At 64.0% G+C, this 49,251-nt stretch carries 35 protein-coding genes; 16 read left to right on the plus strand and 19 right to left on the minus strand.

Annotated features, from left to right (window positions below; all coding sequences use genetic code 11):
• Positions 1–115 precede the first annotated feature (115 nt).
• The 10 genes from N7333_RS13885 to N7333_RS13930 all read right to left on the minus strand — a co-directional run bounded on the left by N7333_RS13885 (position 116) and on the right by N7333_RS13930 (position 13,037).
• The gene (locus tag N7333_RS13885; protein WP_004372933.1) at positions 116–730 is read right to left on the minus strand and encodes a TetR/AcrR family transcriptional regulator; all 615 of its coding nucleotides are present in this window, start codon (positions 728–730) and stop codon (positions 116–118) included.
• 71 nt (positions 731–801) lie between these two features.
• The gene (gene phaC / locus N7333_RS13890; protein WP_129481897.1) at positions 802–2,484 is read right to left on the minus strand and encodes a class II poly(R)-hydroxyalkanoic acid synthase; all 1,683 of its coding nucleotides are present in this window, start codon (positions 2,482–2,484) and stop codon (positions 802–804) included.
• A gap of 208 nt (positions 2,485–2,692) precedes the next feature.
• Positions 2,693–3,550 carry a poly(3-hydroxyalkanoate) depolymerase gene (gene phaZ / locus N7333_RS13895; protein ID WP_004372928.1) on the minus strand — a complete coding sequence of 286 codons (858 nt, stop codon included), beginning with the start codon at positions 3,548–3,550 and terminating at the stop codon, positions 2,693–2,695.
• A gap of 153 nt (positions 3,551–3,703) precedes the next feature.
• A complete protein-coding gene (gene phaC / locus N7333_RS13900; protein WP_004372926.1) occupies positions 3,704–5,383 on the minus strand; it encodes a class II poly(R)-hydroxyalkanoic acid synthase in 1,680 nt (559 codons plus the stop codon).
• Positions 5,384–5,771: 388 nt separating this feature from the next.
• Entirely contained in the window at positions 5,772–6,143 is a 372-nt protein-coding gene (locus N7333_RS13905; RefSeq protein ID WP_011920751.1) for a DUF971 domain-containing protein, read from the minus strand.
• 81 nt (positions 6,144–6,224) lie between these two features.
• Entirely contained in the window at positions 6,225–7,565 is a 1,341-nt protein-coding gene (hslU, locus tag N7333_RS13910) for an HslU--HslV peptidase ATPase subunit (RefSeq protein ID WP_011920752.1), read from the minus strand.
• Positions 7,566–7,604: 39 nt separating this feature from the next.
• Entirely contained in the window at positions 7,605–8,135 is a 531-nt protein-coding gene (gene hslV / locus N7333_RS13915) for an ATP-dependent protease subunit HslV (protein ID WP_129481896.1), read from the minus strand.
• 96 nt (positions 8,136–8,231) lie between these two features.
• A complete protein-coding gene (locus N7333_RS13920) occupies positions 8,232–8,906 on the minus strand; it encodes an SPOR domain-containing protein (RefSeq protein ID WP_011920753.1) in 675 nt (224 codons plus the stop codon).
• Entirely contained in the window at positions 8,907–10,646 is a 1,740-nt protein-coding gene (gene argS / locus N7333_RS13925) for an arginine--tRNA ligase (protein WP_129481895.1), read from the minus strand. It abuts the gene before it with no gap.
• A gap of 171 nt (positions 10,647–10,817) precedes the next feature.
• Positions 10,818–13,037: a primosomal protein N' gene (locus tag N7333_RS13930; protein ID WP_129481894.1), complete on the minus strand. Its 2,220-nt coding sequence runs from the start codon at positions 13,035–13,037 to the stop codon at positions 10,818–10,820.
• A gap of 156 nt (positions 13,038–13,193) precedes the next feature.
• Here N7333_RS13930 and rpmE point away from each other — a divergent pair, with 156 nt between their 5' ends.
• The 4 genes from rpmE (at position 13,194) to N7333_RS13950 (ending at position 17,039) form a co-directional block, all read left to right on the plus strand.
• Positions 13,194–13,406 (plus strand): 50S ribosomal protein L31, encoded by a 213-nt coding sequence (rpmE, locus tag N7333_RS13935; RefSeq protein ID WP_004372913.1) that lies wholly within the window; start codon positions 13,194–13,196, stop codon positions 13,404–13,406.
• A gap of 26 nt (positions 13,407–13,432) precedes the next feature.
• Positions 13,433–14,233, plus strand: coding sequence for a thermonuclease family protein (locus N7333_RS13940; protein WP_129481893.1), 801 nt, complete (start codon positions 13,433–13,435; stop codon positions 14,231–14,233).
• Positions 14,230–15,666 (plus strand): M48 family metalloprotease, encoded by a 1,437-nt coding sequence (locus N7333_RS13945; protein ID WP_129481892.1) that lies wholly within the window; start codon positions 14,230–14,232, stop codon positions 15,664–15,666. Before N7333_RS13940 ends, N7333_RS13945 begins: the two co-directional genes overlap by 4 nt.
• 104 nt (positions 15,667–15,770) lie before the next feature.
• On the plus strand, positions 15,771–17,039 hold the full coding sequence (locus N7333_RS13950; protein ID WP_011920758.1) for a malic enzyme-like NAD(P)-binding protein: 1,269 nt from the start codon (positions 15,771–15,773) through the stop codon (positions 17,037–17,039).
• A 65-nt stretch (positions 17,040–17,104) separates the two neighbouring features.
• Here the strand turns inward: N7333_RS13950 and N7333_RS13955 are convergent, their stop codons facing one another.
• Positions 17,105–19,516 (minus strand): penicillin-binding protein 1A, encoded by a 2,412-nt coding sequence (locus tag N7333_RS13955; RefSeq protein ID WP_129481891.1) that lies wholly within the window; start codon positions 19,514–19,516, stop codon positions 17,105–17,107.
• 181 nt (positions 19,517–19,697) lie between these two features.
• Between N7333_RS13955 and N7333_RS13960 the strand changes: the two genes are divergently transcribed.
• The 12 genes from N7333_RS13960 to N7333_RS14015 all read left to right on the plus strand — a co-directional run bounded on the left by N7333_RS13960 (position 19,698) and on the right by N7333_RS14015 (position 36,233).
• Positions 19,698–20,762 carry a pilus assembly protein PilM gene (locus tag N7333_RS13960; protein ID WP_003246678.1) on the plus strand — a complete coding sequence of 355 codons (1,065 nt, stop codon included), beginning with the start codon at positions 19,698–19,700 and terminating at the stop codon, positions 20,760–20,762.
• Positions 20,762–21,334: a type 4a pilus biogenesis protein PilN gene (gene pilN / locus N7333_RS13965; protein ID WP_129481890.1), complete on the plus strand. Its 573-nt coding sequence runs from the start codon at positions 20,762–20,764 to the stop codon at positions 21,332–21,334. The genes N7333_RS13960 and pilN overlap by 1 nt, the downstream gene beginning before the upstream one ends.
• A complete protein-coding gene (pilO, locus tag N7333_RS13970) occupies positions 21,331–21,951 on the plus strand; it encodes a type 4a pilus biogenesis protein PilO (protein WP_129481889.1) in 621 nt (206 codons plus the stop codon). Before pilN ends, pilO begins: the two co-directional genes overlap by 4 nt.
• The gene (gene pilP / locus N7333_RS13975; protein WP_129481888.1) at positions 21,951–22,475 is read left to right on the plus strand and encodes a type 4a pilus biogenesis lipoprotein PilP; all 525 of its coding nucleotides are present in this window, start codon (positions 21,951–21,953) and stop codon (positions 22,473–22,475) included. The genes pilO and pilP overlap by 1 nt, the downstream gene beginning before the upstream one ends.
• 54 nt (positions 22,476–22,529) lie before the next feature.
• Positions 22,530–24,599 carry a type IV pilus secretin PilQ gene (pilQ, locus tag N7333_RS13980; RefSeq protein ID WP_279858992.1) on the plus strand — a complete coding sequence of 690 codons (2,070 nt, stop codon included), beginning with the start codon at positions 22,530–22,532 and terminating at the stop codon, positions 24,597–24,599.
• A 5-nt stretch (positions 24,600–24,604) separates the two neighbouring features.
• Complete coding sequence (aroK, locus tag N7333_RS13985; RefSeq protein ID WP_003246673.1) at positions 24,605–25,123, plus strand: shikimate kinase AroK; 519 nt, start codon at positions 24,605–24,607, stop codon at positions 25,121–25,123.
• A 175-nt stretch (positions 25,124–25,298) separates the two neighbouring features.
• Complete coding sequence (gene aroB / locus N7333_RS13990) at positions 25,299–26,402, plus strand: 3-dehydroquinate synthase (protein WP_011920765.1); 1,104 nt, start codon at positions 25,299–25,301, stop codon at positions 26,400–26,402.
• Between the two features lie 10 nt (positions 26,403–26,412).
• Positions 26,413–28,008 carry an AAA family ATPase gene (locus N7333_RS13995; protein WP_279858993.1) on the plus strand — a complete coding sequence of 532 codons (1,596 nt, stop codon included), beginning with the start codon at positions 26,413–26,415 and terminating at the stop codon, positions 28,006–28,008.
• A gap of 237 nt (positions 28,009–28,245) precedes the next feature.
• Positions 28,246–32,694, plus strand: a complete 4,449-nt coding sequence (gene gltB / locus N7333_RS14000; protein ID WP_011920767.1) for a glutamate synthase large subunit — start codon at positions 28,246–28,248, stop codon at positions 32,692–32,694.
• A gap of 34 nt (positions 32,695–32,728) precedes the next feature.
• Positions 32,729–34,147: an FAD-dependent oxidoreductase gene (locus tag N7333_RS14005; protein WP_017678548.1), complete on the plus strand. Its 1,419-nt coding sequence runs from the start codon at positions 32,729–32,731 to the stop codon at positions 34,145–34,147.
• Between the two features lie 118 nt (positions 34,148–34,265).
• The gene (gene hemE, locus N7333_RS14010; protein ID WP_129481885.1) at positions 34,266–35,333 is read left to right on the plus strand and encodes a uroporphyrinogen decarboxylase; all 1,068 of its coding nucleotides are present in this window, start codon (positions 34,266–34,268) and stop codon (positions 35,331–35,333) included.
• A 129-nt stretch (positions 35,334–35,462) separates the two neighbouring features.
• Positions 35,463–36,233 (plus strand): ParA family protein, encoded by a 771-nt coding sequence (locus N7333_RS14015; RefSeq protein ID WP_129481884.1) that lies wholly within the window; start codon positions 35,463–35,465, stop codon positions 36,231–36,233.
• A 45-nt stretch (positions 36,234–36,278) separates the two neighbouring features.
• On the opposite strand, the gene N7333_RS14020 is transcribed toward N7333_RS14015, so the two are convergent.
• The 8 genes from N7333_RS14020 to N7333_RS14055 form a co-directional block, all read right to left on the minus strand.
• The gene (locus N7333_RS14020) at positions 36,279–37,076 is read right to left on the minus strand and encodes a universal stress protein (protein WP_129481883.1); all 798 of its coding nucleotides are present in this window, start codon (positions 37,074–37,076) and stop codon (positions 36,279–36,281) included.
• A 123-nt stretch (positions 37,077–37,199) separates the two neighbouring features.
• The gene (locus N7333_RS14025) at positions 37,200–37,643 is read right to left on the minus strand and encodes a YiiD C-terminal domain-containing protein (RefSeq protein ID WP_129481882.1); all 444 of its coding nucleotides are present in this window, start codon (positions 37,641–37,643) and stop codon (positions 37,200–37,202) included.
• Between the two features lie 207 nt (positions 37,644–37,850).
• Positions 37,851–38,285: a thioredoxin TrxC gene (gene trxC, locus N7333_RS14030; RefSeq protein ID WP_129481881.1), complete on the minus strand. Its 435-nt coding sequence runs from the start codon at positions 38,283–38,285 to the stop codon at positions 37,851–37,853.
• Positions 38,286–38,343: 58 nt separating this feature from the next.
• Complete coding sequence (locus tag N7333_RS14035; protein WP_011920773.1) at positions 38,344–40,134, minus strand: SLC13 family permease; 1,791 nt, start codon at positions 40,132–40,134, stop codon at positions 38,344–38,346.
• A 292-nt stretch (positions 40,135–40,426) separates the two neighbouring features.
• On the minus strand, positions 40,427–41,896 hold the full coding sequence (gene selO / locus N7333_RS14040; RefSeq protein WP_279858994.1) for a protein adenylyltransferase SelO: 1,470 nt from the start codon (positions 41,894–41,896) through the stop codon (positions 40,427–40,429).
• An 11-nt stretch (positions 41,897–41,907) separates the two neighbouring features.
• Complete coding sequence (gene mscK, locus N7333_RS14045) at positions 41,908–45,243, minus strand: mechanosensitive channel MscK (protein WP_129481879.1); 3,336 nt, start codon at positions 45,241–45,243, stop codon at positions 41,908–41,910.
• A gap of 101 nt (positions 45,244–45,344) precedes the next feature.
• Positions 45,345–47,090: a potassium/proton antiporter gene (locus tag N7333_RS14050; protein WP_096827525.1), complete on the minus strand. Its 1,746-nt coding sequence runs from the start codon at positions 47,088–47,090 to the stop codon at positions 45,345–45,347.
• A 157-nt stretch (positions 47,091–47,247) separates the two neighbouring features.
• On the minus strand, positions 47,248–49,053 hold the full coding sequence (locus N7333_RS14055) for an acyl-CoA dehydrogenase (RefSeq protein WP_129481878.1): 1,806 nt from the start codon (positions 49,051–49,053) through the stop codon (positions 47,248–47,250).
• Positions 49,054–49,251 lie beyond the last annotated feature (198 nt).

Genomic DNA, 49,251 nt, shown 5'->3' on the forward strand with positions numbered 1-49,251 from the left:
CCACCCCGGCAACTCCAGCCACCCCGTCCTGAGTTTCTCGGGACTGAAAACGCCCGGCCTAGTGCCGGGCGTTTTCGTTTCTCGCCCCAGGGGAGCGCCCAGCCAGCAATGCGCCTCAGGCTTCCAGATAGCGCTGCGCCAGATGCTCGACAGTGCCTCGTGACGGCTGCGCCAGATGGGGCGCAACGAGCATCATGATCTGGTACACCACCAGGCGTACTTCGCCTTCCTGATCGAGGATGCGCTGGTAGTCGAGGGAGAACAGCAGGGTCAGGGTGATCTGCTCCACCAGCTGACCGAGCGCCTGGGTGCCGCTGACCAGCTGCCCGTCGGCCATCAGCCGGGCGAGCAGGGCCGCCAGCGTGCGTTTGAGTGCATTCAGCCAGTGACGGATGCCGCGCGCCAGTTTCGGCAGGCGCCCCGCCAGGTTGGACAGGTCCTGGAACAGAAAGCGGTACTGCGCCAGGCGTTCGACGATCAGGTGCAGGAACAGCCAGTAATCCTCGACGTCCAGCTCGGCATCGGCTGGTGGATCGAGCAGCGGCGCCATCTCGGCCTGGAAGCGTTCGAACAGCTCCAGCACCAGCGGCTCCTTGCCGTGAAAGTGGTAGTAGAGATTGCCCGGGCTGATGTCCAGCTCGTTGGCGATCTCCAGGGTCGAGACGTTGGGTTCGCCCTGTTCGTTGAACAACTGCAGGGCGGCTTGCAGGATGCGCTCGCGGGTCTTCATCCGTGGCTTCTTGTTGGTCGTGGCGCGGAAAGGGTGACGATAACCGGCCGGCAGATTGCCGGCCATGGCTTTCAACGGATATGCACGTAGGTGCCGGGGGCCGCCTCCATCGGCGGATGGTTCTGGTTGCCCAGCACCATCACGGTTTCGCGCTGCTCACCGGAGCGCGCCTGGATCCACTCCAGCCACTGCGGCCACCAGCTGCCCTGCTGATGCTGGGCGTCGTGGAACCAGGCGCGCGGGTCCGAGGTGAGCTTGGCATTCTCGTAGTAGTTGGCCTTGGGGTTGCCCGGCGGGTTGAGGATGCTCTGGATATGGCCGCTGTTGGACAGGACGAAACGGCGGTTGCCGCCCAGCAGCAGGGTCGAGCGATAGACCGCGTCCCAGGGGGTGATGTGGTCGTTGATGCCGGCCACGCTGAAGCTGTCGACGTTGACCTTGGTCAGATCCACCGGCGTACCGCACACCTCCAGACCGCCGGCACGGCGCAGCGGGTTGTGCTTGAAGAAGTCGAGCAGATCGCCATGCAGGGCGGCCGGCAGGCGTGTGTTGTCGTTGTTCCAGTAGAGGATGTCGAAGGCCGGCGGCTGCTTGCCGAGCAGGTAGTTGTTGACCCAGTAATTCCAGATCAGGTCATTGGGGCGCATCCAGGCGAACACCCTGGCCATGTCGCGACCGTCCAGCACGCCCTGCTGATAGGAGCGGCGCTTGGCCGATTCCAGCGTCTGTTCATCGGCGAACAGCATGGCCGGGCTGTCGATCTGGCTGTCCAGCAGGCTGACCATGTAGGTGGCGCTGGATACCTTGCGCAGCTGTCGGCGCGCCTGCAGATGGCCCTGCAGCGCGGCGATGGTGAGGCCGCCGGCGCAGGCGCCGAGCAGGTTGACCTCCTTGCTGCCGCTGATGGCGCGGCAGGCCTCGATGGCTTCCTCGACGGCCTGCACGTAGCTCGACAGACCCCATTCGCGATGGCGCGGGTCGGGGTTGCGCCAACTGATCATGAAGGTCTGCAGCCCGTTCTTCAGGGCGTACTGGACGAAGCTTTTGTCGTTGGACAGGTCGAATATGTAGTACTTGTTGATCTGCGGCGGCACGATCAGCAGCGGGCGCAGGTACTGCCTTTCGCTCATCGGCTTGTACTGGATCAGCTCCAGCAGCTCGTTGCGAAACACCACCGCGCCGGGCGTGCAGGCCAGGTTGCGACCGACCTCGAAGGCGTGCTTGCTGACCTGGCTGGGCAGGCCGTTGTTGTGCAGCAGATCGTCGAACAGATGGCGCACGCCCTTGAGCAGGCTGCTGCCGCCGGTGTTGAACAGTTCCTTGACCGCCTGCGGATTGAGCGGGCTGTTGGATGGCGACAGGGCATCGCTCATCAGGGAGGCGAGAAAGCGCGCGCGGGCGCGATCGTCCGGGGACAGGTCGCTGTCGTCGATCCAGGCGCTCAGTTGCTTCTGCCAGGCCAGATAGGCCTGCAGGCTGCGCCGATAGAAGGGGTTGAGGTGCCAGGTGGGGTCGGCGAAACGCGCGTCCTGCGGATTGACCTTGTGCAGGGTGTCGCCGAGCAGCACCCGGCCGAGCTGGCTGCCGAAGGCCAGCAGATGACGGCTGCTGCGCACCGGGCTCTTCAGCCCCTGCACGGCGAGCAGGCGCATGGTGGATAGCAGATCGCGTCCGCGGACGCCGACCACGGCGCTCTGGGCGTTCATGAAGGTGGCAGGTGCCGGCAGGGGCGCCGGATTCGACTTGTCTCGCATGGGGCAACACTCCGTCGTCAAACCGTCTAGAGACTTCAAGGCACGGGTTCAGGGCTTAACGTGTGCCTTCGCCTACGTCCAGCTTTTTCAGCAAGCCCTGTACCAGACGCGCAGGAAGTGCATTCCAGACCGCCGCGTCGGAAATGTCAGAGGCCACTGGCGGCCCCTTGGTCGAGCAACGCGACCATTGCGCACTCTGCTGGTGCGGTCAATGCTGGCGCAATGGTGCAGGCTGCGGGTGCATCACCGCACGCTGACGTTCCTCCTCGAGAAACTTCATGATGATGGGCGCCACGGCTTCGGCGCGGGTCACCAGGAACAGGTGGCCGTCGTCGATCACGTGCAGCTCGGCGTTGGGGATGCGCCAGGCCAGCAGGCGCATGTTGATCAGCGGGATCAGCGGATCGTCGTCGCCGGCCATCACCAGGGTGGGCTGACGAATCTTGTGCAGCCAATGGATGCTGGTCCAGCCGAGGCCGGCGAACAGCTGCCAGTAGTAGCCCATCTTGCCGCCGGAGCGCACCTTGCTGGCATGCGCCATGGCCAGCTTGGGATCGCGGCGGAAGGCACCGCCGTAGATATCCGGGGCGATGCGCACGCCATAGGACGGCTGGATGTAGCGCCGCGGACTGGCCATGCGCCAGAGCACCTTGGGCTTGCCCGGCACCATCACCGCGCCGGCCGAGGTGGCGGCGAGGATCAGCTTCTTGCAGCGTTCCGGGTAGTCATGGGCGAACTGCTGAGCCAGGGCTCCACCCCAGGAAACGCCGATGGCATTGACCTGGCCGTAGTCGAGGTAATCGAGCATGCGCGCGGCCAGCTTGGCCAGCCCGGGAAAGCGATAGGGCGTGGTGGGCGTGGACGAGCCACCGACGCCGGGCACGTCGAAGGCGATCACTTCCAGGTCCGGGTCGAGTGCGGCGACGAAGGGCATCACCAGCTCCAGGTTGGCGCCGATGCCGTTGAAGATCAGCAGCGGCACCAGCGGCCCCTTGCCGGGGCGCACCGCGGTGCGGATGGTTTGCCCATCGAGGTCGATGGTGCGAAATACGAAAGATGACGGCATGCGCGCAGGCCCTATCGGTTGAAACGCTGACAACGACCGTCCCGGCCGTTGCCAGAATGACCAGGGCGAACCTGGTTCACCGCGCTCGGCCAGGCCGTCGCGGCGAGCGGCACTTCCGAGTGCCGCGGGCAGTGGTGCGCAAGGTGCGCCGAATCAGCGTTCGTGCACATAGGTGCCCGGCGCGGCTTCGCCGGCCGGGTATTTCTTGTTGCCCAGTTTGCTCGGCGCAGCCTTGGTCGCGCCGGAGCGCTCGGCCAGCCAGCCTTGCCAGTGCAGCCACCAGGAGTCGGCGTGCTTGGTCGAACTTTCCTGCCAGGCCTTGGGATCCAGCGGCATCTCGCTGTTGGTCATGTAGCGCGCCTTGGGATTGCCCGGCGGGTTGAGGATGCTCTGGATATGGCCGCTGTTGGACAGCACGAACTCGCACTTGCCACCGAACAGGTGGGCCGACTTGTAGCAGGAATCCCAGGGGGTGATGTGGTCGGTGGTGCCGGCCACGACGAAGAAGTCGCAGGTGACCTGCTTCAGGTCGATCGGCGTGCCGCAGACTTCCAGCGCACCCGGGCGGGTCAGCGGGTTGGTCTGGAACATCTCGATGAATTCGCCATGCAGGGCGGCCGGCAGGCGCGTGGTGTCGTTGTTCCAGTAGAGGATGTCGAACACCGGCGGCTCGTTGCCCAGCAGGTAGTTGTTGACCCAGTAGTTCCAGATCAGGTCGTTGGGGCGCATCCAGGCGAACACCTTGGCCATGTCGCTGCCTTCCAGCACACCGGCCTGGTAGGAGCGGCGCTTGGCCGCCTCCAGGGTCTTCTCGTCGGCGAACAGGGCGACCTGGGTGTCGAGCTGGGTGTCGAGCACGCTGACCAGCAGGGTCAGGGCATGCACCTTCTGCTCGCCGAGGGCGGCATAGTGGCCGAGCAGGGAGGCGGTGGTCAGGCCGCCGGAGCAGGCGCCGAGCATGTTGACGTCCTTGCTGCCGGTGATGGCGCAGATGACGTCGATGGCTTCCTTGAGCGCCTCGATGTAGGTGGACAGGCCCCACTCGCGCTGCGCCTTGGTCGGGTTGCGCCAGCTGACCACGAAGGTCTGTACCTGGCTGCGCAGGAGGAAGCGCGCCAGGCTCTTGTCCGGCGACAGGTCGAAGACGTAGAACTTGTTGATCTGCGGCGGCACCACCAGCAGCGGACGCTCATGCACGCTCTCGGTGATCGGCTTGTACTGGATCAGCTCCAGCACGTCGTTGCGAAACACCACGGCGCCCTCGGTGGTGGCCAGGTTCTTGCCGACCTCGAAGGCGGCCATGTTCACCTGGCTGGGCATGCCACCGTTGTGAATCATGTCCTTGGCCAGGTGCGAGAGGCCGTCGAGCAGGCTCTTGCCGCCGGTCTCGAAGAAGCGTTTGACCGCAGCCGGGTTGGCCATGCTGTTGGAGGGCGCCATGGCCTCGGTCATCAGGTTGATGACGAAGTGGCCGCGGCTGGCGTCCTGCTCGGACAGTGAGCTGTGCTCGATCCAGTCGTGCAGCTCCTTGCGCCAGGCCAGGTAGGTCTGCAGGTAGCGGCGGTACAGCGGGTTCTGGCTCCAGGCCGGGTCGGCGAAGCGGCGGTCGCCGTCTTCGGGCTTGAGCTCGGACTGGCCGAGCATGACGTTCTTCAGTTCGAGGCCGAAGTGAGCGACATGCTTGACGCTATGGAAGGGTTGCTTGAGCGCCTGGGCGAGCACCATGCGGGCAGATGTCAGGAGATCCTTGCCGCGGATACCGATCACCGGGTTGAGTCCCAGGGTGTTTTCCGAGGCCTGGCGTTTCAGGTCTTCGTTGTTCTTATCACTCATCTACGACGCTCCATTGTCCTGAGACGAATACCGGCGTGTTGGCGCGCACGGCGACACAGGGCCTGGTACTGCTCGGGTTACCGGGGGCGGATCGAGTCCGCATCTTTCGTTGCACCTGGCGCAGCCAAATGCAGGGAACCTGCCAGTTCCTTGGTTACCCGAGTTTTTGAAGTTAAGCAAGCTGGTCGATGGCGCCGGAGTATGCCGCGATAGATTAGAAAACGCGCCCTAACTGCAGGGATCGGGTGGGGCGGGTAGAGGCAGCCGCTCTATGGCGAGGCTTTGTCGTGAAGCTGGCGTAGGGGGCTGTGCGCACCGCCGGCAACCAGGAACGAGCCGAGCGAGATGCGGGCGATGCTGCGCGCGCCTGCGACCGGGGGGGGGCCGCTCAGAGCATCAGGCGCACGACCGACTCGTTGGGGTCGCGCGATTGGCCGGCGGCGCTGAGCTGCGCCAGGTAGTCGGCCCACAGCTGCTCCTGCTGGGTCGCCAGCTGGTACAGGTAGTCCCAGGTGTACAAACCGCTGTCATGGCCGTCGTCGAAGCACAGTTTCAGTGCATAGTTGCCCGCCGGCTCGAGGCTGCTGAGGCCGACATTGAGCTTGCCGGTCTGCAGGATCGGCTTGCCGTGGCCCTGTACCTCGGCCGAGGGCGAGTGCACCCGGAGGAACTCGGCGCTGAGCCGATAGCTCTGCTCGCCGTAGCGCAGCTCCAGGGTCCTGGAGGCCTTGTGCAGTTTGATCGCGCTGGGGATGGGCATGAGAGAGCTCCTGAAACGATGCAGCCCGGATGCAATCCGGGACGCTTGCGAGCGCCCGCGGACTGAGTCCGGGCTACGGGCTTACAGAATATAGCGCGACAGGTCTTCGTCCTGCGCCAGTTCACCGAGGTGGCCGTTGACGTAGGCGGCGTCGATGCGGATCGGCTCGCCGCTCTGCTGGCCGGCGAGATCGCCGGCGCTGAAGGACACCTCTTCCAGCAGACGTTCGAGCAGGGTGTGCAGGCGACGTGCACCGATGTTCTCGGTCTTCTCGTTGACCTGCCAGGCGATCTCGGCCAGGCGCTTGATGCCCTCCTCGGCGAACTCGATGTTCAGCCCCTCGGTCTTGAGCAGCGCGGCGTACTGTTCGGTGAGCGAGGCATGCGGTTCGGTGAGGATGCGCTCGAAGTCCTGAGGGCTCAGGGCCTTGAGCTCGACACGGATCGGCAGGCGGCCCTGCAGCTCGGGCACCAGGTCGCTGGGCTTGGCCAGGTGGAAGGCGCCGGAGGCGATGAACAGGATATGGTCGGTCTTGACCATGCCCAGCTTGGTGTTGACCGTGCAGCCCTCGATCAGCGGCAGCAGGTCGCGCTGCACGCCCTCGCGGGAGACGTCGGCGCCGCCGGTATTGCCGCGCTTGGCCACCTTGTCGATCTCGTCGATGAAGACGATGCCGTGCTGCTCCACCGCTTCCAGGGCGCGGGCCTTGAGCTCTTCCTCGTTGACCAGGCGCGCGGCTTCCTCGTCGCGCACCAGCTTCAGCGCATCGGCCACCTTGAGCTTGCGGCTCTTCTTCTTGCCCTTGCCGAGGCCGGCGAACAGGTTCTGCAGCTGGCTGGTCATCTCCTCCATGCCCGGCGGGGTCATGATCTCCACGCCCATGGGTGACTCGGCCACCTCGATGTCGATTTCCTTGTCGTCGAGCTGGCCTTCGCGCAGGCGTTTGCGGAACAGCTGGCGGGTGTTGGAATCCTCGCTGCGCACCGGCTCGTCGCCGAAGGCCTGACGTGCGGGCGGCAGCAGGGCATCGAGAATGCGCTCCTCGGCGGCGTCCTCGGCGCGGTGACGGACCTTGGTCATTTCCTGCTCGCGCAGCATCTTCACGGCCGCATCGGCCAGGTCGCGGATGATCGACTCGACGTCGCGGCCGACGTAACCGACCTCGGTGAACTTGGTGGCCTCCACTTTGAGGAAGGGCGCATTGGCCAGCTTGGCCAGGCGCCGGGCGATCTCGGTCTTGCCGACACCGGTGGGGCCGATCATCAGGATGTTCTTCGGCGTGACTTCCTGGCGCAGATCGGCCGGCAGCTGCATGCGCCGCCAGCGGTTGCGCAGGGCGATGGCCACGGCGCGCTTGGCGTCGTCCTGGCCGATGATGTGGCGGTTGAGTTCGTGGACGATCTCGCGGGGCGTCATGGACATGGATCTGGCTCGCTATCGAAAACTGTGAGGCAGTGGACGCTACTCGGCGGCGTCCAGTTCCTCGATGGTCTGGTGGTGGTTGGTGAACACGCAGATGTCGCCGGCGATGCCCAGGGCGGTCTGGGCCACTTCGAGGGCGGACAGATCGGTCTTTATCAGCAGGGCGCGTGCGGCCGCCTGGGCGAAGTTGCCGCCGGAGCCCATGGCGATCAGGCCTTCCTCGGGTTCGACGACGTCGCCATTGCCGGTGATGATCAGCGAGGCGTCCTTGTTGGCTACCGCCAGCATGGCTTCCAGGCGGCTCAGGCTGCGGTCGGTGCGCCAGTCCTTGGCCAACTCGACGGCGGCGCGCACCAGGTGGCCCTGGTGTTTCTCCAGCTGGCCCTCGAAGCGTTCGAACAGGGTGAAGGCGTCGGCGGTGGCACCGGCGAAGCCGGCCAGCACCTGGCCGTGGTACAGGCGCCGGACCTTCTTGGCGTTGCCTTTCATCACGGTGTTGCCGAGGGATACCTGGCCGTCGCCAGCCATCACGACCTTGCCGTGGCGGCGTACTGAAACGATGGTGGTCAAGGGAAGAGTCTCCGCGCTGCGGGGCGAATTGCCCGAATGGAAACTCAGATGGGGTGCCCGCCGCGGCTTTTCAACCGGCGGCGGGAGAAAGGTCGATCAGCGGACCTGGCGCTGCTGTAACAGCAGGTTGCTGAAACCGTTGCCGGCCAGGGTCTTCTGCGCGGCTGCCAGTTGTTCGCGGCTGGCGAAGGGGCCGACCAGCACGCGGTGCCAGGTTTCCTCGCGCACCTTGCCGGTTTCCACCCGCACGTTCTGGCCGAGCAGGATGATCTGCGCGCGCAGGCTGTCGGCGTCGTCGCGTTTGCGGAACGAGCCGGCCTGGAGGAAGAACTGGGTGGTGACCGGGGCGCTGGCGATCACCGGCGGTGGCGGCGGGGGCACTTCGCCATTGAGCGCGGCCTGGGCGCGGGCGGCGTCGATCTTCGCCGCCTCCTCGGGCGTCACCGGTTTCTGCGCCGGCGGCGCAGGCGGGGTCTCTTCCAGGGCCTGCGGCAGAATCACTTCGGATTCCGGCAGCAGGGTATAGAAGTCGTACTTGGGCCGCGCCGGCTCGGCCGGTGCCGGTTTCGGCTCGGGCTTGGTCGTGCGCGCCTGTTCGCCGCGGTCGCGCTTGATCTCGTCGCGGCCCGGCTCGAGGCTGAACAGGAACATGAAGAAACCGCCGACCACCAGGCCGCAGGCCAGCCAGATCCAGCCGGGTACCGGCTTCTTGGCTGGCGCCTGGTAGCGGCTGGCGCCGCGCTTGGGTGCCGGTTTCTTGCGCGCTGCCATTTACATGCGCTCCAGGGTTTCCAGGCCGAGCAGCTCCAGGCCCTGCTTGAGCGTGCGGCCGGTCAGGGCGGTCAGGCGCAGGCGGCTGTCACGGGTGGCCTCGTCTTCGGCGGCGAGAATCGGGCAGTTCTCGTAGAAGCTGGAGAACAGCCCGGCCAGGTCGTACAGGTAGCTGCACAGCATGTGCGGCGTGCCCTTGTCGGCGACGCTGGCGAGCAGCTCGCCAAACTGCGCCAGCTTGGCGGCCAGGGCCTGTTCCTGCTCGGCGACCAGGGCGATCCGGCCGCCGATCTCGTCGATGCCCTTGCCCAGCTTGCGGAACACGCCGGCCACGCGGGTGTAGGCGTACAGCAGGTAGGGCGCGGTGTTGCCCTCGAAGCTCAGCATCAGGTCGAAGTTGAAGCTGTAGTCGCTGGTGCGGTGCTTGGACAGGTCGGCGTACTTCACCGAGGCGATGCCGACCACGCGGGCGATGCGGCGCAGCTCGTCCTCGGCCAATTCCGGGTTCTTGCTCTTGACCAGCTCATAGGCGCGCTGCTCGGCCTCGTCGAGCAGTTGCACCAGCTTAACGGTGCCGCCGTCGCGGGTCTTGAACGGGCGGCCGTCCGGGCCGTTCATGGTGCCGAAGCCCATGTGCTCCAGCTCCATGCTGGCGGGGACGAAACCGGCCAGGCGGGCACAGGCGAAGACCATCTGAAAATGCAGGGCCTGGCGCTGGTCGACGAAGTACAGCACACGGTCGGCCTTGAGCACGCCCGCGCGGTAGCGGGTCGCAGCCAAGTCGGTGGTGGCGTACAGGTAGCCGCCGCCGGCCTTCTGCACGATCAGCGGCAGCGGGTTGCCTTCGGCGTTCTTGAACTCGTCCATGAACACGCACTGGGCACCGTTGTCCTCGGTCAGCAGGCCCTTGGCGGCGAGGTCGGCGACCACCCGCGGCAGGTCGTCGTTATAGGCGCTTTCGCCCTTGACGTCGGCCATGGAGAGCTTGACGCCGAGGCGGTCGTACAGTGCCTGGCAGTGCGACAGGGAGATGTCGTTGAAACGGTGCCACAGGCGCAGGCACTCGGCGTCGCCGGCCTGCAGCTGGACCACCAGTTCGCGGGCGCGGTCGGCGAACTCGGGCGATTCGTCGAAGCGCTTCTTCGCTGCGCGGTAGAAGCCCTCCAGGTCGGCCAGCTCGCTTTCGGCGGCGGCCGGGTTTTCCTGCATGTAGGCCAGCAGCATGCCGAACTGGGTGCCCCAGTCGCCGACATGGTTCTGGCGGATCACCGTGTCGCCGAGAAACTCCAGCACCCGCGCCACGCCGTCGCCGATGATGGTCGAGCGCAGGTGGCCGACGTGCATTTCCTTGGCCAGGTTGGGCGCCGAGAGGTCGACCACCACGCGCTGCGCCGGGCCGTTCTTATGTACGCCGAGCTTGGCGTCGGCCAGTGCCGCCTCCAGGCGCTGGGCCAGGGCGTCGCTGTTCTGGAAGAAATTGAGGAAGCCTGGGCCGGCGATTTCCACCTTGGCGATACCGTCGTCGGCCGGCAGGGCCGCGATCAGCTTTTCGGCCAGGTCGCGCGGCTTCATGCCGGCCGGTTTGGCCAGCATCATGGCGATATTGCTGGCGAAGTCGCCGTGGCTCTTGTCCTTGGTGTTCTCCACCTGGATGGCCGGGGTCAGGCCAACCGGCAGCACGCCATCGGCGGTCAGGCGGTCGAGGGCTTGCTGGATCAGGTGGCGAATGCTGTCTTTCATGTTCGGCTCGGGTTGCCTGGGGCTTTGGTCGAAAACTGCGCATTATAGAAGCAGCGACCAGCGGCAGGCCATAACTTGTGGGCTGCGCGCTGCGCATCAAGGGTTGCCTGGTTGCGAATCTACGAGCTGGTGCGCACGGTGCACCCTAGGTTTGGGGAAGCACTGGTGCGTTCAGAACAGGTCGATCGGATCGACGTCCAGCGACCAGCGCACCGCACGGCCGCCGGGCATCTGCTCCAGCGCCTGCAGCCAGGGCGTCAGCAGGCGATGCAGCGGCGCACGGGCATTGCCCTGCAGCAGCAACTGCGCGCGGAAGCGTCCGGCGCGGCGTTCCATCGGCGCCGGCACCGGGCCGAGCAGTTCGATGCCGGACAGGCCCAGCTCGCCCAGCAGGTGCTCGGCTTCGTTGCAGGCCTCGTCGAGAAAGCTCTCGGCCTGGCCGGGCTTGTGCGCCTCGGCACGCAGCAGGGCCAGGTGGCAGAAGGGCGGCAGGCCGGCGCTGCGGCGTTCACTGAGCGCCTGTTCGGCGAAGGCGAAGTAGCCCTGCTCGGTCAGCTGTACCAGCAGCGGATGGTCGGCCAGGTGGCTCTGGATGATCACCTTGCCCGGTTCCTCGGCACGTCCGGCGCGCCCGGCAACCTGCACGATCAGCTGCGCCATGCGTTCGCTGGCGCGAAAGTCCGCGGAGAACAGGCCGCCATCGGCATCGAGAATCGACACCAGCGTCACCCGTGGGAAGTGATGCCCCTTGGCGAGCATCTGGGTACCGACCAGGATGCACGGCTCGCCCTTGTTGATGGTGGCGAACAGCCGGTCCATGGCGCCCTTGCGCGAGGTGCTGTCGCGGTCGATGCGCAGCACCGGATGGTCGGGGAACAGCACCGCCAGACGCTCCTCGGCGCGTTCGGTGCCGGCGCCGACCGGGCGCAGGTCGACGTGCTGGCACTTGGGGCAATTGCTCGGCTGCCGCTCGACATGCCCGCAGTGATGGCAGCGCAGTTCCCGATGGCGCTGGTGCACGGTCATGCGCGCATCGCAGCGTGGGCATTCCGATAGCCAGCCGCAGTCGTGGCACAGCAGGGTCGGGGCGAAGCCGCGGCGGTTGAGGAACACCAGCACCTGCTGGCCGGCGGCCAGGGTCTGGGCGATGGCCTGCTGCATCGGCCCGGAAATGCCCGAGTCGAGTGGCCGGCTCTTCACATCCAGGCGCAGGAAGCGCGGCTGGCTGGCGCCGCCGGCGCGCTGGGTCAGCTTGAGCAGGGCGTAGCGGCCGCTGTGGGCGTTGTGCAGGCTTTCCAGCGAGGGCGTGGCCGAGCCCAGCACGATGGGCAGGTTCTCCTGGCGCGCGCGAACCAGCGCCAGGTCACGGGCGTGATAGCGCAGACCTTCCTGCTGTTTATAGGAGGCGTCGTGTTCTTCGTCGACGATGATCAACCCAGGGTTCTTCATCGGCGTGAACAGTGCCGAGCGGGTGCCGATGATGATGTCGGCCTCGCCATCGCGCGCGGCCAGCCAGGCATCCAGGCGCTCGCGGTCGTTCACCGCCGAGTGCAGCAGGGCGATGCGCGCATTGAAGCGGCGAGCGAAGCGATCGAAGGTCTGCGGGCCGAGGTTGATCTCGGGGATCAGCACCAGCGCCTGCTTGCCGGCTGCCAGGCACTGGTGGATCAGTTGCAGGTAGACCTCGGTCTTGCCGCTGCCGGTAATGCCGGCCAGCAGGAAGGCATTGAACTGACCCCAGCCCGACGCCACGGCATTCACCGCCGCGCGCTGCTCGGCGTTGAGCGGCAGCTCCGGTTGCGCCAGCCAGTGCGCCGGCTTGGCATGGGGCTGGGTGCGACGCACTTCCACGCGCACCAGCCCTTTCTCGTGGAGCAGCTGCAGGCTGTCGCGGTTGAGCTGCAGCTGGCTGAGCAGGCCGTGGGCGACGCCATGCGGGTGTTGTGCCAGGGCCTTGAGCGCCTCGCGCTGGCGCGGCGCACGAGCCAGGCGCGGATCGTCGACGCTGGCACCGCTGTTGACCAGCCAGAAGCGCTCCTGGCGCGTCTCCGCCGGCTCGCCCTGGCGCAACAGCACCGGCAATGCCCAGCTCAGGGTGTCGCCGAGGCTGTGCTGGTAGTACTGCGCCGTCCACAGGCACAGCTTGAACAGCGGGGCTGGCAGTGGTGGGCGGGCATCGAGCAGTTGCAGGGCCGGCTTGAGCTTGTCCGCCGGCACCTCGCTCTGGCTGTCCACCTCCACCAGAACGCCGATGATCTCGCGTCGGCCGAACGGCACACGCAGGCGCACGCCGGGCTGCAGCGCGCTGCGCGGCACGCCGGCAGGGGCGCGGTAGTCGAACAGGCGGCGCAGCGGCGAGGGCAGGGCGAGGCGCAGGATCAGATCGGGCACACGAGCCTCCATGGACAGGCCGGCGATATTAGCACGCGACGGCCGGCGCCCCGCGCGGCTTGCATCGGACGACGCGTCTGGTAAGATGCGCGGCCTATTTCTGTGCGGTGCCTGACATTGGTCGGGTGGCGGCACGACTACCCCGAGGAAAGCACCATGAAAGCCGATATCCATCCGAACTACGTCGAGATCGACGCCACCTGCTCCTGCGGCAACGTGATCAAGACCCGCTCCACCATTGGCAAGAACATCAGCCTGGACGTCTGCTCCGAGTGCCACCCGTTCTATACCGGCAAGCAGAAGGTGCTGGACACCGGCGGCCGTATCGATCGCTTCAAGCAGCGCTTCGGCGTGTTCGGCGCCAAGTAAGCGACCGAGCGACAGCGGAATCTGGCATGCGCCACTCCGTGATACTGAAAAAGGCGTCCCTGGTGGGCGCCTTTTTCATTTCTCTTCTCTGTATCGACCTGGCCCAGGCCTTCTGCCCGCTGCGCGGCGATCTTGCCCAGGTCGCCGTGCGCCAGGTGGTCGATGGCGACACGGTGCGCCTGGTGGATGGGCGCAGCGTCCGTCTGATCGGCCTCAATGCCCCCGAGCTGGGGCGCAAGGGGCGCCCTGACGAACCGTTCGCGGTACAGGCCAAGCGCCGTCTGCAGGCGCTGGTCGATGCCAGCGACGGGCACGTCGGCCTGCGTTACGGCAAGCAGCGCAAGGATCGTTACGGGCGCACCCTGGCCCATCTCTACGACCACCAGGGGCGCAATCTGGAGGCTCAGCTGCTGGGCGAGGGGCTGGGTTTCATGGTGGCGGTCGCGCCGAATGCCGAACTGGCGAGTTGCCACGCCGCGGCCGAGCGCCAGGCGCGCAATGCACGTCTGGGGCTGTGGCGGCAGGACCAGGTGAAGCTGGCCGGGCAGCTGCGTGGCGGCGGGTTCGCCCTGCTGGGCGGTCGGGTGCGCGAGGTGCAGCGCAATCGAGGCGGTCTCTGGCTCGAGCTCGATGGCGGCAGGGTGCTGCGTGTGGCGCCGGAGTTGCTCGATCAGTTCGACGCACGCGCCCTGCAGCGCCTCGAAGGGCGGCGCGTGGAGGCGCGCGGCTGGGTCATCGATCGCCAGTCGCGTGGCGGCTTGAAAAACGGGCAGGCACGCTGGATGCTGCCGCTTACCCATTCGGCGATGCTGGAGGTGTTGCCATGATGCGTGCGTTGACGCTCTGTCTGATCTGCAGCTGGCTGGCCGGATGCGCCGTCAACCCGGCTACCGGTCGCACCGATTTCGTGATGATGAGCGAGCGCCAGGAGCTCGACCTCGGCGCCCGTTACAACCAGGAGATCCTCAAGCAGTACCCACGCTACGAGGATGCCGGGCTGCAGGCCTATATCCAGCGCGTCGGCGAGCGGGTGGCGCGCAGCAGCCATCGCAATCAGCTCAATTACGTGTTCACCCTGGTCGACAGTCCGGACATCAACGCCTTCGCCTTGCCTGGCGGCTATATCTACATCCACCGCGGGTTGCTCGCCTATCTCAATTCCGAGGCCGAACTGGCTGCCGTGCTGGGGCATGAGGTCGGCCATGTCACGGCCCGCCACAGCGTGCGCCAGCAGAGTCAGTCGACCGCCTGGAGCCTGCTCGGCCACGCGGCCGCCATCGGCACCGGCGTGGGGGCGGTCGGCGACCTGACCAATGTCATGGGCAATGCCTTCGTGCGTGGTTACGGTCGCGACATGGAACTGGAGGCCGACGGCCTCGGCGCGCAGTATCTGGCGCGCAGCGGCTATGACCCGCAGGCCATGATCGAGGTGGTCAAGGTGCTGAAGAACCAGGAGGACTTCGCGCGCGCGCAGGCTGCCAAGCGTGGCGAGGCGCCGGCAGCGGGTGGTTATCATGGTCTGTTCGACACCCATCCCGACAATGACCGCCGCCTGCAGGAGGTGATAGGTCCGGCGCGCGCGCTGGCGGTCGGCAATCAGGAAGTGGGGCGCGACGCCTTCCTGCAGATGCTCGATGGCCTGGTCTTCGGTGATTCGGCCGCCAGCGGCATCCGTCGCGGGCGGCATTTCTATCACGGCGAGCTGGACTTCACCCTGAGCTACCCGCAGGGCTGGCAGCTGGTCAATCGCCCCGACGTGCTGATCGGCCACAGTGCCGATGAGCAGGCCTTCATCGCCATGACGCTGGAGCCGGCGGACAAGCGCCTGACACCGGCCGAGTTCCTGCGCAAGCGTGCCGGCAGTCAACGCCTGGTGGCCGGGGAAGAGCTGCGCCTGGGCGCGCTGCAAGGCTACACGGCGGTCTTGCAGGGGCAGTCGGCGCGCCGCGTGGCGGTGATCTACCGCGACGATAACGCCTACCTGTTCATCGCCGCGGTGCGAGGGCGGGCGTCGCTGGAAACCGAGGATCAGCGCTTTCTCGAGGTGATCCGCAGCTATCGGCCGCTCAAGGCCGACGAGCGCAAGCTGGCCGAGCCGGTGCGCCTGCATCTGGTGCGGGCCAAGGCCGGGCAGAGCCTGGCGGCCCTGGCCAAGGAAGTGCCCCAGCAGGGCAATGGTGAAGCGCAGCTGCGCCTGCTCAATGGCCTCTATCCCGACGGTGTGCCGCGTGCTGGCGACTGGCTGAAAACCCTGCGCTAGCTGGCTGATTCAATAGCGACCGAACAGTCTTGTGCAGCTGTATACAACTTGCGTATCCTCGGCCGCCTGCCCGTTCAACAGCCAACAAAAGCGGAAATGCCACTATGTCAGATCTAAAAACTGCCGCTCTCGAATATCACGCTCAGCCCCGCCCGGGTAAGCTGAGCGTCGAGTTGACCAAAGCCACCGCTACCGCCCGCGACCTGTCGCTGGCCTACAGCCCGGGTGTCGCCGAGCCGGTCCGCGAAATCGCCCGCGATGCCGAGCTGGCCTACCGTTACACCGGTAAAGGCAACCTGGTCGCCGTGATTTCCGATGGCACCGCTATCCTCGGCCTGGGCAACCTCGGCCCGCTGGCGTCCAAGCCGGTCATGGAAGGCAAGGGTGTGCTGTTCAAGCGTTTCGCCGGCATCGACGTGTTCGACATCGAGGTCGATTCCGAGAGCCCGCAGGCTTTCATCGATACCGTAAAGCGCATCTCCATCACCTTCGGCGGCATTAACTTGGAAGATATCAAGGCCCCCGAGTGCTTCGAGATCGAGCGCGCACTGATCGAACAATGCGACATCCCGGTGTTCCACGATGACCAGCACGGCACCGCGATCGTCACCGCGGCCGGCATGCTCAACGCCCTGGAAATCGCCGGCAAGACCTTGGAAGAAGCCAAGATCGTCTGCCTCGGCGCCGGCGCAGCGGCCATCTCCTGCATGAAGCTGCTGGTGAGCATGGGCGCCAAGGTCGAGAACATCTTCATGATCGACCGCAAGGGCGTGATCCACGCCGGCCGCGATGACCTGAACCAGTACAAGGCGGTATTCGCTCACGAAACCGACCGCCGCACCCTGTCCGATGCCCTCGACGGCGCGGATGTGTTCGTCGGTCTGTCCGGTGCCAACCTGCTGAGCCCGGAAGACCTCAAGCGCATGGCGGCCAACCCGATCGTCTTCGCCTGCTCCAACCCGGATCCGGAAATCAAGCCGGAGCTGGCGCACGAGACCCGCAGCGACGTGATCATGGCCACCGGTCGTTCCGACTACCCGAACCAGGTCAACAACGTGCTGGGCTTCCCCTTCATCTTCCGCGGTGCCCTGGACGTGCGCGCCACCCGCATCAACGAAGAAATGAAGATCGCCGCTGCCCTGGCGCTGCGTGACCTGGCCAAGCTGCCGGTACCGCAGGATGTATGCGATGCCTACGGCGGCATCAAGCTGGAGTTCGGCCGCGAGTACATCATTCCGAAGCCGATGGATCAGCGTCTGATCACCGTGGTCTGCGATGCCGTGGCCAAGGCCGCGATCGAGTCCGGCGTGGCGACTCTGCCCTATCCGAAGCACTATCCGCTGCAGTCGGTGGATGAAGTGTTCAACGGCTAAGCCGTTCGGATGCCAACAAAAAACCCGCTTCGGCGGGTTTTTTGTTGTTCGGTGACGGGCACTGATCAGAACAGATCGATTGGCGCCATCTCGTCGGCCGGCAGCGGGCTGCCAGGAATGCCCATGCCCGGTTCGAATTCGCTCATCGGCGGCGGCGAGTCCTCGCTCTTGAACAGCTCGAAGTAGGCATCGGGGGTGCCAGGTGCTGCGGCGCGCCCGCTGACCGGATCGACGCGCAGGGTCAGCAGGCCCTTGGGTTCCTTCGGCAGATGGCTCGGGCGGTCCTTGAGCACTGTGCCCATATAGTTCATCCAGATCGGCAGGGCCACGGTGCCGCCATACTCGTGGCGACCCAGGCTCTCCGGTTGGTCGAAACCGGCCCAGACGGTGGTCACGTAGTCGGCGTTGTAGCCGGAGAACCAGCTGTCCTTGGACTCGTTGGTGGTGCCGGTCTTACCGGCCAGGTCATCGCGGCCCAGGGCCAGTGCGCGGCGACCGGTGCCGCGCTTGATCACGTCCTGCAGCATGCTGGTCATGATGTAGGCGGTGCGTTCGTCGATGATCTGTTCGGCCGTCCTGGGTTCTTCCGGCGGCAGGTCGTCGGTGGCGTTCACGGCGAGATTGGCGATCTCCTCCGGCGGCTCGCTGCCGGGTACGCGCGCGGGGTTGGCGCGGAACAGCGGCTTGCCGTGGCGATCATCGATGCGCTCGATCAGGTAGGGCTCGATCTTGTAGCCGCCGTTGGCGAAGGTGGCCCAGCCCTCGGCGATCTCCAGCGGTGTCAGGCTGGCGGTGCCCAGGGCCAGGGACAGGTTGCGCGGCAGGTCCTGCGGAGCGAAGCCGAAGCGTTCGATGTAGCGCAGGCTGCGGTCGATGCCCATGTCCTGCAGCAGGCGAATGGACACCAGGTTGCGCGACTTGTACAACGCCTCGCGCATGCGAATCGGGCCGAGGAAGGTGTTGTTGTCGTTCTTCGGGCGCCACTTCTGCGTCAGATAGTCGTCGGAGAGAATGATCGGCGCGTCGTTGACCAGGGTCGAGGCCGTGTAGCCATTGTCCAGCGCGGCACTATAGATGAAGGGCTTGAAGCTGGAGCCGGGCTGACGCTTGGCCTGGACGGCGCGGTTGTAGTTGCTCTGGTCGAAGGAGAAGCCGCCGACCAGTGCCTGAATGGCGCCGCTGTAGGGGTCGAGGGAGACCAGCGCGCTTTGCGCCGCCGGTACCTGCATGAAGCGCAGGCTTTCGTCCGCCTGACGCTGCACGCGAATGATGTCGCCGACCTGGGCCACGTCCGCCGGTTGCTGGGGGCGTGGGCCGAGGCTGTTGGTGTTGAGGAAGGGGCGCGCCCATTTCATGCTGTCCCAGGACACCGCCTGCTCTTCGCCGTTGCGGGTCAGGACGAGGACGCCGCTTTTTTCCACCTGAGTGACCACGGCCGGTTCCAGGCCGCCAATGGAGCGGAACTTGGCCAGCTCTGCCAGCCAGGCGTCGCGGGTCAGACCCGGTAGCCGGCTCTCGGGGCCGCGGTAGCCGTGACGCTGATCGTAGGCGATCAGCCCTTCGCGCAGCGCGGTATTGGCCACTTCCTGAAGATGGCTGGGGACGGTGGTGGTGACGTTGAAGCCTTCCGTGTAGGCCTCGCTGCCATAGCGACCCACCATCTCGGCGCGTGCCATCTCGGCTATGTAAGGTGCGCTCAGCTCCGGCGCCGGGACGTGGTAGCGGGCATCGACTTCTTCCGCCAGGGCGGTTTCGTAGCTGGCCTGGTCAATGCGTCCGAGGCGGTAGAGGCGGCCGAGAATCCAGTCGCGGCGTTCCTTGGCACGGGTCGGATTGACCAGCGGGTTGTAGCGCGACGGCGCCTTCGGCAGTCCGGCGATCATGGCCATCTGCGCCAGGTTCAGATCGCGAATCGACTTGCCGTAATACACCTGCGCGGCAGCCTCGATGCCATAGGCGCGGTGGCCGAGGTAGATCTTGTTGACGTAGAGCTCGAGGATCTCGTCCTTGCTCAGCTCGCGTTCGATCTGCAGGGCCAGGAGGATCTCCGTGGCCTTGCGCGAGAAGCTGCGTTCGCTGGTCAGGAAGAAGTTCTTCGCCACCTGCATGGTGATGGTGCTGCCGCCGCTCTGAATCTGCCCGCTCTTCAATAATTGCGTGGCAGCGCGCATCAGACTGGTCACATCGACGCCATAATGGTTGGCGAAATTATCGTCCTCGGCGGCCAGCAGGGCACTGATGAACTCCTTGGGGATTTCATCGAAGCGGATGGGCGAGCGGCGCATCTCGCCGAATTCGGCGATCAGCTTGGCATCGCTGCTGTACACGCGCAGCGGGATCTGCAACTGCACCTGGCGCAGCGACTCGACGGACGGAAGGGTCGGGCTAAGATAAAGAAACGCACCGCTCAAACTGAGCAACAGCCCACAAAAAACGGCAACGCAAGACCACCAGAAGAACTTCAGCAGGCGTATCAAAATGTTCGGAATTCCAAGTAAAAGAATGAGTTAAGCAGGAGTCGAGGCAAAAAGGGAAAAGCTGTTCACATTATAAGCGTTTTTTTTCCCGGGGAGCCATTTGCGCTTCTGTCAAGACTGATATTTAATGTGGAAAAACATAAATAGTCCGTAAGTCGCGGATGCCAATAGGAAAACGGTCGTGCTAGGGCTCTTCACTAAGAAAGCGAATACGCTGCTGGGGATCGATATCAGCTCGACTTCGGTCAAGCTCCTCGAACTGAGTCGCTCGGGAAGCCGCTACAAGGTAGAGGCTTACGCAGTCGAGCCGCTCCCGCCAAACGCGGTGGTTGAGAAGAACATCGCCGAGCTGGAGGGGGTCGGTCAGGCGCTGTCACGCGTCTTGGCCAAGGCCAAGACCGGCGTCAAGACCGCAGCCGTAGCGGTCGCCGGTTCGGCGGTCATCACCAAGACCATCGAGATGGAGGCCGGCCTTTCCGAGGATGAACTGGAGAACCAGCTGAAGATCGAGGCTGACCAGTACATTCCTTATCCGCTCGAAGAAGTCGCGATCGATTTCGAGGTTCAGGGGCCTGCTGCGCGTAATCCTGAGCGCGTCGAAGTGCTCCTCGCCGCGTGCCGCAAGGAGAACGTCGAAGTTCGCGAGGCTGCGCTGGCGCTTGCCGGCCTGACGGCCAAGGTGGTCGACGTCGAGGCCTATGCGCTGGAGCGTGCTTATAGTCTGCTGGAGGCACAGCTGGGTGGCGGCCACGACGAGCTCACCGTGGCTGTCGTCGATATCGGCGCCACCATGACCACGCTGAGCGTGCTGCACAACGGTCGCACCATATATACCCGCGAGCAGCTCTTCGGTGGCAAGCAGCTGACCGAGGAGGTGCAGCGTCGTTATGGTCTTTCCGTCGAAGAAGCCGGCCTTGCCAAGAAGCAAGGTGGTCTTCCGGATGACTACGACAGCGAGGTTTTGCAACCGTTCAAGGAAGCTGTCGTTCAACAGGTCTCGCGTTCCCTGCAGTTCTTCTTTGCTGCTGGCCAGTTCAACGATGTCGACTACATCCTTCTGGCTGGTGGAACCGCGTCCATTCCCGATCTTGATCGACTGATCCAGCAAAAGATCGGCACGCAGACGCTAGTGGCTAATCCCTTTGCCGATATGGCGCTTAGCAGCAAGGTCAACGCCGGTGCGCTGGCCAGTGATGCGCCGGCACTGATGATTGCCTGTGGTCTGGCGATGAGGAGTTTCGACTGATGGCGCGGATTAACCTACTTCCCTGGCGTGAACAGCTGCGCGAGGAGCGCAAGCAGCGGTTTCTGGTAAGTCTTGTCGGCGTGCTTATCATTGCTGCTGGTCTTGTTTTTCTCGCGGACCAGATGTTGAGTGCCGCAATCGATAATCAGAATGCGCGTAATGAGTTCATCAAGAAGGAAATTGCGGTTCTTGATGCGCGTATTCAGGAAATTAGTGAACTGCGTACGCGTCGGCAGCAGCTTCTGGAACGAATGAAGATCATTCAGGATTTGCAAGGCAACCGTCCAATCATTGGGCGTGTGTTCGATCAGTTGGTGAGAACATTACCTGATGGGGTGTATTTCACCGGTGTGAAAATGGAAGGTAAGAATATAGCCATTGTCGGTGCTGCTGAGTCGAATAATCGTGTCTCCAATCTCATGCGTAACCTGGATGGCTCTGAGTGGCTGACGGCTCCCAATCTCACGGAGGTCAAGGCGGTTACAGCGGGGGCTCTCGATCAAGCGAACGTGTTCCAGCTGACCGTTCAGCAGACCCAGCCTGAACAGGAAAAAGTGGAGGCGGCGCAATGAGTATCAAGGATTCTCTGGAGGGGCTGCGCAGCATAGATCTCAATGATCTCGACTTGAATAATGTCGGATCTTGGCCGGGTGCCGTGAAATTTATCGCGGGCGTCTTGTTGCTTATCTTGGTTCTTGCGCTTGGTTACAACTTCCATCTCAAGGATCTTCAGTCTGTTCTCGAGCAGCGTCAGCAGGAAGAAGTCACGCTTAAGGAACAATTCTCCAGTAAGGCCTTCCAGGCTGCCAATCTGGAGGCATACAAGGAGCAGATGCAGGAAATGGAGGTTTCGTTCGGGGCGCTCCTGCGGCAGCTGCCGAGTGATACCGAAGTGCCGGGGCTGTTAGAAGACATTACCCGGACAGGGCTGGGTAGTGGCTTGGAATTCGAGGAAATCAAGCTGCAACCTGAAGTCACCCAACAGTTTTATATCGAACTTCCGATACAGATCAAAGTGACGGGCGGCTATCACGATTTGGCGACCTTTGTTAGTGGTGTTGCTAGTCTGCCACGAATTGTGACTTTGCATGATTTCGAGCTCACGCCCCTAAAAACTGAGGCGGGAAGTTCTCTTGGTATGAATATCTTGGCCAAAACTTATCGCTATAATGATAAGGGGGTCCAATAATGAGTCGCTATACGCTTGTTATTGTATTCTGTGTTGCTGTGCTGTCCGGTTGTGGTGGCGGTGGTGGGTTTTCGGATTTGCAAGCCTACATGGATGAGGTTCGGGCTAGGCCTAAGGGCGCTATTGAGCCTCTGCCAACATTCCAACCCTATGAAAGCTTTACTTATCGTGCTGCTTCCTTGCGCAGCCCTTTTCAGCCGCCAGTCAAGATCGATATGGTCAGTCGGCAGAAAGGAGGGCAAGAGGTCAAGCCTGACGAGAGTCGTGTTAAACAGTTCCTTGAAGGTTTCAATATAGAAACATTCGAAATGGTCGGTACGTTAGAGAATACTTCTGGCTTCTATGCTCTTGTTAGTGGTGCGGGAGGGGTTCATCGAGTCAAGGTTGGCGACTATCTCGGACGTAATCATGGCCGTATCGCCGCAATCGATAGTTCGAAGGTGGATGTTGTTGAAATTGTTCCCGATGGCGAGGGTGGCTGGCTGGAGCGGCCGCGGAGCCTTTCCCTTAAGGAGCGCTCTTAAGAAGGGCGGTACAAAATGAATATAATTACTCAGTCTGTCAGCCGGAATATGAGAATGAAGAGCTCTTTGTCGCGTATAGGGGTCGTGTTGCTGCTTGCTATGTCTTCGCCTATGGTGTTGGCGGCAAACTTACAAGCTCTCGATGTAGCAAGTCTCCCAGGTGATCGCGTTGAGCTCAGGCTAACGTTTGATGAGCCGGTATCGGCTCCTCGAGGTTACACAATCGAACAGCCGGCGCGGATCGCGCTTGATTTACCAGGTGTGACCAACAAGCTCGGTGCCAAGAATCGTGAGCTTGGCGTGGGGAACGCTCGCAGTGTAACGATTGTGGAGGCCAAGGATCGGACTCGCTTGATAGTCAATCTCACTAATTTAGCGCCTTATAGTACTCGGGTAGAGGGCAATAATCTCTATGTGCTGGTTGGGGCGGGGACTGTCGCTAATACACCGGCGGTTGCGCCAGTGGCTGTTGCGCCGGTGTCTGGTGGTCATGCTGTCAGCGCCGGAAAATCTGTAAGTAATATAGATTTTCAGCGTGGGGAGCAGGGGGAGGGTAATGTTGTCATTACTCTTTCCGATGCAACGGTAACGCCTAACATACAAGAGCAGGGTGGAAAAATCCGCCTCGATTTTGCCAAGACGCAATTGCCCGATTCTTTAAGGGTGCGGCTGGATGTTAAAGATTTTGCGACTCCTGTGCAGTTTGTCAGTGCTACGCACGTTTCGGGGAGTGCAAGTATCATTGTCGAGCCTGTGGGTCTATATGATTATTTGGCGTATCAAACGGAAAATAAGCTAACGCTCAGTGTGAAGCCGTTGAGTCAAGATGACGCTGATCGGCGCAAGGCAGAGAGATTTGCCTATACGGGCGAGAAGCTGTCGCTCAATTTTCAGGATATTGATGTTCGTTCCGTTCTGCAGTTGATCGCTGATTTTACGGATCTGAATCTTGTTGCCAGTGATACTGTTGCAGGAAATATTACCCTGCGTTTGCAAAACGTTCCTTGGGACCAGGCGCTTGATCTGGTCTTGAAGACCAAGGGGCTAGATAAGCGAAAAGTTGGTAACGTCCTACTCGTCGCACCCGCTGATGAGATAGCTGCGCGCGAGCGCCAGGAGCTGGAGTCTCAGAAGCAGATTGCGGAGTTGGCCCCGCTGCGCAGAGAGTTGATTCAGGTTAACTATGCGAAGGCTTCAGATATAGCTACGCTCTTCCAATCGGTAGCTAATATTGAAGAGGGCGGCAGCGAGCGAGGTTCTGTTACTGTCGACGATCGAACCAATAGCATCATCGCCTATCAGACTCAAGAGCGTTTGGATGAGCTCAGAAGAATTGTTGCTCAATTGGATATTCCAGTTCGCCAGGTAATGATTGAGGCCAGAATAGTTGAGGCCAATGTCGATTATGAGAAAGCTCTTGGCGTGCGCTGGGGGGGGACTAAGGTATTTGGCGGGGGTAAGTGGGTTGGCTATGGTAACGACGATAACGGGGATGAAAGCGGGAACTCTGGGGATGAGGCAAGTGGTAACTTTCCCTTCGTTGATCTAGGGGTGACGGGGCGAACGTCGGGAATTGGTATCGGTTTTGTAACGGATAATACCATTCTAGATCTTGAGCTTTCTGCGATGGAAAAAACAGGGAATGGCGAGATTGTCTCTCAGCCGAAAGTCGTGACGGCCGATAAGGAAACGGCGAAGATCCTTAAGGGGACCGAGGTGCCATACCAAGAGTCCAGTTCGAGCGGTGCTACAACCGTTTCTTTCAAGGAGGCGGCTTTGGCTCTGGAGGTGACGCCTCAAATTACCCCTGATAATCGGATTATTATCGAGGTTAAAGTCAATAAGGACGAGCCGGATTACACAAATGCTGTGCTTGGTGTACCGCCTATCAAGAAGAATGAGGTTAACGCAAAAGTCCTCGTGTCAGACGGTGAGACGATTGTTATAGGCGGCGTTTATTCCAATACGCAATCCAAGGCTGTTGACAAAGTTCCGTTCTTGGGAGACCTGCCCTATCTTGGCCGCGTATTCCGTCGCGATGTGGTCACCGACCAAAAGTCGGAGCTGCTTATCTTCTTGACTCCGCGTATTCTGAACACTCAAGCCATTGCCGTGAACCGATGACCTAAGTGCGCAATGTAATCCTCGTTGGCCCGATGGGAGCTGGAAAGAGCACCATCGGGCGTCTGCTTGCCAAAGAGCTGCGTTTGCCTTTCAAGGACTCCGACAAGGAGATCGAGCAGCGGACCGGTGCCGATATTCCCTGGATCTTTGATGTGGAGGGGGAGCAGGGCTTTCGTGAGCGGGAGCAGGCGGTAATCGCCGAGCTGTCGATGCAGGATGGTCTTGTGTTAGCCACTGGCGGTGGGGCGGTGATGCGTCCGGAGAATCGCCAGGCGCTGCATGCTGGAGGTCGCGTGGTGTATCTGCACACCTCGGTGGAGCAGCAGATCGACCGTACTTCACGGGATCGCAATCGCCCGCTGCTGCGTACCGCCAATCCCGCGCAAGTGCTGCGCGATCTGATGGCGGTGCGTGATCCGCTTTATCGGGAGGTCGCGGATATTGTCATCGAGACGGACGAGCGCCCGCCGCGGATGGTGGTGCAGGAAATTCTCGCGCGTCTGGAAGACTTGTCGCCCCGTTAACGGGCGTGCCGCTCTGGCGGTGCGAATGATCAGAGCCTGTACGGTAATCCCACCTCGTCAGGCGCTGTTCGCCGCTTCTTCCCAAGCGAAAGGCGACAGCTATCGCTACGCGACTGGCACGCTAAAGTCGGGCCGAACTGCGTTATCCTAGAGCCCTTTTTATCCTGGGGGCCTCATGCAGACTCTTCACGTTGAACTCGGCGAGCGCAGCTATCCGATCTATATCGGGAGCGGGCTGTTGTCGCGTCCCGAATTACTGTCTCGTCACGTCGCGGGGCGGCAGGTTGCAGTGGTCACCAATGAAACCGTCGCACCTCTTTACCTGCAAACCCTGTTGAAATCGCTGGAAGGTTTCAATGTCGCCACGGTGGTGCTGCCCGATGGCGAGGCCTTCAAGAATTGGGAAACCCTGCAACTGATCTTCGATGGCCTGCTGACGGCGCGTCATGATCGTCGCACCACGGTCGTTGCGCTCGGTGGCGGGGTAATCGGCGATATGGCCGGCTTCGCGGCTGCCTGCTATCAACGCGGCGTGGATTTCATCCAGGTGCCCACCACCCTGTTGTCGCAGGTCGATTCGTCGGTGGGGGGGAAAACCGGGATCAACCATCCGCTTGGCAAGAATATGGTGGGTGCCTTCTATCAGCCCAAGGCGGTCCTGATCGATACCGCCAGCCTCGATACGTTGCCGGCGCGCGAGCTTTCGGCCGGATTGGCCGAGGTGATCAAGTACGGCCTGATTTGCGACGAGCCGTTTCTGGGCTGGCTCGAAGCCAACATGGCTGCGCTGCGCAGCCTTGATCAGGATGCCCTGACCTATGCTATCGAACGTTCATGCGCTGCCAAGGCGCAGGTGGTCGGGGCGGATGAGCGTGAATCTGGGGTGCGTGCGACGCTGAACCTCGGTCACACCTTCGGCCACGCGATCGAGACCGAGCAGGGCTACGGCGTCTGGTTGCATGGCGAAGCGGTCGCTGCCGGTACGGTGATGGCGCTGGAAATGTCTCATCGGCTTGGCTGGATCTCCGTCGCCGAGCGCGATCGCGGCGTTCGTCTGCTGCAGGCCGCGGGATTGCCTATCGTGCCGCCGCGGGACATGACGCCGGCGCAGTTTCTTGAACATATGGCGGTAGACAAGAAGGTGCTGGATGGCCAGTTGCGCCTGGTGTTGCTCAAGCGCCTGGGGGAGGCCGTCGTTACCGCCGACTATCCGCGTGAAATTCTCGACGCCACGCTGCGTAGCGACTACGTAGCGCTGGCTCAGTCGTTCAACTCTTGAAGAGTGATCCATGACCAGTTTGCATGCTGATGAAGCTTTCCTGGCGCATTACCAGTTCAGTCACGACCCGTTCGCGCCGCGTGTTCCCGGTTTCAAGTTCTTCCCCGCCCAGCGCAAGCCGGTTCTGGGGCAGTTGCATCATCTGGCGCGCTACAGCCAGTTGTTGTTGGCGGTAGTCGGTCCGCAGGGTAGCGGCAAGACCCTGCTGCGCCAGGCGTTGGTCGCTAGCACCAACAAGCAGGCGGTGCAAAGTGTGGTGATCGCCCAGGGTGTGGCGGGTAGCGAGGCGTTGCTGCGTCAGGTGGCCCAGGGGCTTTCGGTCGCTCAGGCGGATGTGCGCTCGATTCTGACGCAGGTGGGGCAATTAGCCCTGACCGGTCAGGAGGTCTACCTGCTCATCGATGATGCCGACCAGCTGGACGATGCCGCGTTGAAAAGCGTGCTGGCATTGGCCGAGGGCGATAGTGAGGGGCGGCCGCATGTGTTTCTCTTCGCCGAGCAGGACCTGCTGAGCCGGCTGGAGGCGCTGGCCGGTGGTGAGGAGTGCTATCACGCCATCGAGCTGCAGCCCTACAGCGAGGAGGAAGCGCGCGATTACCTGGCGCAGCGCCTGGAGGGCGCCGGACAGGGCATTGACGTGCTGAGCGAGGAGCAGATCGAGGAGATTCATCTGCGCTCTCAGGGGTGGCCGGGAGGCATCAACCAGGAGGCGCGAGAGCTTTTGGTCGAGCAGATGCTGGCCCAGCGTTCGGCTGGGCGCGGTGCAGGTGGTGGATTCTCCTTGCCGAAGAAGCATCTGCTGGCATTGGCTGTGGTGCTGGTCGGCGTTGCCGCTGCCTGGTTCATGCAGGGACGTGAGTCGTCCCCTGCGCCGGTAGCCACGAATACCACGCTGCCTTTGCAGTCTTCGGCACTGGCGGTGGAGGCCGGTGAGCCGGCTCAGGCGCCTGCGACTGAAAGTCGCACGCCGGCCATCGAGTTTGCCGGTGCCAGCCAACCGCTGCCATTGCCGCTGGTGGGCGAGGCGCAGACGGTCATTCGCCAGCCTCTGGCCGAGGCCGCTGGTGAAGAGCTGGACAATTTCGAGCCGCCAGCTTCTCCTGAACGCTCGACGGTAACCCTGCCGCCTGATCCAATCCCTGCTGCACCTGCACCTGCACCTGCACCTGCACCTGCACCTGCACCTGCACCTGCACCTGCACCTGCACCTGCCAAGCAGCCCGAACCCGCTGCTCCCAAGCCGGTCGTTGCTCCAGCTCCAGCTCCAGCGCCGGCTCCCGAGCCCAAGTCGGCGCCGGCTCAGCCAGCGGCACCGAGCAGCGCTGCCAGCAACTGGTACGCGCAGCAGCCCGGCTCTCGTTATGCGCTGCAGGTCGTGGGCTCGCGGTCGGAGTCCAATATCCAGGCGTTGGTGCGCGAAGGGGGTGGCGAGTACCGTTACTTCAAGAAGATGCACCAGGGGCAGCCGCTGTACGTCCTGACCTACGGTAGCTTCGCCACGCGTGATGCTGCTCAGGCGGCGGTGAAGACGCTGCCGGCCAAGTTGCAGGCCAACAAGCCCTGGCCGCGTACGCTGGCGAGCATCCAGCAGGAGATGAGCCGCTAAACGCTCTGCTTGGCATGACCGCCTGGTCGTTAGCACGACCTGGCGGTCTTATCCTTCGTTTTCGCGACATAAGTTTTCATTGCTTCGTCACGAAGATTTGTGACGGCATGGGTGGATATGTACAATGACCTCCCTTTTGCCTACGCAAAGCTGGCCCGTGTCCGCTTTTCATGGCTAAGCGGTTGAATTAGAAAGCAATTTGCCTGAAGTCTAGGCAGCCTGGTGAGAGTTTCCCCTATGAAAGCAGGTTTGTACCGTCCTGATGAGTTCAAGGATAACTGCGGCTTCGGCTTGATCGCCCACATGCAAGGTGAGCCTAGTCATCACCTGCTCAAGACCGCTATTGAGGCCCTCACCTGCATGACTCACCGCGGCGGTATCAACGCCGACGGCAAGACCGGTGATGGCTGCGGCCTGCTGATCCAGAAGCCCGATCAATTCCTGCGCGCCATCGCCCAGGAGCAATTCGGCGTCGAACTGCCTGCGCAATATGCCGTGGGCATGGTGTTCTTCAATCAGGATCCGGCCAAGGCCGAGGCCGCGCGCGAGAACATGAATCGCGAAATCCTGGCGGCCGGCCTGCAACTGGTGGGCTGGCGCAAGGTGCCGATCGATACCAGCGTGCTAGGCCAGCTGGCGCTGGAGCGCCTGCCGCAGATCGAGCAGGTGTTCATCGGTGGCGAGGGTCTGAGCGACCAGGAATTCGCCATCAAGCTGTTCAGCGCCCGCCGTCGTTCTTCGGTGGCCAATGCCGACGACGCCGACCACTACATCTGCAGCTTCTCGCACAAGACCATCATCTACAAAGGCCTGATGATGCCGGCGGACCTGCAGCAGTTCTACCCGGATCTGGGTGACGAGCGCCTGCAGACCGCCATCGCGGTCTTCCACCAGCGTTTCTCCACCAACACCCTGCCGAAGTGGCCGCTGGCGCAGCCCTTCCGCTTCCTCGCGCACAACGGCGAGATCAATACCATCACCGGCAACCGCAACTGGGCGCAGGCCCGTCGCACCAAGTTCGCCAACGAGCTGATCCCCGATCTCGACGAACTGGGCCCGCTGGTCAACCGTGTCGGCTCCGACTCCTCGAGCATGGACAACATGCTCGAGCTGATGGTCACCGGTGGCATCGACCTGTTCCGCGGCCTGCGCATGATCATTCCGCCGGCCTGGCAGAACGTCGAGACCATGGACGCCGACCTGCGCGCGTTCTACGAGTACAACTCCATGCACATGGAGCCCTGGGATGGCCCGGCCGGCGTGGTGCTGACCGATGGTCGCCATGCCGTGTGCCTGCTCGACCGTAACGGTCTGCGCCCGGCGCGTTGGGTCACCACCAAGAACGGCTACATCACCCTGGCCTCGGAAATCGGCGTGTGGGACTACCAGCCCGAGGACGTCATCGCCAAGGGCCGTGTCGGCCCAGGGCAGATCCTCGCCGTCGACACCGAGACCGGCCAGGTGCTCGACACCGAGTCCATCGACAGCCGCCTGAAGTCGCGCCATCCCTACAAGCTGTGGCTGCGCAAGCATGCCCAGCGCATCAAGGCGACGCTGGAAGACCGCGACCATGGTTCGCCCTTCTACGACCCGGACCAGCTCAAGCAGTACATGAAGATGTTCCAGGTCACCTTCGAGGAGCGTGACCAGGTGCTGCGTCCGCTCGGTGAGCAGGGCCAGGAAGCGGTCGGCTCCATGGGCGACGACACCCCGATGGCGGTGCTCAGCCAGCGCGTGCGCTCGCCTTACGACTACTTCCGTCAGCAGTTCGCGCAGGTCACCAACCCGCCGATCGACCCGCTGCGCGAGGCGATCGTCATGTCCCTGGAAATCTGCCTGGGCGCCGAACGCAACATCTTCAGCGAATCGCCCGAGCATGCCACCCGCGTGATCCTCAGCAGCCCGGTGATCTCGCCGGCCAAGTGGCGCGCGCTGATGAACCTGGATCGTCCGGGCTTCGACCGTCATGTCATCGATATGAACTACGACGAGTCGCTGGGCCTGGAAGCCGCCGTGCGCAACATGGCCGATCAGGCCGAGGAAGCCGTGCGCGCCGGCAAGGTGCTGCTGGTGCTGACCGATCGTCACATCGCCCCGGGCAAGCTGCCGGCGCATGCGTCGCTGGTCACCGGTGCCGTGCATCACCGCCTGGTGGAAAAGGGCCTGCGCTGCGACTGCAACATCCTGGTGGAAACCGCCACCGCGCGTGACCCGCATCACTACGCCGTGCTGCTGGGCTTCGGCGCCTCGGCGGTGTACCCGTTCCTGGCCTACGAAGTGCTGGGCGACCTGATCCGCACCGGCGAAGTGCTGGGCGATCTGTACGAAGTGTTCAAGCACTACCGCAAGGGCATTTCCAAGGGCCTGCTGAAGATCCTGTCGAAGATGGGTATCTCCACCGTCGCGTCCTATCGCGGCGCGCAGCTGTTCGAGGCCGTCGGCCTGGCCGATGAAGTCACCGAGCTGTGCTTCCGCGGCGTGGCCAGCCGCATCCAGGGCGCGCGCTTCGTCGATATCGAGAGCGAGCAGAAGCTGCTGTCCTTCGAGGCCTGGAACAACCGCAAGCCGATCCAGCAGGGCGGTCTGCTCAAGTTCGTCTACGGCGGTGAATACCACGCCTACAACCCGGACGTGGTACGCACGCTGCAGGAAGCCGTGCAACAGGGCAACTACGCCAAGTACAAGGAATACTCGACGCTGGTCGACACCCGTCCGGTGTCGATGATCCGCGACCTGCTCAAGGTCAAGGAGTCCGCCACGCCGATCAGCCTCGACGAAGTCGAGCCGCTGCAGTCGATCTTCAAGCGCTTCGACGCCGCCGGTATCTCCCTCGGCGCGCTGTCGCCGGAGGCGCACGAGGCGCTGGCCGAGGCGATGAACCGTCTGGGTGGTCGCTCCAACTCCGGTGAGGGCGGTGAAGACCCGGCCCGCTACGGCACTATCAAGAGCTCCAAGATCAAGCAGGTGGCCACCGGCCGCTTTGGCGTGACCCCGGAATACCTGGTCAACGCCGAAGTGCTGCAGATCAAGGTGGCCCAGGGCGCCAAGCCCGGTGAGGGCGGCCAGCTGCCGGGTGGCAAGGTCAACGGCCTGATCGCGCGTCTGCGTTATGCGGTACCGGGCGTGACCCTGATCTCGCCGCCGCCGCACCACGACATCTATTCGATCGAAGACCTGGCGCAGCTGATCTATGACCTCAAGCAGGTCAACCCGAAGGCGCTGGTGTCGGTCAAGCTGGTGGCGGAAGCCGGTGTCGGCACCATCGCTGCCGGTGTGGCCAAGGCCTATGCCGACCTGATCACCATTTCCGGTTACGACGGTGGCACCGGCGCGTCGCCGCTGACCTCCATCCGCTATGCCGGCGCGCCCTGGGAACTGGGCCTGGCCGAAACCCACCAGACCCTGCGCGGCAACGACCTGCGCGGCAAGGTACGGGTGCAGACCGACGGTGGTCTGAAAACCGGTCTGGACGTGATCAAGGCGGCCATCCTCGGCGCCGAGAGCTTCGGCTTCGGCACCGCGCCGATGGTCGCGCTGGGTTGCAAATACCTGCGCATCTGCCACCTGAACAACTGCGCCACTGGCGTGGCCACGCAGAACGACAAGCTGCGCAAGGATCACTTCATCGGCACCGTCGAGATGGTGATGAACTTCTTCACCTACGTCGCCGAGGAAACCCGCGAGTGGCTGGCCAAGCTGGGCGTGCGCAGCCTGGAGGAGCTGATCGGCCGTACCGATCTGCTCGAAGTGCTGCCGGGCGAAACCGCCAAGCAGGGCAACCTGGATCTGTCGCCGCTGCTGGCCAGCGCGCATATCCCGGCCGACAAGCCGCAGTTCTGCCAGGTGCCGAAGAACCCGCCGTTCGACGAAGGCCTGCTGGCCGAGAAGATGGTGGACATGGCCAAGGACGCCATCGCCGGCAAGACCGGCGGTGAGTTCGAGCTGAACATCGGTAACTGCGACCGCTCCATCGGCGCACGCATTTCCGGTGAGATCGCCCGCGTGCATGGCAACCAGGGCATGAACGACGCACCGATCACCTTCCGCTTCAAGGGCACTGCCGGTCAGAGCTTCGGCGTATGGAACGCCGGTGGTCTGAACCTGCGCCTGGAAGGCGATGCCAACGACTACGTAGGCAAGGGCATGACCGGCGGCAAGATCGTCATCACCCCGCCTGCCGGCAGCCCGTTCGCCACCGAGGACAGCGCCATCATCGGCAACACCTGTCTGTACGGCGCCACCGGCGGCAAGCTGTTCGCCACCGGTACCGCGGGCGAGCGTTTCGCCGTGCGCAACTCCGGCGCCCACGCCGTGGTGGAAGGCACGGGCGACCACTGCTGCGAGTACATGACCGGCGGTTTCGTCTGCGTGCTGGGCAAGACCGGCTACAACTTCGGCTCGGGCATGACCGGCGGCTTCGCCTATGTGCTCGATATGGACAACGGCTTCTACGACCGCGTCAACCACGAACTGGTGGAAATCCAGCGCATCAACAATGAAGCGATGGAGGCCTACCGCAGCCACCTGGAAAGCGTACTCGCCGAGTACGTCGAAGAGACCGGCAGCGAGTGGGGTCAGAACCTGCTGGAGAATCTGGACGATTACCTGCGCAAGTTCTGGCTGGTGAAACCGAAAGCGGCGAGCCTGAAGTCGCTGTTGTCCAGCACCCGTGCCAACCCGCAATAAGAATGCGCCTGAAGTGGTTTGATGAGGTAACGCAATGACTGAACGTCTGAATAACGACTTCCAGTTCATCGAAGTCGGGCGCAAAGACCCGAAGAAGAAACTGCTGCGTCAGCGCAAGAAGGAATTCGTCGAGATCTACGACAACTTCAAGCCGGCGCAGGCCGCTGACCAGGCGCATCGCTGCCTGGGCTGCGGCAACCCGTATTGCGAGTGGAAGTGCCCGGTGCACAACTTCATTCCGAACTGGCTCAAGCTGGTGTCGGAAGGCAACATCCTGGCCGCCGCCGAACTCTCGCACCAGACCAACACCCTGCCGGAAGTCTGCGGCCGCGTGTGCCCGCAGGATCGTCTGTGCGAGGGGGCCTGCACCCTCAATGACGGCTTTGGCGCGGTGACCATCGGCTCGGTGGAGAAGTACATCACCGACACGGCGTTCGCCATGGGCTGGCGCCCGGACATGTCCAAGGTCAAGCCGACCGGCAAGCGCGTTGCGGTGATCGGTGCCGGCCCGGCCGGCCTGGGCTGCGCCGACGTGCTGGTGCGCAACGGCGTGACCCCGGTGGTGTTCGACAAGAACCCGGAAATCGGTGGCCTGCTGACCTTCGGCATCCCCGAGTTCAAGCTGGAAAAGACCGTGCTCAGCCGTCGCCGTGAAGTCTTCACCGGCATGGGCATCGAGTTCCGCCTGAACACCGAGATCGGCAAGGACGTGACCATGCAGCAATTGCTGGATGAGTACGATGCCGTCTTCATGGGCATGGGCACCTACACCTACATGAAGGGTGGTTTCCCGGGCGAGGACCTGCCGGGCGTCTACGACGCGCTGGATTTCCTCATTGCCAACGTCAACCGCAATCTCGGTTTCGAGAAGTCGCCAGAAGACTTCATCGACATGAAGGGCAAGCGCGTGGTGGTACTGGGCGGTGGCGACACCGCGATGGACTGCAACCGCACCTCGATCCGTCAGGGCGCCAAGGCCGTGACCTGCGCCTACCGTCGTGACGAAGAGAACATGCCCGGCTCGCGCAAGGAAGTGAAGAACGCCAAGGAAGAGGGCGTGAAGTTCCTCTTCAACCGCCAGCCCATCGCCATCGTCGGCGAAGACAAGGTGGAAGGCATCAAGGTGGTCGAGACCCGTCTCGGTGAGCCCGATGCCCGTGGCCGTCGCAGCCCCGAGCCGATCCCCGGCTCCGAGGAGATTATCCCGGCCGAAGCCGTGCTGATCGCCTTCGGGTTCCGTCCGAGCCCGGCGCCCTGGTTCGAGCAGTTCGAGATCCAGACCGACAGCCAGGGCCGCGTCGTGGCGCCCGAGCAGTCGCAGTTCAAGCACCAGACCAGCAACCCGAAGATCTTCGCCGGTGGCGACATGGTGCGTGGTTCCGACCTGGTGGTGACGGCGATCTTCGAAGGTCGTAATGCTGCCGAAGGTATCCTCGACTATCTGGGCGTCTGACTGATTCGTCGCGGCCTGCCCGCGACAAATTGACCCGATGGACAAAAGGCACGGCACCCGCCGTGCCTTTTGTTTTGCGCTCTGCGAAAATGCCCGCACTTTTTTCTAGGACTCTGCCATGACCGCCCTGAAGAACGACCGTTTCCTGCGTGCCCTGCTCAAGCAACCCGTGGATGTCACGCCGATCTGGATGATGCGCCAGGCCGGCCGCTATCTGCCGGAGTACCGCGCGACCCGGGCCAAGGCCGGCGACTTCGTGAGCCTGATGAAGAACCCGGAACTGGCCTGCGAGGTCACCATCCAGCCGCTGGACCGCTACCCGCAACTGGATGCGGCGATCCTCTTTTCCGACATCCTCACCATCCCTGATGCTATGGGCCAGGGCCTGTACTTCGAGACCGGCGAAGGCCCGCGCTTCAAGAAGGCGGTCGGCAGCCTGGCCGATATCGAGGCGCTGCCGGTGCCGGATGCCGAGAAGGACCTGGGCTACGTGATGGACGCGGTGCGTACCATCCGCCGCGAGCTGAACGGTCGTGTGCCGCTGATCGGCTTCTCCGGCAGCCCTTGGACGCTGGCCACCTACATGGTCGAAGGCGGCTCGTCGAAGGACTTCCGCAAGTCCAAGGCCATGCTCTACGACAATCCCCAGGCCATGCATGCGCTGCTCGACAAGCTGGCGCAGTCGGTCACAGCCTACCTAAACGGGCAGATTCTGGCCGGGGCGCAGGCGGTGCAGATCTTCGATTCCTGGGGCGGCGCGCTGTCGGCGGCGGCCTATCAGGAGTTCTCCCTGGCCTACATGAAGAAGATCGTCGACGGCCTGATCCGCGAGCACGACGGGCGCCGCGTGCCGGTGATCCTGTTCACCAAGGGCGGCGGTCTGTGGTTGAAGTCCATGGCCGACAGCGGCGCCGAGGCGCTGGGTCTGGACTGGACCTGCGATATCGGCAGCGCGCGTGCCCGTGTCGGTGCCAAGGTCGCCCTGCAGGGCAACATGGACCCGGCGGTGCTCTACGCCAAGCCGGAAGCGATCCGCGCCGAAGTGGCGCGCATCCTGGCCGCCTACGGCGCCGGCAGCGGCCATGTCTTCAACCTAGGCCATGGCATCACCCCGGAAGTCGACCCGGCTCACGCGGGCGCCTTCTTCGAGGCGGTGCACGAGCTGTCGGCGGCTTATCACCGCTGATCGATCACCTCACAGAGGCCGCGCGAGCGGCCTCTTCTGTGTCCGGCGGTCAGCACATGACCGAATGCCTCGCGTCTGTCACGGGCTTTGCATAGAATCCCCAGCACAGACAGCTCAGGGAGGTGTGCGATGCGACGTGTGGTGTTCAACCAGAAGGGCGGCGTAGGCAAGTCCAGCATCGCCTGCAATCTTGCAGCGGTGAGTGCGGCGCAGGGCTACCGCACCCTGCTGATCGACCTGGATGCGCAGGCCAACTCGACCCATTACCTCACCGGCCTGACCGGCGAGGAAATCCCCATGGGCATCGCCGATTTCTTCAAGCAGACCCTGTCATCCGGACCGTTCGCCAAGAAGGGCAAGGTGGATATCTACGAGACGCCCTTCGACAACCTGCACGTGGTCACCGCCACCGCCGAGCTGGCCGAGTTGCAGCCCAAGCTTGAGCAGAAGCACAAGATCAACAAGCTGCGCAAACTGCTCGACGAGCTGGCCGAGGACTACGATCACATCTACCTGGACACCCCGCCCGCGCTGAATTTCTACACGGTTTCCGCGCTGATTGCGGCAGACCGCGTGCTGATCCCCTTCGACTGCGACAGTTTCTCGCGCAATGCCCTCTATGGCCTGCTGGCCGAGATCGAAGAGCTCAAGGACGATCACAACGAGGAGCTGGAGGTGGAGGGCATCGTGGTCAACCAGTTCCAGCCGCGCGCCACCCTGCCGCAGCAGCTGCTGGATGAGCTGATCGCCGAGGGCTTGCCGGTGTTGCCGGTGAATCTAATGAGCTCGGTGAAGATGCGCGAGTCGCACCAGGCCTGTACACCGCTGATCCATCTGGATGCACGGCACAAGCTGACCCAGCAGTTCGTCGAGCTGCACGATCTGCTCAACGCCGGTTGAGAATGAAAAAGGCGCCTGGAGGCGCCTTTTCGTGTGTCGCTGGCCCTAGCGCACCACGAACACGTCGCACGGCGCCTTGTGCAGAAAATGCTGCGCCAGGCTGCCCAGCAGCGCCTGGGACAGCGCGCTGCGGCCGTGGCTGCCCAGCACCAGCAGTTCGCTGCGGCGGACTTTGATCTGTTCCTGCAGGCAACGCAGGATTCCGCCCTGGATAACCTCGTGGCTCAGTGTCGGGCCTTTCTCCGGCAGGTTCTGCGCCTCGTCCTGTAGCAGCTGGTCGATCAGGCCCTGCTGGGTCTGCAATTGCAGCTGCACTTCCTTCGGGGTGCCCTTGTCCGGTTCGAACACATGCAGTGCATGCAGCTCTGTCCCCTCCGGTAGCAAGCGATAGGCCTGGCCGAGGGCGCTGCAGGCGCACAGGGAGAAGTCGATGGCGGCCAGGGCGCGTTGATAGGGGGCGAAGTCGTTGCGCGCCACCAGCAGCAGCGGCACGGTGCAGCGCCGGGCGATGCGATCGAGGCTGGTGCCGGAGAAGAAGTCGTGACGCTGATGATGGCCGCCCAGCACCAGCAGATCACAGCCGCTGTCCTGAACCTGCTGCAGGACCACTTCGGAGGGTTTGCCGCTGAGCATGCGCAGCTCGGTGCCGGCAGGGGCGAACTGGGTGAGGCTGCGGTCCAGCGCCTGGCGTGCCTTTTCGTGTTGCTCGCTGCTCTGGCTCGGATCGAGCACATGCAGCAGGGTCAGGCGGGCGTTGTGCTGCTGGGCGAGTTGGGTGGCGCGGCACAGAGCCATGTCGGCCGTGTCACGAACATCATGGGCGATAAGGATATGGTTGAACATGGTGACGGCTCTCCTGCCGATACCAGTCGGCAATTTTATTGTGCCTGTTCAATTAGCCGTTCTTTTGACCTATGGCAAGCTCGCGGACTGTTGCCGATTGTGTGAGCGGAGCGGCAGAAGCGTTCAGCGTAGTCGCAACTGATACAAGCCGCGACTCTCTGCCACCACCTCGCCATCGACACCGGTCAGTTGCAGCTCCAGCAGGTACTCGGCCTTGCCTTCGCGCGCTGCTCGCGCCTGCAGATCGTCAATCTCCTGTGCCGACAGGCGCGCCTCGACGCGGATGTCGCCGCTGGCCGGGCGGCGAAAGCGCAGGTTCAGTTCCTTGACGATGGGGTAGAAGCGCTGCACGTCGAAGCTGGTGAGAAACAGCGCGCCGCCGGGAATTTCCGCCAGGGTGAACAGCGCCCCCGCATACATGCTGCCGATATGGTTCTGGTTGCCTTCCAGCGGCATACACAGGCGTACGAAGCCAGGTTCGAGCACTTCGGCCTGGAGCCCGCTGCGGCGGACGAAGGCGATCTGCTGTTCGGTGAGCTGGCGGGCGATTTCCACGGGCAGGGGCATGGCGGCACTCCTAGGGGGCGTACCGCCAGACTAAGGGTTGGCCGGCGCCCTGCAAGTGACCGCAGCGGCCGCTGCGAATGACCGAAGCGCTCAAGCATCCGTCGATGCTCTGGAGGCCGTCCCTGCGCTGTGCGCACCGGCACCGCGTTTATCGGCGGTGTGCATGGCGCACCCTACCCTTGGACGATGGTTACCGCGGGATGCAGGCTAGACGCCCTGCTGGCGCAGCCAGGCCAGCAGTTGCGGCAGCGGCATGGCGCCGCTCTGGCGGGCCACTTCAACGCCACCCTTGAACATGATGAGGCTGGGAATGGAGCGAATGCCGAGCTGGCCGGACAGCTGCGGGTTGGCCTCGCTGTCCAGTTTGCCCAGGCGACAGCGCCCCCGCAGCTGCGCCGCGGCCTGGGCGAAGGTCGGCGCGAAGGCCTGGCAGGGCCCGCACCAGCTGGCCCAGACATCCACCAGCAGGGGTAGGTCGCCCTTGAGCTGGCTGGCGAAGTTGCCCTGGGTCAGTTCGATGGGCGCTGCAGGCAGCACCTCGGCCTTGCAGCGCCCACAGCGCGGGGCATCGCCCAGGCGCTCGGCAGGGATGCGGTTGAGCCTGTTGCAGTGCGGGCAGGGAATCAGCAGCGGATCGGACATGAGGCGAGGCTCCGTGGGTCATGTGCCTTAAATGGAGCCAGCGCCTGCGGATATCAAGTCAGACCGGGGTCAGCGGGAAGAACCAGGGGATGACCAGGGTGGCCACGCCCCACAGCAGCAGGTTCAGCGGAATACCGACCTTCATGAAGTCGGTGAAACGATAGCCACCGGCGTTGTAGACGAAGGTGTTGGTCTGGTAGCCGATGGGGGTGGCAAAGCTGGCGCTGGCGGCGAACATCACCGCGACCACGAAGGCGCGCGGATCGACGCCCAGGTGCTGGGCCATGCCGATGGCGATGGGCGTCACCAGTACCGCCACCGCGTTGTTCGACAGCATCTCGGTGAGGATCGAGGTGAACAGGTAGATGAAGCTCAGCATCAGCAGTGGCCCGGCCCAGGGCAGCCAGCCCATGACGTTCTCCACCAGCAGCTTGACCAGGCCGACCTTGTCCATGGCGATGCTGATGGCCAGCATGCCGAAGATCAGGCTGAGGATCTTCCAGTCCACTGCCTTGTAGGCGTCCTCCACATCCAGGCAGCGGGTCGCCAGCACGGTCACCGCGCCGATGATCGCCAGGCCCTCGATGGGCATCACGCCGAAGGCGGCCAACAGCATCACCGCCAGGGTGGCGCCGATGGCGATGGGCGCCTTGTCGCGGCGGAAGGCGCGCTCCTGCACGGCGTTGAGGCTGATCAGCTCGCCGTTGTCGGCGAAGCGCTTGATTTGCGCGGGGGTGCCTTCGACCAGCATCACGTCGCCGAACTGCAGCTCGAAGTCGTCGAGGTTGCCCTGCACGTTCTCGTCCTGGCGGTGCACGGCGAGCACGGCGATGCCGTAGCGCGCGGTGAGGTCGAGGTCGCGCATGGGGCGGTGGCTGTAGCGCGAGTTACGCCCGACTATGGCCTCGGCGAGGATCACGTCATGGCTGCTGATGGTCTCGAAGGCATCGCCACGGTTGAAGCTCAGGTGGCCGCTTTCGCGCAGTTCCACCACGTCCTTGACCTGGCCATGCAGCACCAGGCGGTCGCCGCTGGCCAGCAGGGTGTCGGCGCCGGGTTCGGTCAGCTCCAGCTCTTCACGAAACAGCTTGAGTACCTGCAGGCCGCTGCCGCCATTGAGGTTGGCCTCGTGCAGGGTCTTGCCGATCATCGGTGAGTCGTGCGGCACCAGCAGCTCGGTCATGAAGGTGCGCGACAGGTCGGGGCGCAGCTGGCGCGACAGGGTCTCGCGCTCCGGCAGCAGGTGGCGGCCAATGGTCAGCAGGTAGAGCATGCCGACCGTAGCCATGATCAGGCCCGCGCCGGTGATCTCGAAGATGCCGAAGGGGGCGAGGCCGGCCTTGCGCGCCACGCCGTCGACCAGAATGTTGGTCGAGGTGCCGATCATGGTCAGGGTGCCGCCGAGGATGGTGGCGTAGGACAGCGGGATCAGCAGCTTGGACGGCAGGGTGCCGGCGCGGCGCGCCAGGGCGATGGCCACCGGGGTGAGAATGGCCACCACCGGAGTGTTGTTGAGGCAGGCCGATACCACCAGCGCGGTGAGGGTAAGGCCGGTGAGCACGCGGATCGGGCTGGTGCCGACCAGATTGCCCAACCAGTTGCCCAGCGCATCGATGCAGCCGGTGCGCTCCAGTGCGGCGGACAGCACGAACATGCAGGCGATGGTCACCGGCGCCGAGTTGGAAAGCACGCTGAGCACTTCCTTGGGCTCCAGCAACTGGCTGACCAGCAGCGCCGCCACGGCGATCGCGGCGACGATGTCCGGGCTCCACTTTTCGCGCACGAAGGCGTACAGCACCCAGATCAGCAGGGCGCCGACGAACAGCAAGGGCAGGGAGTCCCAGGGCATGAGCATCCTTAGCGTCGAATCTCGTGTGAGGTATCGGGCGCGCACCGGGGCGGCCTGGCAGGGCGCCAAGATAGTGGGGTTCTGTTAGATAGTCTAAGAATGTTTGGGAAGGTTTATATGCCTTTTCGATTTAATGGATAAGGCATCCGGCTTTGGTAGCTGGCGCGTTATCCGTCCATCCGCCCGAGCTGACCGGATGGGTAGGGCGGGGGCAACCCGCTGCCAGCGATGGCGGGTGTTATCCCGTGCGGTCAGCGGGCGGTTGGTGCGCGCGGCGCACCCTACGGTCAATTTACGAGGAGCAGCTGATTTCCAGGTGCTTGCCCCACTCCGGCGGGCGCTGGGCATAGCGCTGCATGCCCGGCTGTTCGTCGAACGGGCGCGAAAGCACCGCGTGCAGTTCGCGCACCGGGCCGTAGTCACCGGCCTCGGCCGCCTCGATGACCTGCTGCGCCAGGTAGTTGCGCAGGATGTACAGCGGGTTGACGGCGTGCATGCGCGCTCGGCGTTCGTCCTGCTGCTGGCCCTCGCGCTCGCAGCGCGCCAGATAGTCGCGGCCCCAGGCATCGAAGCCGGCCAGATCGACGAAGTCGTTGCGTACCACCTGCAGCGCATCGGCCGGTGCCTGCTCGCCGAGCTGGCGGAAGAACAGGCTGTAGTCGGTCGCCTTGCCCTGCTGCATCAGTTGCAGCAGGCGCTGCACCAGGGCTTCGTCGTCATCCTCGGCGCTGGTCAGGCCCAGGCCCAGGCGCTTGCGCATCAGGTCGAGGTAATGGGCCTGATACAGCGGCAGAAACAGCTCCAGGGTCTCGCGCAGCTTCTCCACCTCGATCATCGGCATCAGCGCCTGGGCCAGGGCGGCCAGGTTCCAGTGGGCGATGGGCACCTGGTTGCTGAAGCTGTAGCGGCCGGTGTCGTCGGAGTGGTTGCAGATGTGGTTGGCATCGAAGTCGTCGAGGAAGGCATAGGGACCGTAATCGAAGGTGATGCCGAGGATCGACATGTTGTCGGTGTTCATTACCCCATGGCAGAAGCCATAGGCCTGCCAATGGGCGATCATCGCGGCGGTGCGCTCCAGCACCTCGCGGAACATCGCCAGCCAGGGCTCGTCCTGCGTGAGGCACTGGGGAAAGTGGTTGGCCAGCACGTGTTCGCCGAGCACCTTGAGCTGTTCATGCTGGCGCGTGTAATAGAAATACTCGAAGTGGCCGAAGCGCACGTGGCTTGGCGCCAGGCGCAGGACCATGGCCGCGCGCTCCTGCTTCTCGCGCCATACCGGGGTGTCGGAGGTGGTCACGCACAGCGCGCGCGAGCTGGGGATGCCCAGGGCGTGCAGGTGTTCGCTGGCGAGGAACTCGCGGATGGACGAGCGCAGCACGGCGCGGCCGTCGCCCATGCGCGAGTAGGGGGTCTGGCCGGCGCCCTTGAGGTGCAGGTCCCAGTGCTCGCCGGCCGCGTTGACCACCTCGCCGAGCAGCAGGCCGCGGCCATCGCCCAGACGCGGCGTATAGCCGCCAAACTGATGGCCGGAGTAGACCATGGCGCGCGGCTCGGCTTCACCCCACAGCTTGTGCCCGGCGAACAGCTCGGCGAACTCCTCGCGCTGCGCCTCGGCCGGGTCGAGATCGAGCAGGGCCATGGCGGCACTGCTCGCCACCACCAGGCGTGGCTGCTCGATGGGTTCGGGCAGCACTTCGGTGGAGAAAGCGTCACCAAGACGGGCGAAGCGGTTGTCGAAAGTCAGTTGGTCGAGCTTTTTCACCGGAGGCCTCGTCAGGTCGCCGCGGGCGGCGGATTTTTCTTGTCGGCGGCGCCGGCGGCGGCCGCCTTGATCACATCCTTCTGCAGATGCTGCTCAGCGTCGAGGTTCTTCACGTACACGTCCACCTGGCGGAAGGCGATGTTGATGCCGTGCTTGGCGAATTCGCGATCGATGAAGCGGTTGATCTCGTCGGTAGCCGGGTTGCGGTCGCCGAGGTCGCGCACGTGGATGCGCAGCTCGTGATCCAGGGTGCTCTCGCCGAAGCTGAGGAAGTAGACGATCGGCGACGGCTCCTTGAGTACGCGGGGGTTTTCCTGGGCGGCCTGCAGCAGCAGTTTGCGCACCAGATCCAGATCCGAGCCGTAGCTGACGCCCACCTTGAGGGTGACGCGGGTGACCGTGTCGCTCAGCGACCAGTTGATCAGCTGGCCGGTGATGAAGGTCTTGTTCGGAACGATGATTTCCTTGTGGTCGAAATCGGTGATGGTGGTGGCGCGAATGCGGATCTTGCTCACCGTACCGGACAGGTTGCCGATGGTGACCACGTCGCCGATGCGCACCGGACGCTCGAACAGGATGATCAGGCCGGAGATGAAGTTGGCGAAGATCTCCTGCAGGCCGAAACCCAGGCCCACCGACAGCGCCGCCACCAGCCATTGCAGCTTGTCCCAGCTCACCCCCAGGGTGGACAGGGTGCTGACGATACCGATACCCACCAGCACGTAGGACAGCAGGGTGGTGGTGGCGTAGGCGCTGCCCTGGGCCAGCTTCAGGCGTGACAGCACCAGCACCTCGAGCAGACCGGGCAGGTTGCGCGCCAGGGCCACGGTGATGGCGACGATGATCAGCGCGCCAAGCACGTCCATCAGGCTGATCGGCACCATGGTGGCGGTATCGCCGGTGCCGCTGCTGTATTCGTACAGGCTGACGGTTTCCAGGTAGGTGAACACGCCGATCAGTTCGGCCCAGACCCAGTACAGGCAGACCAGGAAACCGGCCAGCAGGGCCAGGCGGATCAGGCGCAGCGACTGCTGGTTGACCTGTTCGATATCCAGCGTCGGCTCCTCGATGCTGATCTCGCCGTCGCCTTCCTTGCTCTGTGCCTGGCGCTTGGCCAGGGCGCGCTGGTAGGCCAGGCGCCGTGCAGCCACGCTCAGGCCGCGGATCAGGGCGGCTTCGACGATCAGCCAGATGATCAGCAGATAGAGGGTGTCGATCAGGCGGTCGGTCAGCTTCAGGGCGGTGTAGTAGTAGCCGAAGGCAACCGCACCGATCAGCGCCAGCGGCAGCACATTGAACAGCATCCCGACGCTGGTACGCAGCGCCGAAGTGTGTTCCCGCTGCGGCGCATTGAACAGCAGGCGGAACATCAGCCAGGCCATCAGCGCATAGCAGCTGAGCACCACACAGATGCCGATCACGTCGCTGGCCAGGCTGTCGGGCTGGTGCTCGGCGATGCTCACCACCGCCACCAGCGCCATCACCACCATGCCCAGATGGCGCAGGTGGCGGCGGAAGAAGGACACGTTGGCCGGTGGCCAGTGGAAGTGCAGCACCGCCACGCCATCGGGTGCCAGGATGCGATGCAGGGTATAGAACACCAGCCAGGCTTCGGCCATCTCGTAGAACGCGCCGCCCAGGTAGAGGTTCTGCCCGCGTGCATCGTGCAGCAGGGCATAGCCGCAGAGCATCAGGAACAGCGCGACCGGCAGCGCCAGCACCAGGTTCAGGCCCAGGGCGAAGGGGGTGTGCAGCTGGCTGTCACGCTTGTAGTGGCCGATATCGGCATGCAGGTTGCCGAGCTTGCCGAACAGGTACTGGCGGCGCCACAGAATCAGCGCGCAGAGCAGCAGCAACGGCAGAAACACCAGCGGTCGCTCCAGCAGCGCGGCGCTCAGTTCGCTCAGCACCACGCCCCAGGGCAGGCTGTCTAGCTGCTGCTGCAGGCGCCGCGGGGCACTTTTCAGCCACTCGAGATCCAGCGGCTTGTTGCTGGGAATCCAGAACATCTGCTCGTCGATGGTGGCGCGCAGGTTGCTGGCGGTGCTGTGCAGTTCGCGCTGGTTGAGCTGCAGGGTGATCGACTCGTTGAGCAGGGAGTTGAGCGAGCGACTCAGGCGCTCGAGCAGCTCGCGGCGCGTTTTCAGCTGATCGAGCAGGGCATTGCGCAGCTCCGGGGTGACGTTCTCGCTCGGCTGGCCCTGCAGCAGGTTGTCGACATAACGCGCCGGATCGCTGATCTCGTCGCGCTGCTTGTTCAGGTCGAACTGATACAGGCGGATATCGGCGATCTCGTCGGCCAGTCGGCTGTCTTCCAGCTGCAGCTGCGGCAGGGCCTGTTTCTGCTGATAGAGGATGCGCGACAGCAGCAGGCTGCCCTGCAGCACCCGGATCTGCTCGTCCAGGGCCTGGTTGGCCTGGTTGAGGTTATCCAGTTGCTGGCGGGTTCTCAGGTTCTGCTCGGTCAGGCTGTTGAGGCGGTCGGTGGAGCGCAGCAGGTAATCGGACAGCTTGAGGTTGAGCGAACTTTCCCGAGCCAGCAGGCGGTCGGAGCTGGCACGCTCGGCCTCGCGCGACTGCTCGGCGACGGTCTGCTCCGACTCGGCGCGGCGGCGTTCGTTGATCAGGCTCTGCAGCTCCTGGCGCTCCAGCTCGGCGCGGCGGATGCGCTCCTCGAGCAGCGCACGCTGGGCGCTGCCGAGGTCCAGCAGCTGGCTGTTGCCGGCCATTTCCTGGCGGCGCAGCTGGGTCTGCGCGGCGAGCTGGGCGAGCTCGGCGTTGAGCAGGGCGCGCCGTTCCGGCGTCAGCGGCTTGCCGTCGTCCCGGCCGCTTTTCAGGCTGTTGTTGATCTGCTGGCTGCGCGCCTGGTTCTGGCTGATCTCGGCCTGGGCGCGCTCGGGGCGGGTCTGCGCGGTGATCACCAGGCTATTGGCCTCGATGATCGCCTTGTTCCATTCGGTCAGCTGGTTGGAGCGCTCGTTCAGCAGCTGTTCCAGTTGTGCCAGCGAGGTGCGCGCGTGGCGCTCGGCGGCGGCTACCTCGGGGCTGGCCTTGAGCCGGTCCAGCTCGCGCTGGGCTTCGGTGATCAGGCGTGGCGCGCCATCGAGCTGCTTGCGCAGATCGTTCAGCCGCTGTTCGCTGGTGTCGCGGTCCTTGAGCATGCGCAGCGTCTGCTCGAGGGTCTGCTTCAGCGCCAGTTGCTCGGCCTCCGGCAGTTTGCGGTCGGCCAGGGTATCCAGGCTCTGCTGGACATCAGCGGCCTTGGGCGGCTCTTCGGCGTGCGCGGCGCTCAGGCCGAAACACAGGAGAAACAGGATGAGGGCTAGCGAATGGCGCAACTGGGGCATGATGACCTGGCGGCAGAGAAGTGGACGAGCTGAGTGTAGGCGGCAGGCGCTGGCACCTTCGGCGATGACGAGCGGCCTAGGTCTGCGATCCTAGCAAAGTCTCAGAGGAACAGCCCGGGGCCCGGACGACTGCCCTCGGGGAATCTGACGCCGACCTTGCGCACCTTGTTCCCTTCCATCGAGGCCACCGTCCAGGTCAGACCCTGCCACTCCACCTGATCGCCGACCACCGGCTCGCCGCCGATTTCATGGGCGATGAAGCGGCCCAGCGGCTGATGGCCGTCCAGACCGTCCAGCTTGAGGCCGTAGAGCGCGGCCACGGCGGCCAGTTCGGCGTCACCTTCGAGTACGAAGTCGCCGAAGAAGCGCAGGTCCTGGCCCCGTTTGGGAGCCTGGCTGAACAGCTTGCCGAGCGCCGGCAGGTCGTGCTCATGGCCGATCACACAGAGCAGATCCCCGGCCTCCAGGCGTGTGCTGCCCGAGGGGTGGAGCAGTTCGCGGCCGCGAAACAGGGCGGCGATGCGGGTGCCGTCGGGCATGTTCAGCTCGCGCAGGGCGGCGCCGATGCACCATTTCTCCGCGCCCAGGCGATAGACGAACAGCTCCCACTGGCTGGTGGGGTGTACCTCCAGGCCGGCGCGCGATACCGGTGCCGGCTCCGGCGGTACGGTGACGCGCATCAGCTTGGCGGCCAGCGGCAGGCTGGTGCCCTGCAGCAGCAGCGACACCAGGACGATGAAGAAGGCCACGTTGAAAAACAGCTGTGCGTTGGGCAGGCCGGCCATCAGCGGGAAGACGGCGAGGATGATCGGCACCGCGCCGCGCAGGCCGACCCAGGCGATGAACATCCGCTCGCGGTCGTGGAACGCGCGAAACGGCAGCAAGCCGAGGAAGATCGACAGCGGTCGGGCGAACAGGATCATCCACAGCGCCAGGCCCAGCGCAGGCACGGCGATGGGCAGCAACTCATGCGGCGTGACCAGCAGGCCGAGCACCAGGAACATGCCGATCTGTGCCAGCCAGGTCAGCCCGTCGAGCATGTGCAGGATGCCGTGACGCGAACGAATCGGCCGGTTGCCCAGCAGCAGGCCGCACAGGTAGATGGCGAGAATGCCGCTGCCGCCCACGGCCGTGGTGATGGCGAAGATGATTAGGCCTCCGCTGACCACCAGCAGTGGGTAAAGGCCGGTTGCCAGTTCCATGCGGTTGATCAGCAGGAGCAATAGCCAGCCGCCGCCGAGGCCGAGCAGGGCGCCGAGGCCGAACTGCTGCACCAGCTGGATCGGCAGGTCCCAGCTGAAGCCGCTTTGGCCGCTGGCGAGCATGGCGATCAGGGTGACGGTGAGGAACACCGCCATCGGGTCGTTGCTGCCGGACTCGATTTCCAGCGTGGAGCTGACCCGCTCGTTGAGGCCGCGGCCGCCGAGCAGGGAGAACACCGCTGCGGCATCGGTGGAGCCGACGATGGCGCCGATCAGCAGGCCCTCGAGCAGGCTCAGGTCGAACAGCCAGGCTGCGGCCAGGCCGGTCAGCCCCGCCGTTATCATCACCCCCAGCGTGGCCAGTGACAGCGATGGCCACAGCGCCACGCGGAAGCTCGACACCCGTGTGCGCATGCCGCCATCGAGCAGGATCACGGCCAGCGCCAGGTTGCCCACCAGATAGGCCAGGGGATAGTTGTCGAAGACGATGCCGCCGGGGCCGTCGGTGCCGGCGAGCATGCCGACAGCGAGGAAGATCACCAGAATAGGGATGCCGAAGCGGGTGCCGAAGGCGCTGACCAGAATGCTGGCCGCCACCAGCAGGGCGCCGATCAAGAACAGATTGTTGATGGCGGCGGCGTCCAACGGCGTACTCCTGGCCTGGTGGTGAAGGCGCCGTTATGCATGGCGCGTGCCAGGGATTCTAACCGTTGCCCTCGTGGCGCTGTCAAAAAGGTTATTACATTTTTCTAAATTGCCCCGAAGCGACGCGGGCCGGGCCGCCTCGGAGCATTGGCTCAGGTCAGAACCAGGCGTCCTGCATGCCCAGGCAAGTGTCGTCGCGCGCTTCGAGGATGGCCAGGTCGTGGTGGCAGCCAGGCACTTCCCAGGTCAGGAAGTAGCGCGCGGCCTGCAGCTTGCCGCGGTAGAAGGCCTGCTCCTCGGCATTGTCCGTGCGGGCCAGGCCCTGCTCGGCGCGAATCGCCTGTTCCAGCCAGCGCCAGCCGATCACGGTGTGGCCGAACACCTTCAGGTACAGCGCCGAGTTGGCCAGGCCCTGGTTGACCTTGCCGCTCATCAGGTCGCCGAGCAGGGCCAGGGTCACCGCCTGCAGGCGGGCCAGCAGTTGCTCCAGCGGCTGGCGCAGGGTGGTGAGCGACTCATGCGCGCTGGCGCGCTGGCAGCAGTCGTTGATCAGCTTGAGCAGCTGCTTGAGCGCGGCGCCGCCGTTCATCGAGACCTTGCGCCCGAGCAGGTCGAGCGACTGGATACCGTGCGTGCCTTCGTGGATCGGGTTGAGGCGGTTGTCGCGGTAGTACTGCTCCACCGGGTACTCGCGGGTGTAGCCGTGGCCGCCGAGGATCTGGATGGCCAGCTCGTTGGCCTTGAGGCAGAACTCCGAGGGCCAGGATTTGACGATGGGGGTGAGCAGGTCGAGCAGCTCCAGCGCCTGCTGGCGCTGTTCGGCGGTTTCCAGGGTCTGGGTGTCATCGAACAGGCGTGCGGCATACAGGCCGAGGTCGAAGGCGCCTTCGACGTAGGCCTTCTGCGTCAGTAGCATGCGCCGCACGTCGGCGTGCTCGATGATGGAAATCTGCGCGCTGCTCGGGTCCTTGCCGTCCGGCTGGCGGCCTTGCGGACGGTTGCGCGCGTAGTCCAGCGAGTACAGGTAGCCGGCATAGCCGAGCATGATCGCGCCCATGCCGACACCGATGCGCGCCTCGTTCATCATCTGGAACATGTAGGAGAGGCCGGCGTGCGGCTTACCCACCAGGTAGCCGACGCACTCGCCGTTGTCGCCGAAGTTCAGCGCCGTGGAGGTGGTGCCGCGCCAGCCCATCTTGTGGAACAGGCCGGCCAGGGTGACGTCGTTGCGCGCACCCAGGCTGCCGTCTTCATTGACGTGGAACTTGGGCACCAGGAACAGGCTGATGCCCTTCACCCCGGGCGGTGCGTCCGGCAGCTTGGCCAGCACCATGTGCACGATGTTCTCGGAGATCGGCTGGTCGCCGCCGGAGATGAAGATCTTGTTGCCCTTGATGCGGTAGCTGCCGTCGGCGTGCGGTTCGGCCTTTGTGCGGATGTCCGACAGCGACGAGCCGGCGTGCGGCTCGGTCAGCGCCATGGTGCCGAAGAAGCGGCCATCGATGATCGGCTGCAGGTAGCGGGCCTTCTGCTCCTCGCTGCCGAAGGCCTCGATCAGGTTGGCCACGCCCATGGTCAGCATCGAATAGGAGCTGGTGGCGATATTGGCCGACTGGAAATGGGCGAAGCAGGCCTGCGACAGCAGGTTGGGCAGCTGCATGCCGCCATGCTCGAAGTCGCGCGTCGCATTGAGGAAACCCGCCTCGTGGAAGGCGCGCAGGGCCGGTTCGACCTCCGGGATCAGTACCGCGCCGCCGTCGACGTATTGCGGCTCGTGTTCGTCGTTCTTGCGGTTGTGCGGGGCGAACAGTTCTTCGGCGATGCCGCGTGCGGTGCTGATCGCCGCCTCGAAGGTCTCGCGGTTGTGGTCGGCGAAGCGCGGACGCTGGGTCAGGGCTTCGGCGTCGAGCACCTCGAAGAGTTCGAACGCCAGGTTGCGGGAGCTGAGCAGGGTCTCGGACATGGAACGGGCCTCCAGATGATCGAGCGAGTCTAGGCAGCCAGTCGCCTGGCTGCCCAGCATCATCATCGGTGGTGATAAAGCCCTACATCACCCGTAGGAGCGGCTGGGCGGCATTGCGCTTCAGCCGCGTTTCGCAAACGGGGCAAAGCCCAGCGCCAGCTCGCGGGTCAGCTCGGCGGCGGGCATGGGCCTGCTGCC

Source organism: Pseudomonas sp. GD04158 (assembly GCF_029834875.1).
Lineage (GTDB): Bacteria > Pseudomonadota > Gammaproteobacteria > Pseudomonadales > Pseudomonadaceae > Aquipseudomonas > Aquipseudomonas hydrolytica.

Bases quoted from the DNA above. Each gene is read 5' to 3' on its own strand.
- N7333_RS13885 (WP_004372933.1), bottom strand. From the start codon at position 730: ATGAAGACCCGCGAGCGCATCCTGCAAGCCGCCCTGCAGTTGTTCAAC.
- phaC (WP_129481897.1), bottom strand. From the start codon at position 2,484: ATGCGAGACAAGTCGAATCCGGCGCCCCTGCCGGCACCTGCCACCTTC.
- phaZ (WP_004372928.1), bottom strand. From the start codon at position 3,550: ATGCCGTCATCTTTCGTATTTCGCACCATCGACCTCGATGGGCAAACC.
- phaC (WP_004372926.1), bottom strand. From the start codon at position 5,383: ATGAGTGATAAGAACAACGAAGACCTGAAACGCCAGGCCTCGGAAAAC.
- N7333_RS13905 (WP_011920751.1), bottom strand. From the start codon at position 6,143: ATGCCCATCCCCAGCGCGATCAAACTGCACAAGGCCTCCAGGACCCTG.
- hslU (WP_011920752.1), bottom strand. From the start codon at position 7,565: ATGTCCATGACGCCCCGCGAGATCGTCCACGAACTCAACCGCCACATC.
- N7333_RS13920 (WP_011920753.1), bottom strand. From the start codon at position 8,906: ATGGCAGCGCGCAAGAAACCGGCACCCAAGCGCGGCGCCAGCCGCTAC.
- argS (WP_129481895.1), bottom strand. From the start codon at position 10,646: ATGAAAGACAGCATTCGCCACCTGATCCAGCAAGCCCTCGACCGCCTG.
- rpmE (WP_004372913.1), top strand. From the start codon at position 13,194: ATGAAAGCCGATATCCATCCGAACTACGTCGAGATCGACGCCACCTGC.
- N7333_RS13940 (WP_129481893.1), top strand. From the start codon at position 13,433: ATGCGCCACTCCGTGATACTGAAAAAGGCGTCCCTGGTGGGCGCCTTT.
- N7333_RS13945 (WP_129481892.1), top strand. From the start codon at position 14,230: ATGATGCGTGCGTTGACGCTCTGTCTGATCTGCAGCTGGCTGGCCGGA.
- N7333_RS13950 (WP_011920758.1), top strand. From the start codon at position 15,771: ATGTCAGATCTAAAAACTGCCGCTCTCGAATATCACGCTCAGCCCCGC.
- pilN (WP_129481890.1), top strand. From the start codon at position 20,762: ATGGCGCGGATTAACCTACTTCCCTGGCGTGAACAGCTGCGCGAGGAG.
- pilO (WP_129481889.1), top strand. From the start codon at position 21,331: ATGAGTATCAAGGATTCTCTGGAGGGGCTGCGCAGCATAGATCTCAAT.
- pilP (WP_129481888.1), top strand. From the start codon at position 21,951: ATGAGTCGCTATACGCTTGTTATTGTATTCTGTGTTGCTGTGCTGTCC.
- pilQ (WP_279858992.1), top strand. From the start codon at position 22,530: ATGAAGAGCTCTTTGTCGCGTATAGGGGTCGTGTTGCTGCTTGCTATG.
- aroB (WP_011920765.1), top strand. From the start codon at position 25,299: ATGCAGACTCTTCACGTTGAACTCGGCGAGCGCAGCTATCCGATCTAT.
- N7333_RS13995 (WP_279858993.1), top strand. From the start codon at position 26,413: ATGACCAGTTTGCATGCTGATGAAGCTTTCCTGGCGCATTACCAGTTC.
- gltB (WP_011920767.1), top strand. From the start codon at position 28,246: ATGAAAGCAGGTTTGTACCGTCCTGATGAGTTCAAGGATAACTGCGGC.
- N7333_RS14005 (WP_017678548.1), top strand. From the start codon at position 32,729: ATGACTGAACGTCTGAATAACGACTTCCAGTTCATCGAAGTCGGGCGC.
- hemE (WP_129481885.1), top strand. From the start codon at position 34,266: ATGACCGCCCTGAAGAACGACCGTTTCCTGCGTGCCCTGCTCAAGCAA.
- N7333_RS14015 (WP_129481884.1), top strand. From the start codon at position 35,463: ATGCGACGTGTGGTGTTCAACCAGAAGGGCGGCGTAGGCAAGTCCAGC.
- N7333_RS14020 (WP_129481883.1), bottom strand. From the start codon at position 37,076: ATGTTCAACCATATCCTTATCGCCCATGATGTTCGTGACACGGCCGAC.
- N7333_RS14025 (WP_129481882.1), bottom strand. From the start codon at position 37,643: ATGCCCCTGCCCGTGGAAATCGCCCGCCAGCTCACCGAACAGCAGATC.
- trxC (WP_129481881.1), bottom strand. From the start codon at position 38,285: ATGTCCGATCCGCTGCTGATTCCCTGCCCGCACTGCAACAGGCTCAAC.
- N7333_RS14035 (WP_011920773.1), bottom strand. From the start codon at position 40,134: ATGCCCTGGGACTCCCTGCCCTTGCTGTTCGTCGGCGCCCTGCTGATC.
- mscK (WP_129481879.1), bottom strand. From the start codon at position 45,243: ATGCCCCAGTTGCGCCATTCGCTAGCCCTCATCCTGTTTCTCCTGTGT.
- N7333_RS14055 (WP_129481878.1), bottom strand. From the start codon at position 49,053: ATGTCCGAGACCCTGCTCAGCTCCCGCAACCTGGCGTTCGAACTCTTC.